General features: G+C 66.6%; 53 protein-coding genes, 1 pseudogene and 1 riboswitch (2 of these 55 only partly in view). Of the genes and pseudogenes, 34 read left to right on the forward strand and 20 right to left on the reverse strand.

Going from position 1 to position 56345, the window contains the following annotated elements; translation table 11 throughout:
• Positions 1-151, reverse strand: partial view of a hypothetical protein gene (locus AL3_RS18485; RefSeq protein ID WP_151723853.1) — the 5' portion only. 41 nt of this gene lie to the left of the window's left edge; the window shows 151 of its 192 coding nt (coding positions 1-151); it begins with the start codon at positions 149-151; the stop codon falls past the left edge of the window.
• 124 nt (positions 152-275) lie between these two features.
• On the opposite strand from AL3_RS18485, the gene AL3_RS14000 reads away from it, so the two are divergent.
• From AL3_RS14000 to AL3_RS14010, 3 genes are all read left to right on the forward strand, one after another.
• Complete coding sequence (locus tag AL3_RS14000; protein ID WP_066302170.1) at positions 276-1013, forward strand: GAF and ANTAR domain-containing protein; 738 nt, start codon at positions 276-278, stop codon at positions 1011-1013.
• A 20-nt stretch (positions 1014-1033) separates the two neighbouring features.
• Positions 1034-2056: a Gfo/Idh/MocA family protein gene (locus AL3_RS14005; protein WP_306303035.1), complete on the forward strand. Its 1023-nt coding sequence runs from the start codon at positions 1034-1036 to the stop codon at positions 2054-2056.
• Positions 2057-2141: 85 nt separating this feature from the next.
• Positions 2142-3470, forward strand: a complete 1329-nt coding sequence (locus tag AL3_RS14010) for an MFS transporter (RefSeq protein WP_066302174.1) — start codon at positions 2142-2144, stop codon at positions 3468-3470.
• A 75-nt stretch (positions 3471-3545) separates the two neighbouring features.
• Here AL3_RS14010 and ald read toward each other — a convergent pair whose 3' ends face one another.
• Together ald and AL3_RS14020 are read right to left on the reverse strand one after the other, a co-directional pair.
• Positions 3546-4664 (reverse strand): alanine dehydrogenase, encoded by a 1119-nt coding sequence (gene ald / locus AL3_RS14015; RefSeq protein WP_066302176.1) that lies wholly within the window; start codon positions 4662-4664, stop codon positions 3546-3548.
• A gap of 48 nt (positions 4665-4712) precedes the next feature.
• Positions 4713-5138, reverse strand: a complete 426-nt coding sequence (locus AL3_RS14020; RefSeq protein WP_370665442.1) for a helix-turn-helix domain-containing protein — start codon at positions 5136-5138, stop codon at positions 4713-4715.
• Between the two features lie 172 nt (positions 5139-5310).
• Between AL3_RS14020 and AL3_RS14025 the strand changes: the two genes are divergently transcribed.
• On the forward strand, positions 5311-6426 hold the full coding sequence (locus tag AL3_RS14025; protein ID WP_066302185.1) for an alcohol dehydrogenase catalytic domain-containing protein: 1116 nt from the start codon (positions 5311-5313) through the stop codon (positions 6424-6426).
• Positions 6427-6443: 17 nt separating this feature from the next.
• Here AL3_RS14025 and aceB read toward each other — a convergent pair whose 3' ends face one another.
• Both aceB and AL3_RS14035 read right to left on the reverse strand, forming a co-directional pair.
• Positions 6444-8042, reverse strand: coding sequence for a malate synthase A (gene aceB / locus AL3_RS14030; protein ID WP_066302187.1), 1599 nt, complete (start codon positions 8040-8042; stop codon positions 6444-6446).
• 290 nt (positions 8043-8332) lie between these two features.
• Positions 8333-8743: an Asp23/Gls24 family envelope stress response protein gene (locus AL3_RS14035; protein WP_066302189.1), complete on the reverse strand. Its 411-nt coding sequence runs from the start codon at positions 8741-8743 to the stop codon at positions 8333-8335.
• A 280-nt stretch (positions 8744-9023) separates the two neighbouring features.
• Here AL3_RS14035 and AL3_RS14040 point away from each other — a divergent pair, with 280 nt between their 5' ends.
• The 6 genes from AL3_RS14040 (at position 9024) to AL3_RS14065 (ending at position 12432) form a co-directional block, all read left to right on the forward strand.
• Positions 9024-9551 (forward strand): Asp23/Gls24 family envelope stress response protein, encoded by a 528-nt coding sequence (locus tag AL3_RS14040; protein ID WP_083521767.1) that lies wholly within the window; start codon positions 9024-9026, stop codon positions 9549-9551.
• Between the two features lie 56 nt (positions 9552-9607).
• Positions 9608-9787, forward strand: a complete 180-nt coding sequence (locus tag AL3_RS14045; RefSeq protein ID WP_066302190.1) for a hypothetical protein — start codon at positions 9608-9610, stop codon at positions 9785-9787.
• Entirely contained in the window at positions 9784-10188 is a 405-nt protein-coding gene (locus AL3_RS14050; RefSeq protein WP_066302191.1) for an Asp23/Gls24 family envelope stress response protein, read from the forward strand. The genes AL3_RS14045 and AL3_RS14050 overlap by 4 nt, the downstream gene beginning before the upstream one ends.
• Positions 10185-10775: a DUF6286 domain-containing protein gene (locus tag AL3_RS14055; protein ID WP_066302192.1), complete on the forward strand. Its 591-nt coding sequence runs from the start codon at positions 10185-10187 to the stop codon at positions 10773-10775. Before AL3_RS14050 ends, AL3_RS14055 begins: the two co-directional genes overlap by 4 nt.
• 33 nt (positions 10776-10808) lie before the next feature.
• Positions 10809-11432, forward strand: coding sequence for a hypothetical protein (locus tag AL3_RS14060; protein ID WP_151723854.1), 624 nt, complete (start codon positions 10809-10811; stop codon positions 11430-11432).
• A 118-nt stretch (positions 11433-11550) separates the two neighbouring features.
• On the forward strand, positions 11551-12432 hold the full coding sequence (locus AL3_RS14065; protein WP_215727395.1) for an MBL fold metallo-hydrolase: 882 nt from the start codon (positions 11551-11553) through the stop codon (positions 12430-12432).
• On the opposite strand, the gene cycA is transcribed toward AL3_RS14065, so the two are convergent.
• Complete coding sequence (cycA, locus tag AL3_RS14070) at positions 12419-13909, reverse strand: D-serine/D-alanine/glycine transporter (RefSeq protein WP_066302196.1); 1491 nt, start codon at positions 13907-13909, stop codon at positions 12419-12421. The genes AL3_RS14065 and cycA overlap by 14 nt on opposite strands.
• Positions 13910-14174: 265 nt before the next feature.
• Positions 14175-14281, forward strand: a riboswitch (glycine riboswitch).
• Between the two features lie 148 nt (positions 14282-14429).
• Between cycA and gcvP the strand changes: the two genes are divergently transcribed.
• The 7 genes from gcvP (at position 14430) to AL3_RS14105 (ending at position 22406) form a co-directional block, all read left to right on the forward strand.
• Entirely contained in the window at positions 14430-17264 is a 2835-nt protein-coding gene (gene gcvP / locus AL3_RS14075; protein WP_066302199.1) for an aminomethyl-transferring glycine dehydrogenase, read from the forward strand.
• A 12-nt stretch (positions 17265-17276) separates the two neighbouring features.
• Positions 17277-18398, forward strand: coding sequence for a glycine cleavage system aminomethyltransferase GcvT (gcvT, locus tag AL3_RS14080; protein ID WP_066302201.1), 1122 nt, complete (start codon positions 17277-17279; stop codon positions 18396-18398).
• A 154-nt stretch (positions 18399-18552) separates the two neighbouring features.
• The gene (gcvH, locus tag AL3_RS14085; RefSeq protein ID WP_066302203.1) at positions 18553-18930 is read left to right on the forward strand and encodes a glycine cleavage system protein GcvH; all 378 of its coding nucleotides are present in this window, start codon (positions 18553-18555) and stop codon (positions 18928-18930) included.
• A complete protein-coding gene (gene glyA / locus AL3_RS14090) occupies positions 18927-20228 on the forward strand; it encodes a serine hydroxymethyltransferase (RefSeq protein WP_066302205.1) in 1302 nt (433 codons plus the stop codon). Before gcvH ends, glyA begins: the two co-directional genes overlap by 4 nt.
• 22 nt (positions 20229-20250) lie before the next feature.
• Positions 20251-21657, forward strand: a complete 1407-nt coding sequence (locus AL3_RS14095; protein ID WP_066302207.1) for an L-serine ammonia-lyase — start codon at positions 20251-20253, stop codon at positions 21655-21657.
• A gap of 90 nt (positions 21658-21747) precedes the next feature.
• Positions 21748-21981: a hypothetical protein gene (locus AL3_RS14100; RefSeq protein WP_066302209.1), complete on the forward strand. Its 234-nt coding sequence runs from the start codon at positions 21748-21750 to the stop codon at positions 21979-21981.
• A gap of 2 nt (positions 21982-21983) precedes the next feature.
• A complete protein-coding gene (locus AL3_RS14105; protein ID WP_066302211.1) occupies positions 21984-22406 on the forward strand; it encodes a ChaB family protein in 423 nt (140 codons plus the stop codon).
• 44 nt (positions 22407-22450) lie between these two features.
• On the opposite strand, the gene AL3_RS14110 is transcribed toward AL3_RS14105, so the two are convergent.
• Positions 22451-23203: an SDR family oxidoreductase gene (locus tag AL3_RS14110; protein WP_066302212.1), complete on the reverse strand. Its 753-nt coding sequence runs from the start codon at positions 23201-23203 to the stop codon at positions 22451-22453.
• 211 nt (positions 23204-23414) lie between these two features.
• On the opposite strand from AL3_RS14110, the gene AL3_RS14115 reads away from it, so the two are divergent.
• The 3 genes from AL3_RS14115 to AL3_RS14125 all read left to right on the forward strand — a co-directional run bounded on the left by AL3_RS14115 (position 23415) and on the right by AL3_RS14125 (position 27710).
• On the forward strand, positions 23415-25169 hold the full coding sequence (locus AL3_RS14115) for an L-lactate permease (protein ID WP_246168377.1): 1755 nt from the start codon (positions 23415-23417) through the stop codon (positions 25167-25169).
• Positions 25169-26563, forward strand: coding sequence for an FAD-binding oxidoreductase (locus tag AL3_RS14120; RefSeq protein ID WP_246168378.1), 1395 nt, complete (start codon positions 25169-25171; stop codon positions 26561-26563). Before AL3_RS14115 ends, AL3_RS14120 begins: the two co-directional genes overlap by 1 nt.
• A 127-nt stretch (positions 26564-26690) precedes the next feature.
• A complete protein-coding gene (locus AL3_RS14125; protein ID WP_066302213.1) occupies positions 26691-27710 on the forward strand; it encodes an LLM class flavin-dependent oxidoreductase in 1020 nt (339 codons plus the stop codon).
• Between the two features lie 93 nt (positions 27711-27803).
• Here AL3_RS14125 and AL3_RS14130 read toward each other — a convergent pair whose 3' ends face one another.
• The 6 genes and pseudogenes from AL3_RS14130 to AL3_RS14155 form a co-directional block, all read right to left on the reverse strand.
• Positions 27804-28304, reverse strand: a complete 501-nt coding sequence (locus tag AL3_RS14130; RefSeq protein ID WP_066302215.1) for a phage tail protein — start codon at positions 28302-28304, stop codon at positions 27804-27806.
• A complete protein-coding gene (locus tag AL3_RS14135) occupies positions 28301-28666 on the reverse strand; it encodes a DUF6916 family protein (RefSeq protein ID WP_066302218.1) in 366 nt (121 codons plus the stop codon). The genes AL3_RS14130 and AL3_RS14135 overlap by 4 nt, the downstream gene beginning before the upstream one ends.
• Complete coding sequence (locus AL3_RS18760) at positions 28663-30018, reverse strand: collagen-like domain-containing protein (protein WP_066302220.1); 1356 nt, start codon at positions 30016-30018, stop codon at positions 28663-28665. The genes AL3_RS14135 and AL3_RS18760 overlap by 4 nt, the downstream gene beginning before the upstream one ends.
• Positions 30019-30309: 291 nt before the next feature.
• Positions 30310-32808, reverse strand: coding sequence for an MMPL family transporter (locus AL3_RS14145; protein WP_066302225.1), 2499 nt, complete (start codon positions 32806-32808; stop codon positions 30310-30312).
• Positions 32809-32866: 58 nt separating this feature from the next.
• The gene (locus tag AL3_RS14150) at positions 32867-33511 is read right to left on the reverse strand and encodes a TetR/AcrR family transcriptional regulator (protein WP_066302226.1); all 645 of its coding nucleotides are present in this window, start codon (positions 33509-33511) and stop codon (positions 32867-32869) included.
• A 62-nt stretch (positions 33512-33573) separates the two neighbouring features.
• Positions 33574-34417, reverse strand: a pseudogene (locus AL3_RS14155) (FAD binding domain-containing protein).
• A 648-nt stretch (positions 34418-35065) separates the two neighbouring features.
• Between AL3_RS14155 and AL3_RS14160 the strand changes: the two are divergent.
• The 6 genes from AL3_RS14160 to AL3_RS14185 all read left to right on the forward strand — a co-directional run bounded on the left by AL3_RS14160 (position 35066) and on the right by AL3_RS14185 (position 41021).
• A complete protein-coding gene (locus tag AL3_RS14160) occupies positions 35066-36448 on the forward strand; it encodes an 8-oxoguanine deaminase (protein WP_066302317.1) in 1383 nt (460 codons plus the stop codon).
• A 383-nt stretch (positions 36449-36831) separates the two neighbouring features.
• Positions 36832-37341, forward strand: coding sequence for a 2-oxo-4-hydroxy-4-carboxy-5-ureidoimidazoline decarboxylase (gene uraD / locus AL3_RS14165; RefSeq protein WP_066302227.1), 510 nt, complete (start codon positions 36832-36834; stop codon positions 37339-37341).
• On the forward strand, positions 37338-37676 hold the full coding sequence (gene uraH / locus AL3_RS14170) for a hydroxyisourate hydrolase (RefSeq protein WP_066302229.1): 339 nt from the start codon (positions 37338-37340) through the stop codon (positions 37674-37676). The genes uraD and uraH overlap by 4 nt, the downstream gene beginning before the upstream one ends.
• A gap of 3 nt (positions 37677-37679) precedes the next feature.
• On the forward strand, positions 37680-38606 hold the full coding sequence (gene pucL, locus AL3_RS14175; RefSeq protein ID WP_066302230.1) for a factor-independent urate hydroxylase: 927 nt from the start codon (positions 37680-37682) through the stop codon (positions 38604-38606).
• Positions 38606-40111, forward strand: coding sequence for a nucleobase:cation symporter-2 family protein (locus AL3_RS14180; protein ID WP_066302231.1), 1506 nt, complete (start codon positions 38606-38608; stop codon positions 40109-40111). The genes pucL and AL3_RS14180 overlap by 1 nt, the downstream gene beginning before the upstream one ends.
• Positions 40112-40175: 64 nt before the next feature.
• Positions 40176-41021, forward strand: a complete 846-nt coding sequence (locus AL3_RS14185) for an HpcH/HpaI aldolase/citrate lyase family protein (RefSeq protein ID WP_066302232.1) — start codon at positions 40176-40178, stop codon at positions 41019-41021.
• A gap of 63 nt (positions 41022-41084) precedes the next feature.
• Here AL3_RS14185 and AL3_RS14190 read toward each other — a convergent pair whose 3' ends face one another.
• From AL3_RS14190 to AL3_RS14200, 3 genes are all read right to left on the reverse strand, one after another.
• The gene (locus AL3_RS14190; protein ID WP_066302233.1) at positions 41085-41720 is read right to left on the reverse strand and encodes a dienelactone hydrolase family protein; all 636 of its coding nucleotides are present in this window, start codon (positions 41718-41720) and stop codon (positions 41085-41087) included.
• Between the two features lie 9 nt (positions 41721-41729).
• Complete coding sequence (gene rraA, locus AL3_RS14195) at positions 41730-42191, reverse strand: ribonuclease E activity regulator RraA (RefSeq protein ID WP_246168379.1); 462 nt, start codon at positions 42189-42191, stop codon at positions 41730-41732.
• A 95-nt stretch (positions 42192-42286) separates the two neighbouring features.
• The gene (locus tag AL3_RS14200) at positions 42287-42871 is read right to left on the reverse strand and encodes a TetR/AcrR family transcriptional regulator (protein WP_246168380.1); all 585 of its coding nucleotides are present in this window, start codon (positions 42869-42871) and stop codon (positions 42287-42289) included.
• A gap of 193 nt (positions 42872-43064) precedes the next feature.
• Here AL3_RS14200 and AL3_RS14205 point away from each other — a divergent pair, with 193 nt between their 5' ends.
• The gene (locus AL3_RS14205; protein ID WP_083521768.1) at positions 43065-44597 is read left to right on the forward strand and encodes an MFS transporter; all 1533 of its coding nucleotides are present in this window, start codon (positions 43065-43067) and stop codon (positions 44595-44597) included.
• A 95-nt stretch (positions 44598-44692) separates the two neighbouring features.
• Here the strand turns inward: AL3_RS14205 and AL3_RS14210 are convergent, their stop codons facing one another.
• Positions 44693-45133: a universal stress protein gene (locus AL3_RS14210; protein WP_066302236.1), complete on the reverse strand. Its 441-nt coding sequence runs from the start codon at positions 45131-45133 to the stop codon at positions 44693-44695.
• Positions 45134-45303: 170 nt separating this feature from the next.
• Here AL3_RS14210 and AL3_RS14215 point away from each other — a divergent pair, with 170 nt between their 5' ends.
• Together AL3_RS14215 and AL3_RS14220 are read left to right on the forward strand one after the other, a co-directional pair.
• Complete coding sequence (locus AL3_RS14215) at positions 45304-46506, forward strand: multidrug effflux MFS transporter (protein ID WP_066302238.1); 1203 nt, start codon at positions 45304-45306, stop codon at positions 46504-46506.
• A 260-nt stretch (positions 46507-46766) separates the two neighbouring features.
• Positions 46767-47675 carry an SDR family oxidoreductase gene (locus tag AL3_RS14220; protein ID WP_066302241.1) on the forward strand — a complete coding sequence of 303 codons (909 nt, stop codon included), beginning with the start codon at positions 46767-46769 and terminating at the stop codon, positions 47673-47675.
• A gap of 85 nt (positions 47676-47760) precedes the next feature.
• Here the strand turns inward: AL3_RS14220 and AL3_RS18490 are convergent, their stop codons facing one another.
• Positions 47761-48840, reverse strand: coding sequence for a hypothetical protein (locus AL3_RS18490; protein WP_066302243.1), 1080 nt, complete (start codon positions 48838-48840; stop codon positions 47761-47763).
• 470 nt (positions 48841-49310) lie between these two features.
• Here AL3_RS18490 and AL3_RS14230 point away from each other — a divergent pair, with 470 nt between their 5' ends.
• A complete protein-coding gene (locus AL3_RS14230) occupies positions 49311-49811 on the forward strand; it encodes a DUF456 domain-containing protein (protein ID WP_066302244.1) in 501 nt (166 codons plus the stop codon).
• Positions 49812-49978: 167 nt separating this feature from the next.
• Here the strand turns inward: AL3_RS14230 and AL3_RS14235 are convergent, their stop codons facing one another.
• The gene (locus AL3_RS14235; protein WP_066302245.1) at positions 49979-50551 is read right to left on the reverse strand and encodes a dihydrofolate reductase family protein; all 573 of its coding nucleotides are present in this window, start codon (positions 50549-50551) and stop codon (positions 49979-49981) included.
• 280 nt (positions 50552-50831) lie between these two features.
• On the opposite strand from AL3_RS14235, the gene AL3_RS14240 reads away from it, so the two are divergent.
• From AL3_RS14240 to AL3_RS14255, 4 genes are all read left to right on the forward strand, one after another.
• Positions 50832-51377: a flavin reductase family protein gene (locus AL3_RS14240; RefSeq protein WP_066302246.1), complete on the forward strand. Its 546-nt coding sequence runs from the start codon at positions 50832-50834 to the stop codon at positions 51375-51377.
• A 93-nt stretch (positions 51378-51470) separates the two neighbouring features.
• The gene (gene hpaB, locus AL3_RS14245; protein ID WP_083521761.1) at positions 51471-52925 is read left to right on the forward strand and encodes a 4-hydroxyphenylacetate 3-monooxygenase, oxygenase component; all 1455 of its coding nucleotides are present in this window, start codon (positions 51471-51473) and stop codon (positions 52923-52925) included.
• A 163-nt stretch (positions 52926-53088) separates the two neighbouring features.
• Positions 53089-54435: an MFS transporter gene (locus tag AL3_RS14250; RefSeq protein WP_066302248.1), complete on the forward strand. Its 1347-nt coding sequence runs from the start codon at positions 53089-53091 to the stop codon at positions 54433-54435.
• A gap of 262 nt (positions 54436-54697) precedes the next feature.
• Entirely contained in the window at positions 54698-55915 is a 1218-nt protein-coding gene (locus tag AL3_RS14255; RefSeq protein WP_066302250.1) for a CynX/NimT family MFS transporter, read from the forward strand.
• A gap of 95 nt (positions 55916-56010) precedes the next feature.
• Here the strand turns inward: AL3_RS14255 and AL3_RS14260 are convergent, their stop codons facing one another.
• Positions 56011-56345, reverse strand: the 3' portion of a protein-coding gene (locus tag AL3_RS14260; RefSeq protein ID WP_083521762.1) for an META domain-containing protein. 85 nt of this gene lie beyond the right edge of the window; the window shows 335 of its 420 coding nt (coding positions 86-420); its start codon lies beyond the right edge, outside the window — the gene reads right to left on this strand; it ends in the stop codon at positions 56011-56013.

Here is a 56345-nt window from a genome sequence, read left to right on the forward strand (position 1 = left end):
GAACTTCGTGGCCTGCGAAGGTCTCGCAGGCCGAACAGGTGTAGCTGACCACACCGGGACCGCCGTCGGACGGGGCCGTGTAGTACTCATAGATCAAATAATCGTCGACGCCGCAGTCATGGCACTGCGGCAAATGCGCCGGAAGGCCCATTTATAACTCCGTAAGGTATCCAGAAGCCATGGCCGCGTCTTGACCGTATCCCGATATCGTAGTATCTAACCTCGGACACGACAATCGGGGAACTCAGTGCGGGCACAGGGCGGGGAAATAAAACATGGATGACCTCAGGTCCGGGACGGCGACGGCGGCCCGGCTGCAGGATCTGCTGGTGCACCACGAAGACGTTCTGGAGTTCCTCCAGCATCTGGCCCGCCTGAGCGCATCCTCGCTGTCCTCCAAGGGGATGGTGTACTGCGGCATCACCCTGCAGCGCTCCCGCGAACTCAGCTTCACCGTCGCGAGCAGCGACAGTACTGCGCTGGAGATGGACGAAATGCAGTACGCCTTTGACGACGGACCCTGCCTGCACGCACTCCGCGTCCACGAACCCGTCCATGTCCCCGACACTTCCCTCGACGAGCGGTGGCCGCAGTACCTGCAGCACGTCGTGGCCCAGGGCGTGAACACGATGTACGCCGTGCCGCTCGACCTTGAGGGGCACTCACGGGCCGCCCTGAACCTCTATTCCCGCTCCGCCGGGGTGTTCGACGAGGAGTTCCAGCGCGTAGCCCGGACCTACGCGGCCGAAGCATCCCTGGCACTGCGGCTGGCCGTGCGGATGTCCCAGCGTGCCACCACGGTCGAAGACCTGCAGGCGGTGCTGCAGTCCCGGACCGACATAGACCTGGCAGTCGGCATCATCATGGGGCAGAACCGCTGCACCCAGCGCGAAGCGTTCGAGACGCTGAAACGGGCTTCAAACAGCCGCAACCTCAAGCTCAAGGTCCTGGCCGGTGAGCTGGTGGCCCGGCTGAACGGCGCTCCATCCGAAACCCACTTCCAGCCCTCATGACCGGCGGCCTGGAGCAAGCCTTGCCCATCCGCACGGCCCTGTTTGGTTTCGGGCTGGGCGGCAGGGTGTTTCATGCCCCGCTGATCGGGCAGGACCCGCAGTACTCACTGGACGTGATCGTCACCGCCGATCCCGCACGCGCAGCCGCCGCAGCGGCTGCCTACCCGGCCGCCGCCGTCGTGCCTTCCGCCGAAGCGGCCCTGGAACGCGCAGGCAGCCTGGACCTCGCCGTCATCAGTACCCCGCCGGGCACCCACGCACCGCTGGCCCGGGCTGCCCTGGGAGCGGGGCTCAGTGTTGTGGTGGATAAACCCTTTGCGCACACCCCGGACGCCGCCGCGGGCCTCATCGAACAGGCCGCAGCCGCCGGGAAGACACTGACGGTGTTCCAAAACCGCCGCTGGGACGGGGATTTCCTCACCCTGCGCGGAATCCTGAACCGCGGCGAACTGGGAACCGTGACCCGCTTCGAGTCCCGGATGGAGAGCTATAAACCCGCCGTCAGCAAACCCTGGAAGATTGCCTCTCCAGCGGCCGACGGCGGCGGGATCCTCTTCGATCTGGGCCCGCACCTGATCGACCAGGCGCTGGCGCTTTTCGGGCCGGCCGAGCCGGTGTACGCCGAAATTTCCGCACGGCGCGGCGACGGGGGACCGGACGACGACGTTTTTGCCGTCCTGCAGCATGCTTCGGGCGTGCAGACACATTTGTGGATGAACTCGCTCGCCCCTCAGTCCGGAGAGCGTTTCCGGGTGACCGGGTCCGGGGCGTCCTGGGTCAAGCGCGGGACGGATCCCCAGGAAGAGCAGCTCGATGCCGGGCTGCTGCCCGGAGAGCCCGGCTACGGGGCCGAGGAACCGGCACAGTGGGGATTGCTGGGGCGGGACGGGTCCGCCGTGCGCGTGCCCACCGAGCCGGGACGCTACCAGGATTTCTACGCCGGTCTCGCCGGCGCCCTCCTGCGGGGGGATGCGGTACCGGTGGATCCGGCGGACTCGCTGTGCGGGTTGGAAATCATACGCCTGCTCCACGCCGGCCTGTAAATCCGCGGGCGGGCCGGGCGTAACCAGCCGCCGCCGACGCGACCCAAATCACGGTGTGGCGCTCGTCTCCCCTAGCATTTTAGGAATGCACCTCAAAGACCGGATCGAAGATTCCACCCTGAGCCGGCGGCAAGTCGGAATCATTGCAATTTGTACAGCTCTCTACATGATCGACGGTTTCGACGTCCTGGTCATGGCCTTCAGTGCAGCGGATGTCTCCAAGGAATGGGACCTCAACGGCGCCCAGCTCGGTTTCCTCCTCAGCGCGGCCCTGGTCGGCATGGCGGTCGGATCGATCTTCGTTTCCACCATCGCCGACGTGATCGGCCGGCAGAAAACACTGCTGCTCGGCGTCTGCGTCGTGGCCCTGGGCATGCTCGGTTCGGTCTTTGCCCCGTCCTACGAAGTGCTGCTGATCCTGCGTCTGGCCACCGGTGTCGCCATTGGCACACTGCAGGCCACCATTAACGTATTCGCCTCGGAGTTCTCCAACGCCAAGCGCCGGTCCACCGCGCTCGCCATCGTGAGCATCGGCCAGCCGATCGGCGGTGTCCTGGGCGGCCTGGTCACCGGTGTGCTGATCACTTCCTTCGGCTGGCGCTCGGCATTCGTCTTCGGCACCGTGGCGACCCTCATCATGATCCCGCTGGTCCTGAAGGTCCTGCCGGAATCGATCGACTACCTGGCGGTGCGCCGCCCCGCCAACGCGCTGGAACGCATTAACAAGACCCTGCGCAGCATCGGCCAGGAACCGGTCAGCGAACTGCCCGAGCCGGCCCCGCGCAGCGAAAAGTCCCGCTTCGCCGACGTCCTCACCGGCAGGAACGCGCGCCGGACCATCCTGCTCTCGCTGGCCTACTTCATCCTGATGGCAAGCTTCTACTTCGCGAACTCCTGGACGCCGAAGCTGATCACCGCGAGCGGCTTCACCGCGCAGGACGGAATCACCGCCGGTGTGCTGTTCAGCGTCGGTGCCATCGCCGGCGCCGTCGTCCTGGGCGTCTTCGGTGCGCGCTATGAGATGCGCAAGGTCCTGGCGGTGTTCTTCGTCGTCGGTGCCGCCACCTTCGTGGCTTTCGCAAACTCCACCGAGGGTTCCCTGCCGCTGGCCCTCTTCGCGGCGGCCCTGGTCGGCTTCGGCTCCAACGCCCCGATTGCCGGCATGCTCGCCATCAGCCCCACGTACTACGACTCGGATGTCCGCGGCACCGCCCTGGGCCTGGTCATCGGCATGGGCCGGGTCGGCGCCATCGTTTCCCCGATCTTGGCCGGCACCCTGATCGACGGCGGCTGGACTCCGGGAGATCTGTACTTCTTGTTCGTGATTCCGATGGGCCTCGGTGCCGTCGTCATTTCGATGCTCGGCGCACCCGTGCTGCGCGGTGCCGCAGCCAAAATCCCGGCAGCCCACTAGACACCCTGGCCAACGGAAGAGGCCGGCAGCCCGAGGGGCTGCCGGCCTCTTCCTGCATTGCGGAGACCCGCGGGGTCAGCGAGCCACCAGCTCCGTCCAGCTTCCGGCCAGTTCCAGGCCGTGGGCTTCGGACACCGAGTGGTGGGCCACCCTGCCGCCGGCGACGTTCAGTCCGCGGGCCAGGGCCGGACTGGCGTCGAAGGCCTCCCGGACGCCCTTGTCCGCCAGGGCGACGGCGTACGGCAGTGTCACGTTGGTCAGCGCGTACGTGGAGGTGTTCGGCACAGCGCCGGGCATGTTGGCCACGCAGTAAAACAGGGAACCGTGCACCCGGAACGTCGGGTCCTCGTGGGTGGTGGGCCGGCTGTCCTCGAAACACCCGCCCTGGTCCACGGCAATGTCCACCAGGACGCTGCCGGGCTTCATCCGGGCGACCATGGCATTGGTAACCAGCTTCGGGGCGCGGGCACCCGGAATCAGCACCGATCCGATCACCAGGTCAGCATCCAGCAGCGCGCGTTCGATTTCGAAGGCATTGGATGCCACTGTCTTGATCCGCCCGGCGTACTGGGCGTCGAGCTCCCGGAGCCGGTTGATGTTGATGTCCAGCACGGTGACATCTGCGTGTGCGCCGACGGCGATGGCCGTGGCATTGGTGCCGGCAACGCCGGCGCCCAGCACCACCACTTTCGCCGGGCGCACTCCGGGAACGCCGCCCAGCAGCAGGCCGGGCCCGCCGGCCGGTGCCATCATGGACTGTGCGCCCACCTGCACCGCCAGGCGCCCGGCTACTTCGGACATCGGTGCCAGCAGCGGCAGTGCACGGCCTTCCTGAACGGTTTCGTAGGCGATCGCGGTCACCTTGGCATCCAGCAGGGCCCTGGTGAGTTCCGGTTCAGCGGCGAGATGCAGATAAGTGAAGAGAACCAGGCCCGGGCGGAAGTACCCGAACTCGGCGGCGACCGGTTCCTTGACCTTGAGAATCAGGTCCGACCGGTTCCAGACTGCGTCTGCGGCAGGGACAACCTCGGCCCCCGAAGCCTTATATTCCGTGTCGGTAATATTCGACCCGGCTCCCGCTCCGGCCTCAATCAGGACGGTATGGCCGCGCGACGAAAGCTCATGCACGCCGGATGCGGTGATGGCCACCCGGAACTCGTTGTTCTTGATCTCCTTGGGGATACCGATAATCACGTTTTAGCTCCGGTTCTTCAGGGCGGAAAAAACAAACAGGTAAGGCAGCTACTTCTCCTGGCCGGCGGCCTTCGCCGCACTGGCGGCACGCTGCGCCTGCAGCCAGGATTCGACGTCGGACATTCGGATACGCCGGTGGGTTCCACGGTATTCCACCGGGATCACACCGGCGTCGGTCAGGTTCCGAAGGTAGGTATGGGAGATGCCGGCGGCGGATGCCGCCTGCGACGTTGTCAGCAGCGGATCGTGGCTCGCGGCCTCCGCCGCTGCGGGAGCAGCAACGGAGGAGACGCTCACGGACGCGCCGGAGCCCAGCCGGCCGAGCAGGTCCAGGACCGCGTCCCGGGCCGCAGGCGGAAGGCGCAGGGCTGTGCCGTCCACGAAAACAGTAACGTCACCGGCGGAGAGTGCCCGGGCCAGCATCTTGGCGTCCTTGCCGGGAAGTGCCTGGGTGGTCGTGGTGCTTTGGCTCATGGACATCATCTTGCCAAATGGGAGGGCCGGGTAACACGAACCGGGGCTCCAACCCCGTGCGCGTCGGACCGGAACGGCTTGGCGGCTTGCCGTCTCCGTGCTGGAATGGCAGCAGCATCGACCCACCCGGCCGCCAACGGCCGGGCCCAGCCACGGATTCAAAGGGGAACCCATGAGCAGCCGAACCATCCGCGGGGCCGTCCTGGAACGCACCGGCGCCGAACCGCCGTATGCCCACTCACGGCCGCTCACGGTCTGCGACCTGCAACTGGACCCGCCGGGCCCGGGCGAGGTGCTCGTCAGGATCGAAGCCGCAGGTATCTGCCATTCGGATTTGTCAGTGGTTAATGGCAGCCGGGTCCGGCCGGTGCCGATGCTGCTGGGGCATGAGGCCGCCGGCCGGATCGAAGAAACCGGACCCGGGGTGCCGGGCCTGGAGCCGGGCCAGCGGGTGGTGATGGCCTTCCTGCCCCGCTGCGGTGAGTGCGCCGCGTGCCGCACGGACGGGCGGATGCCCTGCACTCCGGGCACCGCCGCGAACAACGCGGGCACCCTGCTGGGCGGCGCGCAGCGCCTGCACCGGGACGGTGAACCCGTGCGGCACCATCTGGGGGTGTCCGGCTTCGCAACCCACGCCGTCGTTCATTACCGTTCCGTAGTTGCGGTTGACGACGACGTTCCGCCGGCAGTTGCCGCCCTGCTGGGCTGCGCGGTGCTCACCGGGGGAGGGGCAGTGCTCAACGTTGCCCGTCCGGGGCCAGGCGATGACGTTGCCGTCGTTGGACTGGGTGGAGTGGGGATGGCGGCCCTGCTGGCGGCACGGTCGCTGGAGGTGCGCAGCGTGGTGGGCATTGACGCGCTGGAGGAGAAGCTGAAGCGGGCCCTTGACCTGGGTGCGGACGCTGCCTATTCCCCGGAGCAGGCGCTCGAGGCCGGAATCCGGCCGCACCTGGTGGTCGAGGCGGCCGGGCATCCCCGGGCCTTTGAAACCGCCGTCCAACTCACCGCGCCGGGCGGAACCACTGTCACTGTTGGGTTGCCGGCGCCGGACCAGCGGGCCGAAATCGCGCCGCTCACGCTCACCGCGGAAGCCCGGACGATCATCGGCAGCTATCTGGGATCGGCGGTGCCCGTGCGGGACATTCCGGTTTACGCGGAGCTGTGGCGGCAGGGAAAGCTGCCGGTCCAGGAGTTGGTCTCCGCCGAAGTGGGGCTTCAGGACATTAACCAGGCGATGGATACCCTGGCGGACGGACGGGCCGTCCGCCAGGTAATCCTGTTCGACTGAGGAATTCGACTAAGGAACTAGTCCACCAGCTCGTAGGCGGGAAGGGTGAGGAAGTCCGGGTAGTCCGGGGCGAGGCTGATCCGGCCAATCAGTTCGCTGGCCGGGGCGTAGAAGCGGTTGAATTTCTCCTCATCCACTTCAGAGCGCAGCCGCTCGGTTTCCTCCGCCAGGAGCCGCGTGACCAGTTCCTCGGTCACGGTTTCCCCGGTGTCTTCGAGCACCACGCCGTTGCGGACCTGCTGCCAGACCTGGGAGCGGGAGATTTCCGCTGTGGCGGCGTCTTCCATGAGGTTGTGGATCGCCACTGCGCCATTGCCCGAAAGCCAGACCGCGGTGTAGGCGACGGCGACGTACAGGTTGGAGCGCAGCCCGGCTTCGGTGATGGAGCCCTGGGCGGTGGTGACGTTGAGCAGGTCCTTCGCGGTGACGGAGACGTCCTCCCGAAGCCGGTCCACCTGGTTCGGCTTGTCGCCGAGGATGGAATCGAAGACCTCACGGCAGGTGGCGACCATGTCCGGGTGGGCAACCCAGGAGCCGTCGAAGCCGTCGTTGGCTTCCCGGGTCTTGTCCGCAGTGACCTTCTCGAACGCCTTCGCCGTGATTTCCGGTTCGCGGCGGTTCGGGATGAACGCGGCCATCCCGCCCATGGCGAAGGCTCCGCGCCGGTGGCAGGTCTTGACCAGCAGTTCGGTGTAGGCGCGCATAAACGGTGCGGTCATGGCGACGTCGGCCCGGTCCGGCAGCAGGAAGTCCTTGCCGGCGTCCCGGAAGACCTTGATGATGCTGAAAAGGTAATCCCAGCGCCCGGCGTTAAGGCCGGAGGCATGGTCCCGCAGTTCGTAGAGGATTTCCTCCATCTCGAAGGCGGCCGGGATGGTTTCGATGAGGACGGTGGCCCGCACCGAACCCTGCGGGATGCCCACGTAGTCCTGTGCGAACACGAAAACGTCGTTCCAGAGCCGGGCTTCCAGATGGCTTTCCATCTTGGGCAGGTAGTAGTAGGGCCCCTGGCCGTTTTCCAGGAGCTGCTTGGCGTTGTGGAAGAAGTGCAGGCCGAAGTCGACCAGGGCTCCCACGGCCCGTTCGCCGTCGATCAGCACGTGCTTTTCCGGCAGGTGCCAGCCGCGCGGGCGCATCACGACGACGGCGAGGGGCGCGTCGGTGCGCAGCGCGTATTCCTTGCCCTCGGGGGAGGTGAAGGACAGCTCACCGCGTGCGGCCTGGTACAGGTTGTACTCCGCGTCCACCACGTTGTGCCAGGTGGGAGTGGAAGCATCTTCCAGGTCGGCCAGCCAGACCTTGGCCCCCGAGTTCAGCGCGTTGATTGCCATCTTCGCGGGGGACGCGGGGCCGGTCATTTCGACCCGGCGGTCCTGGAGTGCGGGCGGTGCGGCGGCGACCTTCCAGTCCCCTTCGCGGACTGCGGCGGTTTCGGGCAGGAAGTCCAGCGATCCGCCGGCGGCGATGGATTCCCGGCGGGCGGTGCGGGCGGCAAGGAGGTCGTTGCGGGTCGGCGCAAAGCGTCTGTGCAGTTCTTCGACGAAGGCCAGTGCTTCGGGGGTGAGGATGGTTTCGCCACCCTTGGCAGGGTTCGGATCAGTTACTTCAATGGCCATGGCCTAACTCCCTCTTGCAGGTCTGCTTCGTCGCGCTGGTCCGCCAGTTAATGTAACCGAGGACTTCAATGAAAAATGAAAAAGTTCTTCCGTATCGTGATAATACGGTGCCGGGTGAGGGAATAGCAAGGGTCTCTGGTGTGCTTTCGGGAGATCCGTGCTTGGGAGAACACTGGCACGGCTGGGAGCCACGCGTGGCCGTCCTGGCCCGACAATGACAGGCGAGAATCGTGCGGCGTCCGGAGGGAAAACTGCGCCAAGACGGCCGGTACGTCCCAAACCGGAGGGAGTTAGGTTTCGCCGGCACGCTCAATCGCCAGCACGGTGACGTTCACCGGACCCGCGGCAACACCGGTGGCGCGCAGGGCCTGGGCCACCCGGTCCTGCACGTTGGCCGCGACGTCGAGCGCGTTGTAGGCAGCGTCGGTGGCGAGGTCCACCTCGATCGTTGCCGTGCCGCCATGGATCACAGCGACGACGCCGTCCCGCAGGTTTGGGGCATCCGGGTCTTCGGGGCGGCGCGCAGCCCAGCCCGCCGTCGTACGCCAGGACCGTGCGGCACCCGTCCGCAGGCGGGAGAGGACATGGCTGCGGGCTGTAGCCAGCCGCAGCACCCCCGGTGTCTCACGCGCCGCACGTGCGGCGATGCCTGCCACCAGGGCACTGTCCACCAGCTGGCCGCGGAGGGGCTTGTCGGACATGGTCCCCGCCTTTCCAAGTACGGCCCCGGTTCCCAGCCGCTTCACCCCGCAGTGTTGCAGCGCGGTGTTTCAGCCGGGTGTTTCTGCAGAGGCCCCCGGATGCTGCCGGTCCTGCAAATATCCCACCCGCACGGCAGCAGCGGAACCTCCTCCGTGGAATGGGAATATCCGGGGTCAAAGGCCCGAATAGTTCCGCCGGGAGTGACGGTACGGGCTTTCGGCCGTCTTAATGGAGATAGGCGATCCGGCCCGGATCCCGATCGAGCAGGAGATGAGTGTCATGGCAGAAACCGCCAGAAACCCTGGACCATCATCCGCCCCGACCGCAGAAGCGGTGTCCGGTGAACGCACCGGCAGCGAACACGAGATTGAACAGCAGCGGCGCTCGGGGCCGCTCCACACGCCCAGGGGAGATACAACAATCGAAGAAACCGTGGTGCAGAAACTGGCCGGCATGGCCACCCGGGAAGTTCCCGGAGTCTACGCCATGGGTAACGCGGCCCGGCGGGCTTTCAGCGCCGTCACTGACCGGATCCCCGGTTCACAAACCAACGTCAGCAACGGCGTCACTGTGGAAAAGGGCGAACGGCAGGCGGCTATCGACGTGAGCATCGTCGTCGAGTACGGCTACTCAATCGTGGAAGTCAGCCAGGGTATCCGCCGGAACGTCATCCGCTCAGTGGAGAACGCTACCGGCCTGGAAGTGCTGGAAGTGAACGTCAACGTCACCGATGTGCAGCTGCCCGGAGATTCCAGTGACGACGGAGACGACGGCGGCAAGAAGGCGCCCTCGAACCGTTTGGAGTAGCGGGTATCCGCCCGGTGCACTGCGGCGGATTCAACTAGGGAACTAAGGAGAACACCATGTCTGCAACAAGATGGTGCCTGGCTGTTGGTCTGGTTCTGGGGATCGTGCTGGCCTTCGGTGGGTGGTTCGCCTTTTTGGTCACCCTCCTCTTCGGCCTGATCGGCCTGCTGGTGGGGCTCACGGCTGACGGCAAGCTCGACATGGCCGGGTTGTTTGGCCGGGCCTCGAGCCGATGACCACCACGGAGGTGCCCGCTGCCGGCCGCTCCCGCCGTGACGTGGGCAGCCGGGGCAGCACATCCATGTCCAAGAAGGTCCTGGAAAAGATCGCCAGCCAGGTGGCCCGGGATGAGACGCAAGCAGGCGGAACCTCCGGCGGTTTCCTCGGCATCGGCTCGCGGGTGGACTTCACGGCCCGCCCGGATGCCGACGTCGAACTGGCCGGGAACATCGCCAGCCTCAAGGTGACGGTGGGGCTTCCGTACCCGCTGCCGCTGCGCCGGGCAACGGACCAGCTGCGCCAGCGGATCGCAGAACGGGTCACGGACCTCACCGGGGTGCAGGTGCGGCAGGTGGACATCACCGTCGCCTGGCTGCGGCCGAAGGCCCTCACCTCCGGCCGAAGGCAGCTGCTGTGAGCCGGCCGGGCGCGCCTCCGGTGGCGCTGCGCCAGCGTCCGAGCAGATCGGTTCCGGCAACCATTTGTGCCGCCGTGCTCCTTGCCCTGGGAATCGTGCTGGTTTGGGTGGCCCTGGTCCGCCTGACCTCCGGGTCCTGGCCGGAGGCATTTATTGCTCCGTTCACCTGGGTTGCGGGGGTGAGCTGGAACGATCCCGCCGTCTGGACCATCGGCGCCGCCGTGGCCGCGGCCGGGCTGATTCTGCTGCTGGCCGGCATCCTTCCCGGCCGGTTCCGCGACCTTGGCGTACGTCTCCCTGCTGCTGATGAAGCTGATTCGGAAGCAGCAGTGGAAGGTGACGCCTCAGTGGTGATGTCCAGCCGGGCCGTGGCGCAGCTTGCCGCGGCAACCTGCGAACACATCGACGGCGTCTCTTCCGCATCAGCGACGGCAACGGACCGGGAAGTGCGGGTGTCAGTTAACACGGCCCTGCATGACACCAGGGACCTCCACCGCTGGGTGGGCGACGGCGTCCGGTCACGGCTGGTTGCCTCGGGCCTGGACCCGGCACCCCGCGTCAAGGTATTCATCCGCTCCCGGGACTGACCCGGGACCGGCCAGGAACGGAAAGGACGCGCCATGCGACACCATGCGGGGGCGATGAACCGGACGTGGCTGATCATCATCGGCGTGCTGCTTCTGGCCGCTGGAATCTTCGCACTGCTGGTTTCCGCGGGATTCCTGAACCAGGTCACCGGGGGAGCGGTCTCCGGCGCCCAGTCACCGGTGCTGCAGCAGGACCCCGATACCCTGCTGGCACCGGACTGGGTGGCTCCCGCCGTACTGATTGGCGGGCTGATCCTTGGAATCCTGGGCCTGTGGTGGATCCTCGCCGAAATCCCCCGCCGGCGCGAAGCTGCGGGCTACCGGCTGCAGGAGGACCCGGCCCGCGGCATCACCCGATGCGACCCCGGGGTGCTGGCCGCCGCCGTCGAGTACGACGTCAACCGGATGCCCGGCGTCGTCAATTCCTCCGCGCTGCTTCGGGGCACGGCCGGGGCACCGGACCTCGCCCTGCGCGTCACGGTCAATGAGCGCGCGGATATCCAGGAATCCCTGCGCCGGATCCGCTCGGAGGTCCTGCCCAACCTCAGTCTTGCGTTAGAGGCCCCGCTGCACTCCGTGGGCATCCAGCTGGACGTCAGCGGCAAGCCGGCCCAGCTGGGCAGCACCGTCGGATCGACCGGAACGGTGGTCTACTGAACAAGTCATCTACTGAACAAACAGTGGTCCAGCGAGCAGGGGCGAGTCCAAATCGTTACTCGGACAGGTGCCCGGATTCTGCCTGATCAGGTGTTGCCCGCGGGACTGAGACGGTAGCGTGACCGGCACTTCGGCAAAAAACCTGCTCACGAACGGGTCCACGACGATGGTGCAGCACTACAAAGAAGCGCTTCCTCCCAACGACTACCCGATCTGCGTCACCTGCGGCACGCAGTACTCGGAACCGCGCGCCACCTGTCCGGTGTGCCTGGACGAACGTCAGTACGTGCCGCTGTCCGGCCAGGCCTGGACCACGCTTTCCAGACTCCGCTCAGGAGCCCGGCGGGCCAGCGTGCACCCGCAGGGACCCGGTGTGCTCGGCATCGGCTGCGAACCAAAGTTTGCGATCGGGCAGCGGGCCCTGCTGGTCAAGGCCGCGGACGGCAATGTGCTGTGGGACTGCGTGCCCTATCTCGACGAGGAACTCATCGACATCGTCAACGCCGAAGGCGGGCTGTCAGCCATCGCCATCAGCCATCCGCACTACTACTCGACCATGGTGGACTGGGCCCGTGAATTCGAGGTCCCGGTCTACCTGCACACCGCGGACCGGCAGTGGGTGGGCCGCAGCGACCCGGTGCTGCAGTTCTGGGACGGAGACCGGCTGGAGCTGGCATCGGGCCTGGTCCTGTACCGCCCGGGCATCCATTTCCCGGGCGGCACAGTCATGCACTGGGACGAGGACCCCGACGGCGTGGGCGCCCTCTTCAGCGGCGACATCATCCAGGTCATCCCCGACTTCACGCATGTGGCCTTTATGTACAGCTATCCCAATCTCATCCCGGAGCGTCCCGACGTCGTCGAGGCCGCCGCGGAGCTGCTGGCCCCGCTGGCCTACGAGCGGCTGTACGGCGCCTGGTGGGACTTCATCCTGCCGCGGGCAGCGGACCGGATTGTCCAGGACTCCGCTACCCGCTACCTGAAGTTCACCCGCGGCTAAAGGACTCCGCGGCTTCCCGCTCTCCGGCGGCCATCGCTTGGTATTCGGCCACCCGGGCCTGGTGCAGCGGAGTGCGGCGCAGCACGGCGTAAATACCGCCCAGGAGGGCAAACCAGATGGGTGTGACGAGCAGGGCCATCAGGGTGTCCGGCTGCGTCGTCAGGGCCCACACGATGAACACGAAGAAGGCCAGCACCACGTAGACCATGACCCGGCCGCCGGGAAGCTTGAACGTCGATTCCGCATGCAGGTGCGGACGGCGGCGCCGGTAGGCGAGGTAGCTGAACAGGATGATGGTCCAGACAAACATGAAGCAGAGCGCGGAGATCGTGGTCACCAGTGTGAAGGCCGCGCTCACCGACTCGCCCGCGTACAGCAGCACCACGCCGGCGAGCAGGAAGGTGCAGGAGAAGAACAGTGCGTTCTGCGGAACCTTGCGCCGGGACAGGCGGCTGAAGGGGCGGGGGGCATCGCCGTCGCGCGCCAGGCCGTAGACCATGCGCGAGGTCGAGTAGATGCCGGAGTTCGCCGAGGACGCCGCGGACGTCAGCACCACGAAGTTCACGACGGCGGCAGCCGTACCCAGCCCGGCGAGGGTGAACATACCCACGAACGGACTTTCGTCCGCGCTGAAATCGGTCCAGGGGATCACCGACATGAGGATGACCAGGGCGCCTACGTAGAACAGCATGATGCGCAGCGGGATCGAGTTGATCGCCTTGGGCAGGTTCTTGGTCGGATCCTTGGTCTCGGCCGCGGCGGTGCCCACCAGTTCGATGCCCACGAAGGCAAAAACGGCGATCTGGAAGCCTGCCACGAAGCCCATGGGACCGGTGGGGAAGAACCCGCCGTTTTCCCAGAGATTGCCGAAGCTGGCTGTCTCGGCCGGCCCGGACTGGAATCCGGTGAGGATCATCACCAGGCCCACCACGATCAGGGTCATGATGGCCACGATCTTGATCAGGGCGAACCAGAACTCGGTTTCACCAAACGCCTTCACGGTGGGAAGGTTCAGCGCCAGCAGCAGTGCGATGCAGGCCAGGGCCGGAATCCAGAGCGGCGCACCGGCCCACCAGTAGGTGACATAGTGGGCGATCGCCACCACATCGGCGATGCCGGTAACCACCCAGCAGAACCAGTAGGTCCAGCCGGTGAAGAAACCGGCCCACGGGCCCAGCAGGTCAGCGGCGAAATCGCTGAAGGACTTGTACTCCAGGTTGGAGAGCAGCAGCTCGCCCATGGCCCGCATCACGAAGTACAGCATGAAGCCGATGATCATGTAGACGAAGATGACCGAGGGGCCCGCAACGGAGATGGTCTTACCGGAGCCCATGAACAGGCCGGTGCCGATGGCACCGCCGATCGCGAGCAGCTGGATATGGCGGCTGGACAGCGACCGGGAGAGGTCCGGGTCCTTGGAACTGGAAACAGCTGCGGACTGCGCACTGCTGGACGGGCGGGTGGAGCTACCTGACATGGAGTTCTTTCTCGTAGGCACCAATTCGAGGCGCCGCCGCCAAGACACGCTGCGCTCACCGTTACCGGTGAAGCTTCATGAGATGCGGCGTCACCGCCGATCATTTCAGTTTCGGGAGTGCCTGCGGACATGTCAATTTGGGAGTTTGCGGCGGCTGGTTTATATACGGGCGCGCCCGGGTTGGCAAGGGTCCTGCGTCATACCTTGAAGGCGCAGGTGCGGCCGACTAGAGTCAGCTACGCAGCTACAACTGAATATGCCTTTATCAGCCGTGGCGGGAGAGTCCTGCAGCAGCGAACATCCGACGCCGCGGGCGCCGTAGGAGCAAACCCTCCCCGGGAATCTCTCAGGCCCCTGTACCGCCACAGCGAGGCAACTCTGGAAAGCAGGACCGGATCACTCCGGATCCTCACCGACGGTGCAAGCGGGCCATTCCCGCGGAATCTCTCAGGTCCAATACAGAGCGGGGAGGAACCAATCGTCTCATCGGCGTACCCTCGCCCGCCTTTTGGAGCCTCCCATGACAGCAGTTCCGTCCACCGCAGCCTTCGTCGACCGCCACATTGGTGCGCGCGCGACTGAAACCGACGCCATGCTCAAGGCCGTCGGATATGACACCCTCGACAACCTCGTGGACGCTGCCGTTCCGGCCGCCATCCGCCAGGACACCCCGCTGGTGCTGGGCACGGCCCAGAGCGAGCAGGAAACGCTGGCCGAGCTCCGCCGCATTGCCGCGAAGAACAAAACCGCCGTGCAGATGATCGGCCAGGGTTATTTCGACACCCACACTCCTCCGGTGATCCTGCGCAATGTCGTGGAGGATCCCGCCTGGTACACGGCCTACACGCCGTACCAGCCTGAAATCTCCCAGGGCCGGCTGGAGGCCCTGCTGAACTTCCAGACCATGGTCCAGGACCTCACTGCCCTGCCCGTCGCCAACGCCTCGCTGCTGGATGAAGCCACCGCCGTCGCGGAGGCCGTGCTGCTGATGCGCCGCTCCAACAAGGCCAAGTCGGAGGGCAAAATCGTCCTGGACGCCGACGCCCTGCCGCAGACCATCGCGATCGTCCGCGGCCGGGCCAAGGCCCTCGGGTTCGACGTCGAGGTCGCTGACCTTTCCGCCGGCCTGCCCGACGGCGAGATCACCGGTGTTGTCCTGCAGCAGCCCGGCGTCTCCGGCGCCGTCCGGAACCAGGCCGCCGTTATCGCCGAGGCCAAGGAGCGCGGTGCCCTGGTCACCGTGGCAGCCGACCTCCTGGCCCTGACCCTGCTGACTCCTCCCGGAGAGCAGGGCGCGGACATCGCCGTCGGCTCCGTGCAGCGCTTTGGCGTTCCGCTCTTCTTCGGCGGCCCGCACGCCGCGTACATGGCCGTGCGCAAGGGCCTCGAGCGCTCGCTGCCCGGCCGGCTGGTCGGCGTCTCCAAGGACTCCGCCGGCACCCCGGCCTACCGCCTGGCACTGCAGACCCGCGAGCAGCACATCCGCCGGGAAAAGGCGACCTCCAACATCTGCACCGCGCAGGCGCTGCTGGCGATCGTGGCCTCCATGTACGCCGTTTACCACGGTCCGGAAGGCCTGAAGGCAATTGCCCTGCGCGTCAACGGCCACGCCCGTGCCCTGGCCGGCGCCCTATCCGCGGCCGGCATCGAGCTGGTCTCCGACACCTTCTTCGACACCGTCACCGCCCGGGTTCCCGGCCGCGCAGCCGACATCGTTGCCGCTGCGGAGGCGAAGGGTATCAACCTGCGGCTGGTCGACGCAGACACAGTCGGTGTGTCCGCTGACGAGACCACCACGGACGCAGTGATTGCCGACGTCGCCGCCGCCTTCGGCGCCGAGCCGGCTGAAGCCGCCGGGTTCGAACTCCCGACGGAGCTGCTGCGCACCTCGGAATTTATGACCCACCCGGTGTTCTCCTCCTACCGCTCCGAAACCCAGATGCTGCGCTACCTGCGCCGCCTCTCGGACCGCGACCTGGCCCTGGACCGGACCATGATCCCGCTGGGCTCCTGCACCATGAAGCTCAACGCCACCGCCGAAATGCAGGCCATGACCTGGCCCGAATTCGCCTCGATCCACCCCTTCGCCCCGGATTCCCAGACCGAGGGCTGGCGTGAACTCATCTCCGACCTCGAGGCCCAGCTGGCCACCATCACCGGCTACGACCAGGTGTCCATCCAGCCCAACGCCGGTTCCCAGGGCGAGCTGGCGGGCCTGCTCGCCATCCGCGGCTACCACCACTCCCGCGGCGACGTGCAGCGCAACATCTGCCTGATCCCGGCTTCCGCCCACGGCACCAACGCCGCCTCCGCTGTCCTGGCCGGCATGAAGGTCGTGGTCGTCGGAACCGCCGGCGACGGCGCGATCGACCACGCGGATCTGCGCGCCAAGATCGATGCGCACCGCGAGAACCTCGCCGCGATCATGATCACCTACCCCTCCACCCACGGTGTGTACGACGACGACGTCCGCGACGTCTGCGACGCCATCCATGAAGCAGGCGGCCAGGTCTACATCGACGGCGCCAACCTCAACGCCCTGGTCGGGCTGGCCCAGCCGGGCGAGTTCGGCGGCGACGTCTCCCACCTGAACCTGCACAAAACCTTCTGCATCCCGCACGGCGGCGGCGGCCCCGGCGTCGGACCGGTGGCTGCCAAGGCCCACCTGGCTCCGTTTATGCCCGGCAACGCCGCGGCCTGGGACGGCGGGGAGGATATCCCGATCTCAGCCTCCCGCTTCGGGTCCGCCGGCGTCCTGCCGATCTCCTGGGCCTACGTCCGCCTGATGGGTGGGGACGGCCTGACCTCCGCCACCAAGAGTGCACTGCTGGCCGCGAACTACGTTGCCGCCCGCCTGAACGACTACTTCCCGGTGCTCTACACCGGCAAGGGCGGGCTGGTGGCCCACGAGTGCATCCTGGACCTGCGCGACCTCACCGCCAAGACCGGCGTCACCGCAGAGGATGTGGCCAAGCGCCTGGTCGACTACGGCTTCCACGCCCCCACACTCTCCTTCCCGGTGGCAGGAACCCTCATGGTTGAACCCACCGAGTCCGAGGACCAGGGCGAGATTGACCGGTTCATCGACGCGATGATCGCCATCCGCGCCGAGATCGACCAGGTTGCCGCCGGCGACTTCACGGTCGAGGCCAGCCCGCTGCGGAACGCCCCGCACACCGCCACCGTGGTGGCCGGCAACGACTGGGACCGCTCCTACCCGCGCGAACAGGCCGCCTTCCCGCTGCGCAGCCTGCGGACGGACAAGTACTTCCCGCCCGTGGGCCGCATCGACGGCGCCGCAGGGGACCGCAACCTGATTTGCTCCTGCCCGCCGATCGAAGAGTTCGAGAACTAGGAGACTTTGACAATGACCGAGCAGTACACCGCGCTTTTTGAAGAGCACAAGCGCCTCGGCGCCTCCTTCACCGACTTCGGCGGCTGGCAGATGCCGCTGAAGTACAGCTCCGAACTGGCTGAGCACCACGCCGTCCGCAAGGCCGCAGGCCTGTTCGACCTCTCCCACATGGGCGAAGTCCGGGTCTCGGGCCCGCAGGCGGGCGCGTTCCTGGACTACGCGCTTACCGGCAAACTCTCCGCTGTGGCCGTGGGCCGGGCCAAGTACTCGCTGATCACGAACGCCGACGGCGGGATCATCGATGACCTGATCAGCTACCGGCTGGGGGACAATGAGTACCTGGTGGTCCCCAACGCCGGGAACGCCGCCGTCGTCGCCGCCGAACTCACCGCCCGCGCCGAAGGATTCGACGTCACGGTCAAGGATGAAACGGCGGCCACCTCGCTGGTGGCCATCCAGGGGCCTGTTGCCGAAGCAATCCTGCTGGATCTGGTCCCTGCCGGGCAGCAGGAGCTTGTCACGGGCATGAAGTACTACGCCGCCGCTCCGGTTGAGCTGAACGTGGACGGCAGTGCGCACAGCCTGCTCGTGGCCCGCACCGGCTACACCGGTGAAGACGGGTTCGAGGTCTACGTGCCCAACGACGCCGCACCGGCGCTGTGGCAGGCGCTGCTCGCCGCCGGAGCGGACCGGGGCCTGGTTCCTGCCGGTCTGGCCTGCCGCGACTCGCTGCGCCTCGAAGCCGGGATGCCGCTCTACGGCAATGAACTCAGCCTGGACCTGGACCCCTATGCAGCCGGCCTCGGCGGTGTGGTGGCCCTGTCCAAGGACGGCGACTTCGTCGGCCGCACGGCGCTGGAAGCCAAAAAGCAGCAGGTCCCGGCCCGCAAGCTCGTCGGCTTGAAGGGCTCGGGCCGCCGTTCGGCCCGCTCGCACTACCCGGTCCTGAAAGACGGCCAAGTGGTCGGCGAAGTGACCTCCGGTGCTCCCAGCCCGACCCTCGGCTTCCCGATCGCCCTTGCCTACGTCGATGCCGCCCTCTCCGAACCCGGCACCCCTCTCGACGTCGACCTCCGCGGTAAACCCGAACCGTTCGAAGTGGTTCAGCTCCCGTTCTACAAGCGCGAAAAGTAAGCAGTACCAAACTTGGGCGGTGGCGGAACGTTCCGTGTAGCCCCGCATCGCCGAGCGAGGAACGAGCGAGGTGTCTAAGGGGCGGCGGAGCGTTCTGCCACCGCCTCACACCTAGACTTTGAACCAGTTGTTCACCACTTGAAAGGCACACACCATGAGCAAAGTAATTGAAGGTCTCCGCTACTCGGCCGAACACGAATGGGTGGATGGCTCCAGCCCCGTGAAAGTTGGCATCTCCGCCGTCGCCGCTGACGCGCTGGGCGATGTTGTCTACGTTGACCTCCCCGCCGTCGGCGACACCGTGACTGCCGGCGAGACCTGCGGCGAGGTGGAGTCCACCAAGTCCGTTTCAGACCTCTACGCACCGGTGTCCGGCACGATCGTGGAAATCAACCAGGAAGCCGTGGACAACCCGGCCATCCTGAACGAGGATCCGTACGGCGCCGGCTGGCTGTTCACCGTTGAGGTCTCGGAGGAGGGCGAGCTGCTGAGCGCTGCCGAGTACGCGGAGAAGAACGGCGGCGAGCTGTGACCGATTATCTGAACGCACACCTGTCGGAGATCGATCCGGAGGTTGCCGAGCAGATCGACAACGAGCGGCGCCGCCAGCAGGACGGCCTGGAGATGATCGCGTCCGAAAACCACACTTCGGTCGCGGTTATGGAAGCCCAGGGCTCCGTGCTGACCAACAAGTACGCCGAGGGTTACCCCGGGCGCCGCTACTACGGTGGCTGCGAGTACGTGGACGTGATCGAAAAGCTGGCGATCGAGCGGGCCAAGGCCCTGTTCGGTGCCGGGTTCGCCAACGTCCAGCCGCACTCCGGTGCGCAGGCCAACGCTGCGGTGATGCACGCGCTGATCCGCCCCGGTGACACCGTCCTGGGTCTCTCACTGGCCGACGGCGGCCACCTGACGCACGGTATGAAGCTGAACTTCTCCGGCCGGCTGTACAACATCGTCCCCTACGGTGTGGACGAAACCACCCACACCGTGCGGATGGAGGAAGTGGAGCGCCTGGCGCGCGAACACCAGCCCAAACTGATCGTGGCCGGCTGGTCCGCCTACGCCAGGCAGCTGGACTTCGCGGAGTTCCGCCGGATCGCGGACGAGGTTGGCGCTTACCTGATGGTGGACATGGCGCACTTCGCCGGACTGGTGGCCGCCGGCCTGCATCCCAGCCCGGTACCGCACGCCCACGTGGTCACTTCCACCACGCACAAGACCCTGGCCGGTCCGCGCGGCGGCATCATCCTCTCCAACGAGGCGGAGATCGCCAAGAAGCTGAACTCGGCCGTCTTCCCGGGCCAGCAGGGCGGCCCACTGGAACACGTGATTGCCGGTAAGGCCACCGCGCTGAAGATCGCCGGGACCCCGGAGTTCCGGGAACGCCAGGAACGCACTCTGGCCGGCTCCCGCATCCTCGCCGAGCGGCTGCTCGCCGAGGACGTGGCGGCCAAGGGTATTTCCGTGGTTTCCGGCGGCACCGATGTGCACCTGGTCCTGGTGGACCTGCGCAACGCTGAGCTTGACGGCCAGCAGGGCGAAGACCGGCTGGCGCAGATCGACATCACGGTCAACCGCAATGCTGTTCCGTTCGACCCGCGTCCGCCCATGGTCACCTCCGGCCTGCGGATCGGAACACCGGCGCTGGCTACCCGCGGTTTCGATGAGGCAGCGTTCCGTGAGGTCGCGGACATCATTGCCCAGGCACTGATCGCCGGGGCGGACGAGGACCTCAGCTCGCTGAAGGACCGGGTCCACGCGCTGGCCGCGGCCCATCCGCTCTACCCGCAGGTCGCCGACCTTGCCGGAGCACCCACCCGCGTCTAGGCGCGAACCAAAGGACACCCGCATGGCTGTTGGCGTTTTCGATCTCTTCACCGTTGGCATCGGCCCCTCCAGTTCCCACACCGTGGGACCCATGCGGGCTGCCGCTGCCTTCGCTGGTGAATTGGCGGAGGCCGGCGTCCTGGAGTCCGTGGCCGGCCTCCGCGTGGACCTGTACGGGTCCCTCGCGGCGACCGGCCGCGGGCACGGCACCTTCCCTGCGGTCCTGTTGGGACTAGAGGGTTTTGCTCCGGAAGAGATTCGTCCGGAGCAGATGGAGGAGCGGCTGGCCGCCATCGAGTCCGCGGGGAAGATCCATCTGGGCGGCCAGGACGGTGGGGTCCTTCTGGACTACGGGATCGCGGACATGGTCCTGCACCCGCTGACCGTCCTGCCGCGGCACACCAACGGCATCCGCTTCGCTGTCAGCGGCTCCGGCGGGGGCGTGCTTCATGAAGCCACGTTCTTCTCCGTCGGCGGCGGTTTTATCGTGCGCGACGGCGAGGAAGACACCGCCGCGCAGGAGCTCGCCGCGTCCAAGCAGCAGCTCCCGTACCCGTTCCGCACGGCGGCCGAGCTGCTGGCGCACTGCACCTCCTCCGGCCTGGACATCAGCGGGGTGATGCTGGCCAACGAGCTGGTGTCCCGCCCGGAGGAAGAGATCCGGTCCGGGCTGCTGCACATCCGGGACGTGATGGATGACTGCAAGGATTCCGCGATCGCCCGCACCGGCCTGCTGCCCGGAGGGCTGAAGGTCCGCCGCCGGGCACCCCAGTGGCACACCCGCCTGCGCCAGGAGGACCCCAACCGGGATCCGCGGTTCTGGCAGGAATGGGTCAACCTGGTCGCGCTGGCCGTCAACGAGGAGAACGCCTCCGGCGGACGGGTGGTCACCGCGCCCACCAACGGCGCCGCCGGCATCATTCCCGCCGTCCTCTTCTATGCAACGCATTACGCTCCGGGCATGGACACGGCCACGCCGGAGGAAAAGGACGACGCCGTGGTCCGCTTCCTGCTCGCCGCCGGTGCCGTGGGGGTGCTCTACAAGGAGCAGGCCTCCATTTCCGGCGCAGAGGTGGGCTGTCAGGGCGAGGTGGGGTCGGCGTCGTCCATGGCCGCCGCCGGGCTGGCCGAAATCCTGGGCGGCACACCCGAACAGGTGGAAAACGCCGCAGAGATCGCGATGGAGCACAACCTGGGGCTGACCTGCGATCCGATTGGCGGCTTGGTGCAGGTCCCGTGCATCGAACGCAACGCCATCGGCGCCGGCAAAGCGGTGAACGCCGCAAAAATGGCGCTCTGGGGCGATGGGGAGCACCGGGTCTCACTCGATGAAGTCATTGTGACCATGCGGGAGACCGGCAAGGACATGAGTTCCAAGTACAAGGAAACCGCACTGGGCGGCCTCGCCGTGAATGTGGTGGAGTGCTGACACGCGGCATGGTCCGCGGCTTGAGCGGCTCCTTGAAGGGTGATAGACCGTAAGGACGCTTAGTAACTTGCCGACCGGAAGGAAAGCACCATGGCCGAACGCGGAAACAGCACCCACGGACGCCGCATGGACGAGGAGCTGAAGCACGAAACGCAGAACCTCACCCGCAGCGCCGTCCCTGACCACACGCAGGAATGGCGGAACCCCGAACCCATGGCGGATGACACGGACAGTGCCGAGGTCCAGGCGGCCATGGGCGTTGTGTCGATGGAAGCCGCTCCGGAAACGGAAGCGTGGGCCGGCGTGCCGGAGGGGGAGGACTAGGAGTGCCAAAGACCTCCCAGCGCGGCAACGCGAAAAAGAGCGAGCTGCCCTCGACCCTGCAGCGGTCGGACAAAAAGGCGCAGGACACCTTTGCGAAGACCTACGACTCAGCGATCGAGGAATACGGTGACGAGCAGCGGGCGGCACAGACTGCCTACGCCTCGCTCAAACACACCTATGAAAAGATCGGCGACCACTGGGAGCCCAAGGCCTCCAGCGGACCGTCTGACCAAAAAGCGGCGGAGGGCAGGAACTCCACTGCGGACACTGCCGGCGGGGTGGACGCGAACGCGTCCAAAGAGCATCTCTATGAGGTTGCGTCGAAGCTGGACGTTTCCGGGCGTTCCAAGATGACCAAGGATGAGCTGGTCACCGCTATCCAGCAGGCCAACGAAAAGAAGACCCGGGAAGCCCGGGGGGACTAGCCCGGACACACCCGGCGCATCCAGGGCGTCCCCGCCGCGCCGGTTTAGCCCCGGCCCAGGAAGGGCATGCCGGCTGCGGTCAGAACCACCGAACCGGGGTTTGCTGAGGCCGGCAGCCCGGCCATAAACAGGACCGTCCGGGCAGCCTCCTCCACCGGGAATGTCGGTTCCACCCGGCGGGAGCCATCCGGTTGCAGGGCCCCGCCAGTGGTGATCCCGTCCAGCAGCCCGGTGGCGGCGTTGCCGATGTCGATCTGGGCGCAGCTGATTCCGAAGCTGCGCCCGTCCAGGTCGATGGACTTCGTCAAGCCGGTGACGGCGTGCTTGGTCGCGGTGTACGCGGCCGCCAGCGGGCGCGGCGCGATCGCGGAGACCGAGCCGTTGTTGATGATCCGGCCGCCCTGCGGCTCCTGCCGTTTCATCTGCCGCATTGCCGCGGCGGCGCAGAGCATGGTCCCGGTGAGATTCACGGCGAGCGTGTTGTTCCAGTCGCTCAGGCTGATTTCGTCCACGGACCCGGCGGGCCCGAAGCTGCCGGCGTTGTTGAATAGCACATCCACCCGCCCAAACGCGCTGGCGGCGGCGCTGAACAGGCGCTCGACGTCGTCGGGCAGCGTGACATCCGCCGGTACCACCAGGGCGCGCGGATTAGCTTCGGCCGTTTCAACCAGCGCTTCTTCGCGCCGGCCGGCCAGTGCCACCTGCCAGCCGGCGGCGAGGAAGGCGCGGGCCGTGGCCCGGCCAATACCGGAGCCGGCCCCGGTAATTACGGCGGTGCGGGAATTGTTTGAACTCATGAATACATCCTGCCCCAGCCCGGCAAAAGGCGTGCCGCTGGAATAGCGGAAATGGGTCTATTAGGCACCCAAAGGAAGAGTTTCTGGTGTTTCGCCGGCAAAAGGAGACGGGAAAGCGTTGACCCGCCCGAAGCGCAAGCCTAGGGTCAACCCAACCTAAGTCCCGATGCGGACCGGAGCGATCCGGCCGAGCAAAAACAAGGGAGTTTTTGTGGGTATTCCTACGGCGCAGTTTGAACAGGTCCTCGATCCGGTCGGCAGTTCCCTGGTACTTTCAGCCATCCTGGCTGCGCTGCCGCTCCTCCTGCTTTTCGTCCTGCTGGGCGTCTTCCGCCTCAAGGCGTACCAGGCGGGAATCATTGCCCTGGTGCTGTCCATTCTGCTGGCGGTCTTCGGCTGGGGAATGCCCGTGGACCAGACATTGTCAGCCACGGCACTGGGCGCGTTCTACGCGGTATTCCCCATCCTGTGGATCCTCATCAACGCGCTCTGGATTTACAACCTGACGGTGGCAACCCCCTGGTTCGACGTCCTGGGCAGGACAATCCGCTCCATCTCGGATGACCTGCGCATCCTTTCCATCCTGATCGCGTTCTGTTTTGGTGCCCTGCTCGAATCCCTGGCCGGATTCGGCGCGCCGGTGGCGATTGCGGCGGCCATGCTGATGGCCGCAGGGATGAAACCGCTGAAGGCGGCCATGGTGTCGCTGCTGGCCAACACCGCGCCGGTGGCGTTCGGTGCGATGGCCGCCCCGATTATCGCGCTGAATGGGGTCACCGGGATCCCGCTGCACGAACTGTCCTCCATGACCGGCCGGCAGACGCCGTTCATCGCCCTGGTTGTCCCGCTGATTCTGGTGTTCCTGGTCGACGGCAAACGGGGCGTCCGGCAGACCTGGCCGGTGGCGCTGGTGGCGGGGTTCGTTTTCGGGCTAGCCCAGTTTGTGGCCTCGAACTTCTTCGTGGTCGAGCTGACCGACGTGGTGGCCGCCGTGGCAACCGTGATCGCCGTCCTGGCCATGCTCCGGGTCTGGCAGCCCAAGGAACTCATCAGCATGTCTGGGGAAGCCGTTAACGACGACGCCGCCGAGGGGCTCCGCGGCGAGGGCACGAGACTGGGCGCCGCGGAGGCAACGGCCACTTTGACCCGGACCGGAGGCGGGAGCAAACCCGGATCCCGGGCGGACGGCGGGGACGGCGGGGAACAGGCCCCGGCCCGGCCTCCGGGCCGCAGTGTGTGGCTCGCCGTCGCTCCGTACCTGATCATCATCGTGATCTTCTCCCTGGCGCAGATCCCGCCAATCAAAGCATGGCTGACCGCCGTCGGCGGCGTTACCTTCCACTGGCCCGGCCTGGACGTGGTGAACTCCGCAGGGGATCCCGTGGGGGCGCAGAACCTGCGGTTCGACCATCTGAAGGCGACCGGCACGCTGCTGCTGTTTTCCGGCCTCCTGACCATGCTGCTCTACCGCGTCAAGCCCTCCGCGGGCATACGCATCTACGGGGAAACCCTCAAGACGCTGCGCTGGACCATCGTGACGGTGTGTTCGGTGCTTGCGCTGTCCTTCGTGATGAACCTGTCCGGCCAGACCACCACCCTGGGTGTGGCACTGGCTTCGGCCGGCGGTTTCTTCGCCCTGCTGTCACCGCTCCTGGGGTGGATCGGTGTGGCCCTGACGGGCTCGGATACCTCCTCCAACTCGCTTTTCGGCCAGCTGCAGGTGGCCGCCGCCAATGAAACCGGGCTGTCGCCCACGCTGATGGCCGCTTCCAACTCCTCAGCAGGCGTCCTGGGCAAAATGCTCTCACTGCAGAACCTGGCCATTGCGGCAGCGGCGGTGGGCCTGAACGGCGTCGAAGGCACACTGCTGCGCAAACTCATCGGCTGGAGCCTGGGCCTCCTGGTCCTGATGACCCTGCTCATCTGGCTGCAGTCCACGCCCGTCCTGGGCTGGATGGTGCCGTAGTGAGCACCGAATCCCTGCCGTCCCGCACAGCTTCCGGGCCGGCCGCCGGACGGACGGCGGCGCTGCTGGCGGAAGCGGCGCATGCTTCAGTCCTCTCCTCGGACCGGGAGGCCGCCGGCACGGACCGGTCCGGGTATCAGCCGCCCAGCCTGCCGGACGGAGTGGTTTTCGCGCACGACGCCGGGGAGGTTGCCAGCGCCCTCCGGCTCGCCACTGCGCACCGGGTTCCTGTGGTGCCCCGCGGTGCCGGAACCGGGCTGGCCGCAGGTTCCACGGCGCGGGCCGGGGAAGTGGTGCTGGATCTCTCCCGGATGAACAAGATTCTGCGGATCGATCCGGAGGAGCAGCTGGCAGTGGTCCAGCCCGGCGTCCTGAATGCTGAGCTGAATGCGGCAGCGGGGGAGTACGGACTCTTCTACGCTCCGGATCCGGCGAGCACCGCCATCTGTTTCATCGGAGGGAACATCGCCACGAACGCCGGCGGAATGCGCTGCGCCAAGTACGGTGTCACCCGGGAGGCGGTCCTGGCGCTGCGCGTCATCCTCGCCGACGGGCGGGAACTGCGCACCGGGCGCGAAACCATCAAGGGGGTCAGCGGCTACGACCTCAACGCACTGATTATCGGTTCGGAAGGCACCCTCGGCATCGTGGTGGAGGCGACCCTGCGGCTGCGGCCGCTCCCGGTCCAGACGGCTACGGTCGCGGCGTTCTTCCCCTCCGTGGAGCAGGCTGCGCGCGCTGCCTCGGCGGTTGTTGCGTCCCGGATCCAGCCCTCGATGATGGAACTGATGGATGGACAGACCCTGGAGGCCGTGGATGCCGCGCTGGGCACGGATTACCGTTCCCGCGGCGCCTCCTTCCTCCTGGTGCAGACCGACGGGCACGGCGCGTTCCTGGAACAGGATGTGGTGATGGACGCCGTCGCGCCCTTTGGCACCTGTGAAAAGGCGGTCGATGACGCCCAGGCAGCCGCCCTGGTCACAGCCCGGCGGGAAGCAATTCCGTCGCTGGAAAAGCTGGGCCGGGTCTCGATCGGTGACATCGGCGTGCCCCGCGGCAAGCTGGCGGAGGTGGTGGCCGGGCTGGAGGAGATATCAGCGCGGACCGGGGTGCGGATCTTCACCGTTGCCCACGCCTCGGACGGGAACCTGCATCCGATGATCGTGATGGATCCGGAGGATTCAGTCACGGAAGGACCGCCGAAAGCGGCGCTGGGGGAGATGTTCCACCTGGCCAAGTCCCTGGGCGGCACCCTCACCGGTGAACACGGCATCGGCCTGCTCAAGCGGGACTGGCTGGAAGAGGAGCTTGGCAGTGTCTCCCTGGAGGTAATGCACGCGGTCCGGCAGGCACTGGACCCGCTGGGCATCCTGAACCCGGGCAAGGCGATCTAGGCTGACGGTTTGTCCGCCCGCCCACTTCCGGGAATACCCGGCCGGGGAATTGGCTTCTATTCATGCATATGCATACAGTTGGATTGGCTGCAGCCAATCTGCCGCACCAGCATGAAAGGCCCTATCCATGCCCAAGAAAATCGGCTTCCTCTCCTTCGGTCACTACCGGGACGTGCCAGGCGCCCGCGTGGGCACAGCGGGGGCCTCGCTGCGCGACAGCGTGGAACTGGCCGTGGCTGCCGAGGAGGCAGGGTTCGACGGCGCCTGGGTCCGGGTCCACCACTTTGATCAGTCACTCGCAGCCCCGTTCCCGCTGCTCGCCGCGATGGCAGCGCGGACCACCACGCTCGACGTCGGTACCGGCGTCGTCGACCTTCGCTACGAAAACCCGCTCTACATGGCAGAGGAAGCAGCGGCCGTTGATCTGCTCAGCAACGGACGGCTGCAGCTGGGGATCAGCCGGGGATCACCCGAACCTGCCGCCGATGGGCAGGCTGTCTTCGGGTACACCCTCGGTGAGAACGAAACCTGGGCCGAAAACACGCGGGCGCGGGCCAGTCTTTTCCGCCGCGCAATCAGCGGCCAGCCAGTGGCTCATTCGCAGCCCGCCCTCAGCCGGGGGCTGGCGCCGGACCTGGCGGTCCAGCCCCAGTCGCCGGGGCTCCCGGACCGGATTTGGTGGGGAGCGGCCAGCTACGATTCGGGCCTGTGGACTGCCCGCTCCGGCATGAATCTGCTGAGCTCCACGCTGCTGCTGGCGGACGACGGGCGTCCCTTCCATGTCCAGCAGGCTGACCAGGTGCGGGACTACCGCAAGGCCTACGCTGAGTGCGGGCATACCGGACCTGGGCTTTCCGCAGTGACCCGCAGTGCGTTCCCAATCACCACGGATGCGGACCGGCGGTACTTCGGCCTGCGGAACGAGGCGCAGGAAGGTGTTGGTGTGATCGACGGCCTGGCCGCGCGCTCCGGGCCGACCTTTGCCGGCGCTCCGGAACAGGTAGCCCGGCAGCTGGCCGCCGATGATGCCGTGACGGAGGCCGACTACGTGCTGTTCGCGCTGCCCAGCCAGCTCGGCGTGGATTACAACGCGCATCTGATGCGAAACATCGCCGATGTTGCCCGGGAACTGGGCTGGAAGGACTAGCCCGCTCGGCTGGATCCGTGGTGCCCGCTTCTCTGCGGAGAAACGGGCACCATGTTTTTGCTTCAGCGGGACGCCGCTAGGCTCCCGGGCGTCCTAACTCCGCGGCGGGAAGATGCCTTGCAGGGCGATGATGAAATTGATTGCCAGATACGGGGGCATGTTGTTATGCGGCTGGTTGCCGCCCACTACCCCTGTCGGTGCCATGTCAGCGCCTGAGTTGATGGGCCCGTAACTGCCCCCGCGGGCGGGGACCTTTCCTGCGGGCCGGTCGGAAACCTGCTCAACCGACCCGTACTGAGCATGTGCGTGGGCAGGCATCTCCTGGTGATTAAGCACAACCGCTTCCTGGCCTCCCCGCTGCCCCTGGTTGTAATAGGAGCCGCTGGGAGATGCTCCCATATGGAGCGGAAAGGTGCCCTGGAGATTCGGCAGTGCAAAGGTGTTCATTCCATCCCCGCCGTACGTGGTTCCAAGCAGTGAAAACAGTGCCGAGTTCTGCTGGATCGGCAGGATCTGTCCGTTGCAGTGTGCCCAGCCAACGGGGGCGAACTGGAAACCAACCATGCGGATCTCACCGAGATACTGATCGCTCATAACTGCTGTCCTTTGGGTAGGTGGGTAAAGACGGCCAGCGCACGCCGCCCGTATGAGGTCAGGAAGAGGTCCACCGGACCGATTCCCGGGTGGCGGACGCAGTGCAGGCCTTCGGTCATGTCCGCGGAATCGGATTCCATCACCAGCCGGAAGCCCGCTGTGGAGCGCTCGACGCCGGCGAGTCGAACCTGCAGGCCGCCGACGGACAGGGTTTCACCGACCAGCGGCTCCCACGTCTGAGCCGCATAGGGATCGGGCTTCCCGGTGGCGGCGTATGCCGGCACCCCGCTGGCTGCGACTGCTGCCAGCGCAGCCGTCCCGGCCAGGAAAACCCGCCGGCTGGGCCTCTTGGCCGGGATCACGGCTGCGCGCCGTTGAAGCCAAGTGCGTACCGGAGGTTCTTCACCGGCAGCCCGCCGGTGGAAGCGTAGCCGATGCTGACCGAGTCCCCGGCGGAGACAGTGACCGGTGTGGCCGGGGCGGTGCAGGCAGCGATCATATTCGCAAGCGTGCAGGCCAGACCGGTGTCCGAGCCGTTGACCCGGACAGTGAGGGTCACCGTGCCGGCCCGTGGGGTGACGGCGCCGGTGAAACCGGACAGGGTGCCGCCCAGGGGCAGTGCGGTTGCTGCGTCAGGCTCAGCGGCGACCGCCGAGGTCCCGGACAGCGGGATGAAGGCGGCGGTGTCCGAAGGATCGATGAACGTCAGGGACCCGGTGAAAACCGATCCGTCGCCGGGGGCTCCCTGAGGCCCCTGCGCCCCGGCCGGTCCTGCCGGTCCGACGGCTCCTATGACGCCGGTTGGACCCTGAATGCCCGGCACACCCTGAGTGCCCTGGGCCCCTTCCGGGCCAGTCTGCCCCTGCGGCCCCTCCGGACCTATTGGTCCCTGCGGTCCGATAAGGCTTTGGGTTCCTCCGGGCCATGTGCCGGAGGATTTTGGTCCGTAGACGGCGAAGGTTGTTGTCTCCAGGTAAAAATCGCCGTCCACACCAAAGTTGGCAGCTGGCGCACCCACGCCATTGCGGATGGTATTTCCGTCGCGGCCGGGAAGTCCGGCAGCCCCGTCGGTTCCGTCCGCCCCATCAGCGCCGTTGGCTCCGTCAGCGCCGTTGGCCCCGGCGGGGCCTGTTGCTCCGGCGGGTCCCGGTGCCCCGTCAGCGCCGTCAGCGCCGTCGGTCCCATCGGCACCGGCCGGTCCTGCTGCTCCCGGTGCCCCGTCAGTTCCAGCCGCTCCAGCCGCTCCAACCGTCCCGGCTGCCCCGTCAGCTCCAGCTGTTCCGCCGGCGCCGTCGGCGCCGTTGGATCCAGCCGTTCCGTTGGATCCGGCCGGACCCTGTGCTCCGGAAGCGCCAGCCTCGCCCTTCACGCCGGCCTCGCCCTTCTCGCCGGCGTCGCCCTTTTCGCCCTTGTCTCCGGGTTTGCCTGACGCGCCGTCGGCGCCGTTGGACGGCCCGGCGGTCGCGGCGAAAGTGGGTACTGTTCCGTCAACAGGCCCAGCAGCCAGCCATGACACCGGCAGCTCATTCGGGCCACAGGACAACGTGCCGGCCTCCGAGGTGATGCTGGAGAAATCCAGTGTTGAACTGTCGAGGCAGGCATGGATTGATGCGGCATCCTCAGCTGACGATGCTGGTGTGCAGGCGCCGAGTGCAAGGACTGCGGCTGCCGCTGCGGCGGCTAATGAGAGATGTTTGGGGCGCAGGCGGTTCAAGCTGGCTTCTCCTCGGTCGGCAGAAATGATGTGCCGGGGGAGAGGCGGGGTGGGAAGCCGCAGTGCATGGGAATTCGTCCCCCCAGGGTCATCCACTGCCGATGCCAAGCGTAAAACGTTTTGGACCCAGTCCAATATTTTATTTCGAAAAGCGGGCGCAATATGACGGGGACGCCACCGCCACACCGCCCCCGCCAAAAGGTTCCCCAAATAGGACCCGCCAAACAGCAGCTGCCCCCGGCCGGGGCCGGGGGCAGCTGCTGTTTTATCTGAAGGGGGAAATGCGGGCGGCTAGGCCTGCTTCACCGGTTCGGCCTGCTCAGGGACCTCGTGCGGGTGCCGGCGTTCCAGCGAAGCACCCTCGACGTCGACGTCCGGCAGGATCTTGTCCAGCCACTTCGGCAGCCACCAGGCCTTGTCCCCGGCCAGGTGCATCAGCGCCGGGATCAGCAGCATCCGCACCACAAAGGCGTCCAGCAGCACGCCGAAGGCGAGGGCAAAACCGATGGGCCGGATCATCGCACTGTGGGAGAAGACGAAGCCGCCGAAGACCGAGACCATGATGATGGCCGCGGCGGTCACCACGGACCTCCCAGCCCGGACACCCTGGACCACGGCGACGCGCGACGGCGCTCCGTGGGCATACGCTTCCCGCATCCCGGAGCCGATGAACAGCATGTAGTCCATGGCCAGGCCGAACAGGATGCCCACCAGGATGGTCGGCAGGAAGTTCAGGATCGGGCCGGGGGTCTCCACGTTGAAGACTCCTGCGAGCCAGCCCCACTGGTAGATCGCCACCACGCCGCCGAGGGCCGCGAAGTAGGAGAGCACAAACCCGAGCGTGGCGATGACCGGCACATAGATGGACCGGAACACCAGGATCAGGATCAGCAGGGAGAGGCCGACGACGACGCCCAGGTAGATCGGCAGCGCATCGGAGAGCTTGTCTGAGATGTCGATGTTCCCGCTCGCGGAGCCGGCCACGCCGATCTCATACGTTCCATCCAGCGGGGACATATCCCGCAGGGTGTGGACCAGGTTCTCGGTGGACTCACTGGTGGGCCCTTCGGTCGGGACCACCTGGAAGGCCACGGTGCTGCCGTCTTCGGAGGAGCCGACGGGCGCTACTGCGGAAACGCCGTCCTGCTCGAAGAGGATCTGGGCAATCTCGGCCTGCGCGGCCGTAGCTTCAGCCTCGGTCGGTTCGGACGGGAGTTCGGCGACAACCAGCAGGGTGCCGTTCTGTCCCTCGCCGAACTTCTCCGACAGGGCCGAGTACGCCTGGTACTGCGTGGAGTCATGCGGTTCGGAGGAGCCGTCCGGCAGCCCGGTCCGCAGATCAAGTGCAGGAACGGCGATAACCAGCAGGGCAGCGATCGCCGCCACCGCGGTCAGCACCGCGCTGAGCGTGGACATGGGCTTCACCGGGGCGGCTGCGGCGGCGGGCTGGCCGGCCTCGGCTGCGGAGGAGATGGAGGCCCGCTCCTTCTTGCTCAGGATCCGCATGCCAACGAGCTTCAGCAGCGCCGGCGTCAGGGTCACGGCGATCAGCACGGCGATCGCAATACACGCAGCGCCCACGGTGCCCATCAGGCCCAGGAACGGAATACCGCTGATATTCAGGGCCAGCAGTGCAATCAGCACGGTCGCGCCGGCGAAGACGACGGCGTTGCCGGACGTGCCGTTGGCCAGGCCGATGGACTCTTCGAGCTCGAAGCCGTTTTTGAGCTGGCGGCGGTGCCGGTTGACGATGAACAGGGTGTAGTCGATGCCCACGGCCAGGCCGAGCATCAGGCCCAGTACGGGAGTCACGGAGATCATTTCGACGACGCCGGAGAACGCCAGGGCACCGAGGGCGCCGATGCCGACGCCGATGAGGGCGGTTACCAGCGGAAGTCCGGCACCGACGAGGGTACCGAGCATAACCACCAGGACGATTGCCGCGATGACCAGGCCGACAACTTCGCCCACGCCCACGATGCTGGGGATGCCCTGGGTGATGTCAGCGGAGAAATCAGCGGTTACGCCGTCCACCGGTGCGCCGTCGAACACCGCAACGACAGCATCCTTGGTCTCCTGCGGGATCTCCATCTGGGTGTCCTCGAAGACCACGGTCAGGACCGCGGTGCTGCCGTCCTCGGAGACCATGCGGATTTCCTTGGCCATGTTCAGCAGGGCAGCGCCCTGCTCCAGCTGCGGCGCCTGTTCCTCGGCTGCGGCGGCCTGGGCTTCCAGCTCCGCCCGGCCGGCGTCGAGCTGGGCCTGCTGCGCGTCCAGCTGCGGTGCGGCCATAGCGAGCATGCCCGCCGCCTCGGCCTGGGCCCGGGCGGCGTCCAGCTGCGCCTGGCCGGCGTCGAGTTCGGCCCGCGCTGCCTCGATCTGCTGCAGCCCGGCCTCGAGCTGGGCCTGTCCATCGGCGAGCTGCCGGGACTGCTCCTCCCGCTGCGCCTCGGTGGCGAAGGGGTCGACGGCGTTTTCCACGCCGTCCACGGCCTTGGTTTCCTCGACCAGCGCACTGATGGCGTCACGCTGTTCGGCGGTGAACGCCGAACCGTCCTCGGTCTGCAGCACGATCGAGCCGGTGCCTCCCGATGCCTCGGGAAGTTCCTGCTGCAGCCGGTCGGTGACCTGGGTGGTGGGGGTATTGGGAATGGAGATCGCGGAGGAGAGCGTGCCGCCGAACAGCGCGAACGCTATTCCGGCGACAGCCAGCACGGCGATCCACACCGCCAGTACGGTGCGGGCACGCCGCGCGGCGGCCTGTCCGAGGCGGTACAGGAATTCAGCCATTGGAGGTCCTTGTCGGAGGATGTTGGTTTGCTGCGGGGAAGTTGGTCAGTTGGGGGGGTCAGGCAGTGCTGGGCGGTGTTCCAGAGCCGTGGCCGGTGCGGAGGGCAGCAATCAGGCGCTGGAGCAGTTCCAGCCAGGCGCCGCGGGATTCGGGTGTGTCGACGGCGCCGGTTTGCGCGCTCCAGCGTTCGTAGATGACGCTCACGCCGCCGGCGAAACTGCCGACGAGGAGCTCGATGTCCAGTGGGTCAGCATCCGGGTGGCGGGACAGGAGGCCGCCGATGACCTGGTTTCCTGCCATGGTGACGGAGCGGAACGCCAGGATTGCCTTTTGCGGTGTTGACCGGCTGTCGGCACGGCCCAGGACCTGGGTCAGGTAGGAGACAGCCTCGATGAACGCCGGCGAGCTGACCAGATCCACCAGGTCATCCAGCGGGGACCGGCCCTCCGGGGCCGTGCCTGGCGGCAGGGCGAGTACAGCGCCCACGATGCCGGTTCCCACTTCGGTGACCACGTCATCCAGGGAGGAGAAATGGTTAAACACCGTCCGGCGGGAGACATCGGCGCGCTGGGCGAGTTCATCCACTGAGAAGTCCGTGCCGCGCCGTTCGGAGAGGAGGGCTGCGCAGGCATCGACGATCGCCTGCCGGTGGCGGCTTTTAAGGGCCGCCCGGCGGTCCGGGACAGAACAGGCTGGAAGCACATAACTACACTAAGTGCACCGTTGCACTCGGTGCAAACGGCGCGGTCCGGTGCCGGCGCCGGTCATTGTGGCGTCGGCATTCCCTGTGGATCCTGCGCCAGTTCGGCGCGGATCTCCTCGCTGAGCCGTTCGGTCATGTACTGCCGCCACTGCGGCAGCCCGTGGACGTCGTCGTGGTACAGGGCGAAGGGAATCGCGGCATCGACCGCCCCGCGCAGTTCGGCACGGCCGGGAACACTGCCGAACCGCAGCTGGACCGGGCGCACGGTGGCAGCGGTGACCGTGAGGACGAAGGTGCCGCCCGGATCGAGCCTGCCGATGATCAGGACTCCGGCCCAGGTTGGACAGGGACAGCCGCCGCATCGCGGTGCGTGCCTGCAGGGCCCTGGCCGGAAGGCTCACGCTCCGCAGCAGCTCGCCGGGGGTGAGGGACGTTTGCCCGTCGCCGGTGACCAGGTCCGTGACCGGCAGGGTGCGCGATGTGCCGTCCGGCGAGAGCACCAGGGCCTGGCCGTCCAGCGCCGCGGTCAGGGAGGTCATCGGACCGGCGGGCAGTGCAGTGCAGAGGTTGCCGCCCACCGTGGACACGTTCCAGACCTTGAACGACGCCACAAAAGCGTCACAGCAGGGGCGGAGCAGTTCCAATGCGGTCCAGCCGGCGGCGGCGGCCGGCAGGTCACCGGCAAAGGCATAGAGCTCGGCAACGGTGCAGGTGGCCGCGATCTCCAGACCGCTGTCCGAGGCGCTGAGCGGTTCCCAGCCGGCCCGGGTGATGTCCAGGACCCGCTGCAGGCTCTGGCTGCCGGAGGAGAACAGCACCGTGCCTCCGCCCAGCCAGGCGTCTCCGGGACGCCAGTGCGCCGGGTCGCCGGTAGGGACCAGGTCCGGAATGGTGTTGATGTCCACGCGCAGGGATCTCCTAGCTGGCTGTGAGGTGTTTGATTGATCGGGATGAGGCGTGGACAGGGCCGGTGAGGCCGGACAGTGGCAGGCCGGCGGCGCCGATGTGGCGGCGGCCGTCGCTCCGGCCAAGACTGACGGTGTCACTTCTCCGGGGGGTGGCAGCATCAAGCTTCGGTCCCGGGAGTTCCCTCGGCAATCGCCTCGACGGGGGCGTGCAGGTGGCGTGCAGCGCGGCGGTCTCCACGCATCCGCCGCTCACCGACCCCCACACCCCGCCACCGCTGCCGATCACCCGTGAGGTTCCGGGTGGGCCCTAAATCTGCGCTTCCAATTCTTTTTCCTATTGCCGCTATGCCGCGTTGCCGAATACATTTCGTGTCCATTGCATGTCCGAAGAAATGCACACGGCAGCATATCGGGCCGGAATTGGAAGGAGCCTACCACGGGATACCCGCCGCATCACCTGGACGCCGCTAACCGGTTGAAAGAAATATTCTTGACCGCTTCACGGGCCGCGGCCTACGCTGGCGGCCAAGTGCCGGCGGCCGCCGGACTTCTTGGATCAGCAGACAAGTTCCACTGAGCTGGCCGCCTTTTATGGTGTCCGGCAACTGCGGCATCACAGCGGCATTGACCCGCAAAGGATCCGCCATGCAGACCTCCTCCCCAGCCGCCTTCCCAGCCGCCCGCATCTGGATTCGGAATCCGCTGGCCGTCTTCACCGCCAACCGCCTCGATGCCAGCGGGGGACTGGTCATCGAGGCGGGCCGGATCACCGAGCTGGTGGCTGCCGGGGGCCGGCCCGCGGCGCCGGTCACCTCCACCTTCGATGCGTCGGCCCACGTGCTGCTGCCGGGTCTCATCAACACCCATCACCACTTCTACCAAACGCTCACCCGGGCCTGGGCTCCCGTGGTGAATACGCCGTTATTCCCCTGGCTGAAGAACCTGTACCCGGTGTGGGCCCGGTTGTCCCCGGAGGATCTGGAACTGGCCACCACCGTGGCGCTCGCCGAACTGCTGCGCTCCGGCTGCACCACCGCCGCCGACCACCACTACCTGTTCCCGGACGGGCTGGAACAGGCCGTGGATGTGCAGGTTTCCGCGGTCCGGCGGCTGGGTATGCGGGCCATGCTGACCCGCGGATCCATGACCTTGGGGGAGGACGACGGCGGCCTGCCGCCACGCGCAACCGTCCAGGCCGCGGAGGTGATCCTGGCGGACAGTGAGCGGCTGATCGGCGCCTATCACGAGCGCGGCGACGGCGCCGTCATCCAGATCGGGCTCGCCCCGTGCTCACCGTTTTCGGTGACGCAGGAGATCATGAAGGCCAGCGCAGCCCTGGCGGAGGCCCATGATGTCCGCCTGCACACGCACCTCGCCGAAACCATGGATGAGGAAGCGTTCTGCCTGGAAATGTTCGGCCTGCGGACGGTGGATTATCTGGAGAGCGTGGGCTGGCTCGGGGACCGCACCTGGCTGGCGCACGGCGTGCACTTCAACGACAGCGAGATAGCCCGGCTGGGGGCCGCCGGCACCGCCGTCGCGCACTGCCCGACGTCGAACATGCGGCTGGCCTCCGGCATCGGACGGATGGCCGAACTCGAGGACGCCGGAGTGCCGGTGGGCCTGGGCGTGGACGGCTCGGCATCCAACGATGCCTCCAACCTGATCCTGGAAGCCCGGCAGGCGCTGTACCTGCAGCGGCTGCGCTACGGAGCCGAAGCCATCACGCCGGAGCGGGCCCTGGGCTGGGCCACCCGCGGGTCCGCCCGGGCGCTGGGACGGAGCGATATCGGCGAACTGGCGCCGGGCAGGCAGGCGGACCTGGCCCTCTTCCGGCTCGATGACCTGCGGTTCTCCGGCTCCCACGATCCCCTCTCCGCGCTGCTGCTGTGCGGCGCGGACCGTGCGGACCGGGTCATGGTGGGCGGGGAATGGAAAGTGGTCGACGGCGAACTGCCGGGCCTTGACCTGGAAGAGCTCACCGCACGGCATTCCGAAGCGGCCCGCCGCCTGGTCGCGGGCGGCTGACGGCCGGTGCGGCGGGAAGCGCAGATATTATGCGCTGCCGCCGCGAAAAGGGCAATCCCTATTTCGGAACTTTTTGCGTTTGTTTGTAAAATCCACATCACGGCCCAGGTACAGGGTTACGCGCGGGTTAAAAGGAAAGCGTAAAAATGCAAACCCTTGACACGCTGGAGGGCGGACTCCAGACTGTTCGAAATAGAATTTCCGCATCGAGGAAATCCTCTCCAGCATCTTTAACAGAAACATCAACAGGAACTTCACCGGAACATCGAATCAAGTCGGCCATGGCCGATGGTCAAGGGTGTTCAGCGCCGGGAAGTCCTCTCCCTCTGACCTCTGACCGAAAGCTGACACCCGTGGCCCTGCCTCTTTCTTCGGACCCGTCTTTGAACGTTTCCCCGGACTTCCTCTCCGCCTTCAACGCAGCGTCCATCTCCGACGCCCAGGCGGCGCTGAAGCCCTGCGTCGACATCCCCCGGTGGACCTCGGAAATCGCGCTGGCCCGGCCCTTTGGGACAGCCGCGGAACTGCTTTCCTTCGCTGAACTGGCCGCTCCCGGCTGGACCGAAGCCGAAATTGACGCCGCACTCGCGCATCATCCCCGCATTGGTGAGCGGGCGGCCGGCAGCGGCAGCGAAGCGGAAATGTCCCGCCGTGAACAGTCCGGCGTCGAGACCTCAGCGGATGTCCAGGCCCAGCTGGCGGCGGGCAACCGCGCCTACGAGTCCCGGTTCGGCCGGGTGTTCCTGATCCGCGCCGCCGGCCGCAGTGCCGAAGAAGTCCTGGCCGCGCTTGGCGCCCGCCTGGAGAACTCTCCGGAAGAGGAACTCGAAGTCATCGCCGCGCAGCTGCGCGAAATCGCCATCCTCCGACTCGAAGGGCTCCTGAACCAGTGAAAAGCCAGATCACCACGCACATCCTGGACACAGCCGCCGGCCGGCCGGCCCAGGGCATCCCGGTCTCCCTGCAGGCCCAAACGGCGCAGGGCTGGCAGGAGATCGCCACCGGCACCACCGATGCAGACGGACGCGTCACCGACCTCGGCCCGGACCGGCTCGAGGCAGGGGCCTATCGGATCGAGTTCACCACCGCGGCCTGGTACGAAGCCGCCGGAACGCCGTCGTTCTTCCCCTCCGTCACCCTCACTTTCAATGTTGCTGGAACCGGGGAGCACTACCACGTTCCCCTGCTGCTGAGCCCGTTCGCCTATTCCACCTATCGAGGAAGCTGAGCCATGACCTCTACAACGCACCCCGCCGGAGCCAGCGGACCCGGTACCTCACGGGTCGTGCTGGGCCCCAACCAATACGGCAAGGCAGAAGTCCGGCTGGTTAAGGTCACCCGGGACACGGCACGCCACAGCCTGGAGGACCTCAGCATCACCTCCCAGCTGCACGGCGGGTTCGAGGCCGCCCACACCGAGGGCGACAACGCCCGGGTGGTTGCCACCGACACACAGAAGAACACCATCTATGCCTTCGCCCGGGACGGCGTCGGCTCCCCGGAGGAGTTCCTGCTCCGCCTGGCCGGCCACTTCACCGGAGAATTCGACTGGGTCACCGGCGGACGCTGGGCCGCCGAACAGTACTTCTGGAACCGGATCAGCGACCACGACCACGCCTTCGCCAAGGACAAAAGCGAAGTCCGCACCGCCGTCCTGCTGGCCGCCGGAAGCCAGCGGCACCTGGTGGCTGGAATCTCGGATCTGACCGTCCTGAAATCCACCGGCTCCGAATTCCACGGCTTTCCGCGGGACCGGTACACCACCCTCGCCGAAACCACCGACCGGATCCTGGCCACCGATGTGACGGCCAAGTGGCGCTACAACACTCTTGACGGCGTCGACTTCAACTCCGCCTACGCCTCGGTGCGCACCGCCCTGCGGGACACCTTCGCCAACACCCATTCACTGGCACTGCAGCAGACCATGTTCGAAATGGGCCGGGCCGTGCTGGATAGGCACCCGGAAATCGATGAAGTGCGGCTTTCTCTGCCGAACAACCACCACTTCCTGGTCGACCTCGAACCCTTCGGCCTGGACAACCCCGGCGAAGTCTTCTTCGCCGCGGACCGTCCCTACGGGCTGATCGAAGCCGCGGTCCAGCGGGAGGGCAGCACCGGGGACAGCCCCGTGTGGAACAGCATTGCGGGGTTCTGCTGATGATCCGGCGCAGGGCCGCTGCGGCCAAGGGATCCCGGCCGGGCCGGCCGGAGGATGAGGTGCTTCCGCTCGGCAGCATGTTTGCCTACGGATTCCAGCACGTCCTGACCATGTACGGCGGCATCATCGCCCCGCCGCTGATCATCGGCACCGCCGCCGGCATGGACTCGGCGGACATTGGCCTGCTGATCGCTGCGTGCCTCTTCGTCGGCGGTGCGGCCACCCTGCTGCAGACCATTGGCGTGCCCTTCTTCGGCTCCCAGCTTCCGCTTGTCCAGGGTGTCTCCTTCGCCGGTGTCGCCACCATGACCGCGATCCTCAGCGGCGGCGGCGGCATCCAGGCTGTGTTCGGAGCCGTGATCGCAGCGTCGGTGATCGGCCTGCTCATCACACCGATCTTCGCCAAGGTGATCCGCTTCTTCCCGCCGGTGGTCAACGGCGTCGTTATCACCACCATCGGGCTGACGCTGATGCCCGTGGCCGCGAACTGGGCCATGGGCGGCAACTCCAAGGCCGACGGCTACGGCAGCGTCTCCAACATTGGGCTGGCGGCACTCACCCTGGCGGTGGTCCTGCTGCTCAGCAAGGTGGGAGTCAGCGCCATTTCCCGGCTGTCCATCCTCCTGGCGATCGTGATCGGCACAATCTTCGCCGTGTTCGTCGGCAAGGCGGACTTCTCCAGCGTGGGAGAGGGCCCGGTCTTCGCCCTGCCCAGCCCGTTCGCCTTCGGGATGCCGACCTTTGAGATCGCCGCAATCATTTCCATGTGCATCGTCATCCTGGTGACCCTGACGGAGACGACGGCGGACATCTTCGCCGTCGGGGAAATCGTGGATACCAAGGTTGATTCCAAGCGCATCGCCGACGGGCTGCGGGCCGACATGCTCTCCAGCGCCCTCTCCCCGGTGTTCAACTCCTTCACTCAGAGCGCCTTCGCCCAGAACGTGGGACTGGTGGCCATCACCGGCGTGAAGAGCCGCTTCGTCGTCAGTGCCGGCGGCCTGATCCTGGTGATCCTGGGCCTGCTCCCGGTCCTGGGCCGCGTCGTTGCCGCCGTCCCCACCCCGGTGCTGGGCGGCGCTGGCATCGTGCTCTTCGGCACCGTGGCCGCCAGCGGCATCCGCACCCTGGCCAAGGTCGAATACAAGAACAACATGAACCTGATCATCGTGGCCGCCTCCCTGGGCTTCGGCATGATTCCGATTGCCGCGCCGGCGTTCTACGACCAGTTCCCCTCCTGGTTCAGCACCATCTTCCACTCCGGCATCAGCTCCGCCGCCGTGATGGCGATCCTGCTCAATATCCTGTTCAACCACATCAAGGCGGGGAATTCGGAAGACCCGAGCGTCTTCGCCGAGGCGCCGGTCCGGGCGATCCGGACCGACCAGCTCCGGATCCTGCGCGAAGGGGACCACATCAAGGATGGAAAGCTGATGGATGCGGAAGGCCAGGAGATCGCCGTCGTGCCTCCAGGCCAGCCACAGGGCAGTCCGGATATGAAGTAACCGCCGTCACATCAACAGACCCTGCGTTGGGATAACTCAGGGGCTGGAAAGTAGTCTCGTTCCTATGGCTCCATTCCGAAACAGCCGCGCTGCCGCGCTGCCTGCGAAACTGTCCCGCTCCTGGCTCCTGGCATCTGCCGCGGACGAATCAAATTTCGGGCCTGCCCTGGCCTCCGAAGCGGACTCGGTCATCTTCGATATGGAAGACGCCGTCCCCTCCGATGGCAAGGCCGCAGCCCGTGAACGCGTGGTCGAGGCCCTGTCCACCGGAATGACGGCCTGGGTCCGCGTCAACGGGATCGAAACCGATTTCTGGGCAGACGATCTCGCGGCCCTGTCCAAGGCTCCGGGCCTGCGCGGAGTCATGCTGGCCATGACCGAAAAACCGGAGCAGGTCACGCATACGGCCATGCGGCTGCAGGCCGGCACCCCGGTCCTCGCCCTGGTCGAATCGGCGCTCGGCATCGAGAACGCGACGGCGATCGCCAGCGCTCCCGGTACGTTCCGACTGGCCTTCGGTGTAGGCGACTTCCGCCGCGACACCGGCGCTTCGGATGATCCGATGGCGCTGGCCTACGCCCGCTCCAAGCTTGTGGTGGCATCCCGCGTGGGTCAGCTGCCGGGCCCGATCGACGGTCCGACGGTGGGAACCCTGGGCGAGAAACTGTTGGAGGCCTGCAAGGTCACCGCTTCGATGGGCATGACCGGCAAGCTGTGCCTCATGCCCGAAGCCGCGGACACCATCAACCAGGGCCTGTCCCCGAGCGAGTCGGAAATCGTGTGGGCGCACGAACTGCTGGAGGCACACGCCGCCGGTGCCGTGGTCGGTGACGGTTCCTACCTTCCCCGCCTGGCCCGCGCACAGAAGATCTCTTCGCTGGCGGATTCCTACGGTCTCTGGAACGCGTAGCGGTTCCCCGCCTCAACTGCCGAAAGCCGCAGCCTGCTCCTCCTCAGGGGCGGGCTGCGGCTGTTAGCCGTCCATCCCGTCGTTGATGCCGGCCAGCAGCTCCAGGACGCTGAACGTCAGGGCATGGGCATAGTCCTCGTCATAGTCCGGTGAACTGATGTCCACGAAGAAATGGGAACTGCCCGGATAGAGGATGAGCTTGACGGACGCGTCGTTGAGTGTGTCAGCGGCGGCCCAGTCTGCGTCCCCGGCTATCGAGTCGACGAGGTTGCGGGCGGCGTCCAGATCCCCTTCCTCTACAAAAACCGGGTCATCGGCCATGGCATGGATCTGCAGGGGAACGCCGGCCGGCCAGGTGTAGGCGTAGGCGCCAGGCGGAACGCAGGAGCTCACCAGGACGGCGCCCCGCGCTCCCGGCCGGGTTTGCGCCAGCCGCTGGGCCGGGAGAACGCCCAGTGAAAAACCGATGTAGACCAGGTCCTCCGGCAGCTGCTCGGCGATCCGCACGCCCAGGGCCTCGATTGTCTCCAGCCCGATCTCCCCGGCATACTCCAGTCCGGCCTCCAAGGTACCGAAGACCTGCCCGTCATAGAGGTCGGGCGCGGTGACGGTGTGGCCGGCGTCCCGGAGCAGATCAGCGAAGGCATCCGTTCCCGGGGTCAAGCCCAGTTCGGAGTGGAACAGCAGGACGTCGGCCACGCTGTGCTCCTACCATTCGACCAGGATGCCGTCTTCATCGGCCCAGAGCCTGGCGCCGGGGCGGAACGTCACGCCGCCGAACTCCACCGGCACGTCCACTTCGCCCGCCGATTCCTTGGCACTCTTGCGCGGATTGGAGCCCAGCGCCTTGACGCCCAGGGGCAGCTTGGCGACGGCGGCACGGTCGCGGATGGGGCCGTTGATCACGACGCCGGCCCAGCCGTTGGCCACGGCGGCTTCGGCGATCATGTCCCCCATCAGGGCCGTGTTGAGTGAGCCGGCACCATCCACCACCAAGACCGCACCATTGCCGGGGGAGTTGAGGACGGACTTCACCAGCCCGTTGTCCTCCAGGCAGCGGACGGTGCGCACCGTCCCGGTGAAGCGGGTCTGTCCGCCCAGATCCTGGAACTGCAGGGAGACCGATGCCAGCGCCTCGCCCTGTTCGTCATAAAGGTCAGCTGTGCTCATTTCCATGGCACAACTGTGTCACACCGCACCCTGCCAGCCCGGGCAGGCACGGCCAGGCAGAGCCAGGCCAGGAAGTTCCGGGCATCCCGGGCAGCTCAGATACGGCAGGCGGGGGCCTGGGCCTTGAGGACGTCGACGATCTCCAGCAGTTCCTCCACCGGCCCCGAGGTCGGCGAGTTCTTCTCCTGGGGCCAGCCGCCGGGAAGGCCTTCGTTGTAGTACAGGCCGTCACCCAGGAGCATGATGGCCCGCGCGATCGGCCGGTCCCCGACTTCGTCCAGCACCAGGTCAAACCAGTCACGGTGGATCTGCTGCAGCAGTTCCGAGGCCGCGGCATCGGATCCCTGGGCCAGCCGTACGGCTGCGATCAGTGCCCGGTCCAGGGGGCTGCCGACATAAAGCGAGGTGCGGACCAGGTACCGGGCCGGACCTTCGGGATCGGTGCGCATCTGCTCCAGGTCCGCGGCGGCCAGTTCCTTCAGCCGTTCAATCACCCCGGCGGCGAGGGCTTCCTTGTTCTTGAAGTGGTAGAGCAGCCCGCCTTTGGAGACTCCGGCCAGCGCCGTCACGGCGTCGAGCGTGGCCCCGCGCGGACCTTCATTAATCAGCAGTTCCTCGTACGCGGACAGGACGCGGTCCCGGGCGGATGTCTGTGCAGGCATGGCTTTACGGTACGCCATGCCATCCTGTACAGTCTAGACGGTACAGTAACGTTCAGCCGGTTTCGGTGACGTGCTGCCGCGTCTTTTTAACCCACAAGTTTTCGGCAGGCGAAGCCCTGCCAGCTTCCAAGGAGGAATTGTGCCTGCGGTACAGGAACGGCCCGTGCTTGCGCGGGCTGGACAACGTGAATGGCTGGGACTGGCGGTCCTGATGCTCGCCGTCCTGCTGGTGGCGGTGGATAACACCGTGCTGAGCTTTGCCGTGCCTTCACTGTCCCGGGCACTGGCTCCCTCCGGTACGGAGCTGCTGTGGATCATCGACATCTACGCGCTGATCCTGGCCGGCCTCCTGGTGCCCATGGGCAGCCTCGGGGACAGGTTCGGCCGGCGGAAACTGCTGATGATCGGCACCGCCGGTTTCGGCCTGGTCTCCGTGGCGGCGGCCTTCGCTCCGTCCGCTGAGGTCCTGATCGGTGCCCGGGCACTGCTCGGCTTCTTCGGTGCCATGCTGATGCCCGCCACGCTGTCCATCATCCGGAACATGTTCGTGATTCCCAGCCAGCGCCGGATCGCCATTGCCGTCTGGGCTGCCGGGTTCTCCGGCGGCGCAGCCCTGGGTCCGATTGTCGGCGGCACCCTGCTGGAACACTTCTGGTGGGGCTCGGTCTTCCTGCTGGCCGTCCCGGTGCTCATTCCGCTGCTGGTCTTCGGCCCGCGTCTGCTGCCGGAGTCCCGGGATCCGAAGCCGGGCAAGATCGACCCGCTCAGCATCGGACTGATCATGGCCACCATGTTCCCGCTGGTCTACGGCATCAAGACCGTGTCCACCCACGGGATCGGCGTCGACTCCCTGACGCCAACGGCCGTGGCACTGGTCTTCGGTGCCGCCTTCGTCCGGCGCCAGCTGCGCCGGGACGAGCCGATGCTCGACGTCCGGCTGTTCCGCAATCCGGTGTTCAGCGGCTCCATCTCGGCCAACCTGCTCAGCGTCTTCGCGCAGGTGGGATTCATCTTCTTCTTCTCCCAGCACCTGCAGCTGGTCCTGGGGCAGACGCCGCGGGAAGCCGGCGTGATGATGCTGCCCGGGCTGATGCTCACCATCGTTGCCGGCCTGGCCGTGGTGAAGGTGGTGCGCCGGGTGCGCCCCGCCTACGCAGTGGCCGGCGGGCTGCTCTTCAGTGCCGTCGGATACACCGTGGTGCTGTTCACCGGACACCAGGAAAGCCCGCTGGGCCTGATCATCGCCTTTATGATTCTCGGCATCGGCGTCGGGTCGGCGGAGACCATTTCCAACGACCTCATCCTCTCCAGCGTCCCGTCCGAGAAGGCGGGAGCGGCGTCGGCCATCTCCGAAACCGCGTATGAAGTGGGTGCGGTCCTCGGCACCGCAGTGCTGGGCAGCATCCTGACGGCGGGCTACCGCAACGGCGTTGTGCTCCCGGAAGGCCTGGACCCCGCCGCGGCCTCCGCGGCATCGGAAACCCTGGGCGGTGCCGTGGAAGCAGCAAACAGCCTGCCCGGCCCGCAGGCCGCGGAGCTGCTGGCCTCGGCCCAGGCCGCGTTCGACTCCGGTGTGGTGGCGACGTCGGCCATCGGCATCGCCCTGATGGTTGCCGCTGCTGCCGCCGCCCTGGTGGCACTGCGCCGCGTGGCACCTGACCGCGGTGAGCCGGCAGTCGAAGCTGGAGCTGAACAGTCCGCAGCTGAACAGCCTGCGCCGGCCGCCGCCGGACACAAGGCTTAACTGCCGCGCAGGCGGGGCGCACTGCAGGCAAGTGCCCGTGCAGGCTAGTGCCCGCGCAGGCCTACGTGCGTACGGGCAGGCACCCCGGCGGGAGACTAAGAGTCTGATTCGCCGGGGTGCACAATCAGCACCGGGCAGTGGGCATGAGCGGCCGCTGCGGAGCTGACCGAGCCGAGCAGCAGCCCTTTGAAGCCTCCCCGGCCGCGGCTGCCCACCACCAGCATTTCCGCACCCCTGCTGGCCTCAATAAGCACCTGAACCGGCTGTCCGGCGACCACTGTTTTTGTCAGCCCTTCCGGAAGGTCCTTGCCAAAGGCGGCCTGAAGGGTTTCGTCCAGCGCCGTTTCCGCTTCGACCCGGGGAGTCCATTCCGTGGACGGAATGGGAACGGCCAGGGCAACCGGATAGGACCACACCGTCACTGCCTGGATGTGGCAGCCGAGCAGGCCGGCAAGCCGGTCGGCAGTCCTCAGCGCGACCAGGGAGAGCGAGGACCCGTCCACCCCAACCACAATGCGTTTGTGTTCCGCGTTCATAGCTCTGCTTCCTGTCTGTCACCGGGCATGGGAAAACTCCCGCCCAGTCTGCCTTGTGGCCAGCCGGTGCACTAGGTCCGGCACGTGTTCTCCGGGCAGAACGGCGCAGAGGCAACCACAGTGGGCGTCATGGATTCTCCAGTCAAGGTGCCGGTCCGTAGGATCAGGAGGTGCCTCCCACACCCGCCCCGCAAGCCAGCAAAGCTCCCCTGGGCACCGGCCTGCTGCTGGTGCTGGCGTTCCTTGCCGCCACCGGTCCGTTCACCACGGACCTGTACCTGCCGTCCTTTCCCGAGATTGCCGGGGATTTGGGATCTTCCGCATCCGGTGTCCAGCTCACGCTGACCGCCTTCCTGATCGGTATGGCCGCAGGGCAGCTGGCCTTCGGCCCGATTTCCGACCGCTACGGCAGGTTCCGGCCGCTGATGCTGGGCTCCGGCGCGTTCGTCCTCGCCTCGGTGGTGTGTGCGGCTGCGCCGAACCTGGAGGTCCTGATCGGAGCGCGGTTTGTGCAGGGATTATGTGCAGCTGCCGGGCCTGTGATCGCCCGGGCCGTGGCCTCGGACCTGACCTCCGGTGCCGCCGCCGCCCGGACCTTTAGCCTGCTGATGACCATTGGCGGAGTTGCGCCGGTGCTGGCCCCCGCACTCGGCGGTGTGCTCACCGGACTGTGGGGCTGGCGCGGAGTCCTGTGGACGCTGGCCGGGATCGCCGCCCTGATGTTCGCCTGTGCCGCCGCGGTGGTGCGGGAAACCCTGCCCGCGGAGAAGCGCACGCCGGGGCCGGCCTTTAAGGGGCTGGGACTCGTGGTCCGCCGCCGTCGCTTCCTGGGTTATGTGCTGCTCTTCGCCAGCTCCTTCGGGGTGCTGATGGGCTACATTTCGGCGTCGCCCTTTATCTACCAAAGTCTCATGGGTCTTTCCCCGGAGACCTACGGCCTGATGTTTGGCCTTAACGCCGCCGGCATGGTGAGTGCAGGGTTTATTGCCGCCCGCCTCACCCGCCGCGTTCCCGCCCGATGGATGGTGGTCCGGGCGGTGGCGGTGCTGATTGGATTCTCCGCGGCCATGCTGGTGCTGGTCCTGGCGGGGGTACCGCCGCTGCTGCTGGCTGTTCCGCTGTTCTGCTCGGTCTGTTCGCTGGGATTCATCATGGGCAACACCACGGCGCTGGCCCTCGCCGAGGCGGCCGGCGCCACCGGCAGCGGTTCCGCCGTCCTTGGCGGAGCACAGTTCCTGATGGGCGCCGCCGTCTCACCCCTGACCGGCCTGGGCGGCGAGTATTCGGCACTGCCGCTGGCCCTGGTGATGCTCGGATCCGCGCTGATTGCCGGTTCTGCCGTCGTCCTCACCCGCGAGCGGCGTCCCACGTAGACTGAGAAGACCATGCGACACATGAACAAGTACCGCACGCCCATTGTCTGGCTCCTCATCATCGGCCTGGTGGGAAGCATCAGCGTCGGCTTCCTGGGCCTCTTCTTTTAGCGGGCTTTCCCGCGGGCCTTCGAGCGGGTCCGCCCGGGTTGAACCCGGCCCCTCCGCCGCCCTAGGGTAGTAAGCATGCTTACCTAAAGGGTTGGCGGGCCGCTGCGTGCGGCTCCACGTCCAAGAACTGTGGAAAGTTGGGATAGTCAATGGCCAATAAGCAGACCGCGGACCAGTACACCTTCCAGAATCCGGTCACCCGGTATCCGTCCATCTCGCCGCCCAAGCAGGACCAGCCGGAACCGGGCCTGGACGCAGATCTGGAGCCGCAGACCGACCGCGGCGAGGATTCCTACCGCGGCACCGGACGGCTTGAAGGCCGCAGGGCGTTGATCACCGGGGCTGACTCCGGGATTGGTGCGGCGGTTGCCATCGCCTTCGCCCGGGAAGGGGCCGACGTCGCCCTCGCCTATCTGCCGGAGGAAGAGGAAGACGCCGCGCACGTTATGGAGGTCATCCGGAAGGCCGGGCGCACCGCCGTCGGGCTCCCCGGAGACGTCCGGGACGCGGCGTACTGCGCCCAGGTGGTCCAGGATGCGGTGGACGGGCTCGGCGGCCTCGACATTCTGGTAAACAACGCCGGCAAGCAGATCGCGGTGGAGGGCCTCGAAAACCTCAGCGATGAGCAGCTGGATGACACGTTCAAAACCAACATCTACTCCTTCTTCCGCATCACCAAGGCGGCCCTGCCGCATCTGCCTGCGGGCTCCAGCATCATCAACTCGACGTCGATCCAGGCCTACAGCCCGTCTCCGCACCTGCTGGACTACGCGAGCACCAAGGCCGCAATCAACAACTTCACCAAGGGCCTCGCCCAGCAGCTGGCTCCCAAGGGCATCCGGGTAAATGCCGTCGCCCCGGGTCCGTTCTGGACGCCGCTGCAGGTTTCCGACGGCCAGCCTAAGGAGGCCCTGCCGGAGTTCGGCAAGGACACCCCGCTTGGCCGCGCCGGGCAGCCGACGGAGCTCGCCCCGGCCTACGTGTTCCTGGCCTCCTCGGAATCCAGTTATGTGGTGGGGGAGACCCTGAACGTCAACGGCGGTATGCCCAGCCCGTAAGTTTGTCTAACTACAGCGAAACGGGGCCGTCTCCAGGAGGAGGCGGCCCCGTTTGGCGTTGGAAGCGGCTGGAAGCCGGCGCCGGTTAGACGGTTTCCTGAACCGGCGGGAAGTGGGCGCGGTCCACGCGGCGGTGGAACCGCATGCCCGCCAGGCCGCCCAGGAGTGCGCCGATCAGGCTCACGGCCACGCTGGCGATCACGGCCAGCCAGGTTCCGGCGGAAATGGCACCCAGGTCCTCGGGCAGCGGCGCCACCGAGTTCAGCTGGGTAATGCTGCGGATGTCGTTGCCGAAGATCAGGCCCACAATAATGACGACGGCGGCCGCGGCCAGCGCCCACAGCCACACGGCGAGGCCCTGCTTCAGTCCGTTGAAGCGGGCCATCCGCCCGGCCACGTAGCCGCCGGCGTAGTACGCCAGCAGCAGCACGGCCAGGGTGATGATCGCGCCGGCCAGGCCAGCGGACTGATTCGCCGCCGCCTGGTCCAGGGCCGCCCCGAGGTCTGTATCGGTGGAGACGCCGACGGCGGCACCAATCGCGGCCGCCGCAGCTGACAACAGGACCACCATGCCGGTTGCGGTCAGCCAGCCGAAGAAAGCCGCGCCGAACTTAAAGCCGCCAAAACGTTCGCGTTCCGCGGCCAGCAGGGCTTCGCGGTTGGGCAGCCCCTGCGCCCGCGGGCCGCGGCCGGTGCGTCCGGCGTCTTGACCGGCGGCGTTTCGGCCAACGCGTCCGGGCCTGGTTCCGTCCTGCCCAGCTGCGTCCTGTCCGGGTGCGTCCTGCCCAGGTGTGGCCTGCCCGGTACGGTAGGCCGCATCGCTGGGGTCGCGGGTGCCGGTGACTTCGGCGTCGTAACGCCTCGTGTCAGCGGTCCCCAACACCTGGGTGTCGTTTTGGCGGGTGCCGCTGTTCCCGGTGTTTCCCAAAACCTGGGTGTCGTTCTGCCGGGTGCCCAGTACTTCGGTGTCGTTTTGGGTGCCGGGGTTCCCCAACACCTCGGTGTTGTTATGCGGGGTTCCGGCGGCTCCGCTGGTGTTCAGCGGGCGGGTCGCATCCGGCTCGGTGCTGCTGGTGCTGCTGGTGCTGCTGTCCTCACGTGCGGCGACATCCTCTGCCCGCCGCCGGCGTTCGCCTGCGGCTGTGCTGCCTGAATCCGTGCTCATCTGCTGCTCCTTGCCGTCGGGTGCTGGCTGGCTGAAGGTGATGACTTCATAAGTAACCTTACTGTATGGGTGTATCGGGGCGGATCGCGGTGGATCGGCAGGCTGAGGGGGTGGACCGCGGCGGATCGGAGTGGGTCGGGGCGCTACCGAGGCGGATCGGAGTGGACCGGGGCGGATCGGCAGGTTGGCGGGGCGTGGCGTGGCGCACGCAGTTTCCCAGGCAGTGTTGTCCCCGTGACTGATGGGGCCACGTGTCTCACTCCAGTAACGAAGGGTGGGAAACTGTGCGGGTTACGTGCCGTCGCGGCACGCGTTCCCAGTCTTTGTAGCCTCCCGTGGCTGGTGGGACCACGCGCGTCACTCCAGTAACGAACAGTGGGAACCCGTGTCGCGAGCGGGGGGGGGATAGCGATCTGGAGGCGCCTGGCTCGAAAGCTGTCCCCGAACCAGCAGGTGAAAGACTGTCCTGCATGGACACCGACCTTTTTATTACCGTCATAGCCGGCCTGCTGATTGCAGTGGGAGTGGCGGGCATTGTGGTGCCGGTGCTGCCGGGGAGCATCCTGATCCTGCTCACCTTCCTGGGCTGGGCGATCGGGGTCAGCAGCGGTGCCGGCTGGTGGTCCTTCGCCTTTGGGGCGCTGTTTGCCGTGACCGGAATGTCCGCCAGCGCCGTCCTCACCGGGCGCCGGTTGAAGCAGCGGCAGATCCCTAACCGGTCGGTGCTGATCGGGCTCATCGCCGGGATTGTCGGAATGTTCGTGATTCCGGTTGTCGGGCTGATCGTCGGATTCGCCGGAGGCCTGCTGATCAGCGAGTTCGCCCGCCAGCGCAGCCTCTCCGCAGCAGCGTCCTCCTCCTGGGCAGCCCTGAAGGCAACCGGCCTGGGGCTGTTGGTGGAACTGGCGCTCGCCCTCGCCGCAGGAACCGCCTGGATCATCGGCGTCTGGGTCCATTTCGCGACCCGCTAGGGCGTTCGGCAAAACCCCGCGCCCCGTCTCGGCCCGCTAGGGTGTTCGGCTCAACCCCGCGCCCCGTCACGGCCCGCTAGGGCGTTCGGCTCAAACCCACGCCCCACGTGCCCCGCTGGCAATGCACCCCAACCCGCCAGCGCATCCAGCGACACCAGGCCCGCACTTCACGACGGCGAAGCCCGCCTGGGGCGGTACGTCCGGCCGAAGCTGCGTTCGGCCCCCTCATGGATCTCGACGAGCTCCCAGTCGTAGCGCCGCCCGCCGGGAACGTCGAAGATGCGGATGCCGTCACCCAGGAAGACCGGCGCCACGAACACCTGAAGCTCATCAATCAGATCGTGTTCCAGGGCCTGCCGGGCAATGTCGGCGCTGATGATCTGCACGTCCCTGTCGCCGGCGATTTCCCGGGCGCGGCCGATGGCCTCCACGATGCCGCAGTTCAGCGCGGTGATGGACTCGTCGCCGGCAAGCTCTTCCGGCCGGTGGGTGAGGATGAACTCGGTACCCGACCAGGCGCCGCCGTACGCCTCGGAGGTCGTTTCGTCCCGCTCGTCCCGCTGGGCCTTGGCGGCGTCGTACCCGTCCCGGCCGGCGATGATCACCCCGACCTCACCGGCCAGACGCTCCGTCATCCCCTCCGGCAGGGGTTCAGCGGCAGAGAACCAGGTCATGTCGTGGCCCGGCCCCGCCAGGAAACCATCGAGCGAACTGGTAAATCCCCAGGCGACTTTGCCCATGATCCCCTCCTTGGCTGAACGCCGGGTCCGGCAGTGGCTAGCCGCAGTTCCCGGGATCAGTTGACTGCCATGCCCGGCACTGCGCCCCGACGTCTGAGGGTGAACGTATCGAAACAGCCAGCCCCGGCACAAGGTCCGCGGCTGTCATAAAGCGACGCCAGTCACCTGGGCTTGTGCGCCGCGTCACATTCAATTATGGTTCCATTAGTTCTCTATACGAAACACATGTTCGATTATCGAACTAGCGGCCGGTTGGCCGCCAAGGTCCAAAGGATTGCCAATGATTGCCAGCCCGAAAGACAGCACGCCGGAGCGCGTGCCCAACTACCCGCCCGCCGTCCTGCGGCCCCGCGAGCATCACTTCCGCGGCAGCCTGGGCCGCTTCGCCACCGGCGTCGCCATTGTGACGTTCGACGGCGTTTCCAAGCGCCACGGCCTGACCGTCAACTCCTTCACCTCGGTGTCCATGGATCCGCCGCTGGTGCTGGTGAGCATCGCCCGCACCACCAAGGCCCATGACGAGCTCGCGGACCGCCCCTTCACCGTGAATATCCTCGGCGCTGAGCAGCAGGCCCTGGCCATGCACTTCGCCGGCCGCCCGGGCTTCGAGCCCACCTGGATCGAGGGCGACGTCGCACCCCGGCTGAGCAACGTCCTGGCCTATTTCGAGTGCAAGCCCTGGGCTGCGTACGACGGCGGCGACCACACCCTGTATCTCGGCGAAGTCGCAGACTTCAACTACCGCAGCGGCGACGCCCTGTGCTTCGCCAACAGCACCTTCACCACCATTCCGGAAAGCCAGCTCGGCATCGAAGAGCTGCTCTAAGCAGTCCGCCGGTCCCGGACCACCAGCACCACCTGCCGTAAATCACCAAAACAGCCTCAGCGCAGAAGCTACAAACAGAACTGGAGAAAGCCCATGGGCATCCGCACCGGACAGCAGTACCTCGACGCAATCAACGCCATGCGTCCCCACGTTGTGATCGACGGCGAAGTCGTCACCGAGAACATTGCCGAGCACCCGGCCTTCCGCAACAACGCGCGGACCTACGCCAAGCTCTTCGACATGCAGCACGATCCGGCCTACCAGGACCGGCTGACCTACACCTCCCCGTCCACGGGTGACCTGGTGAACTCCTCCTTTATGGTGCCGCGCAGCCTGGAAGACCTGGAAAAGCGCCGCGACGCCATTTCCTGCTGGGCCGAATACTCCAACGGCTTCCTGGGCCGCTCCGGCGACTACATGAACTCCTCGCTGACCGCCCTGGCCACCGCCAAGAAGTTCTTCTCCAAGGCTGATCCGGTTTTCGGTGAGCGCATCGAGGCGTACTACGAGAAGGCCCGCGAGCAGGACCTCCTGGCTACCCACACCCTGATCCCGCCGCAGGTCAACCGTTCCGTCTCCGGCTCCGAGCAGCTCGGCGGCCAGCTGGCTGCGCGCATCACCGAAGAGCGTGAAGACGGCATTGTCATCAACGGTGCCCGTATGCTCGCCACGATCGCCCCGATCGCCGACGAAATCCTGGTCTTCCCCTCCACCGTGCTCCGCGGCACCCCGGAAGACGCTCCGTACTCCTTCGCCTTCGCGCTGCCCAACGACGCCCCCGGCATGCGCTACCTCTGCCGCACCTCGCTGCACAACGGCGGCAGCACGCACGACGAGCCGCTGGCCAGCCGCTTCGAAGAGATGGACGCCGTCGTGGTCTTCGAAGACTGCTTCGTGCCGAACGAGCGCATCTTTATGCTCGGCCACCCGGAACTCTGCAACGCCTGGTACGCCGAGACCGGTGCCGGCCACCTGATGACCCACCAGGTGGTCACCCGCACCATCGCCAAGAGCACCTTCTTCCTGGGCCTGGCCTCGGAGCTGGCCGCATCGATCGGCATCGACGGCTTCCAGCACATCCAGGAGGACATTGCGGAACTGATTGTCGACGTCGAAATCGGCAAGGCGCTCATCCGCGCCGCCGAGGTGGACGGTGAACTGAACGACGAAGGTGTTTACCTGCCGAAGTGGGACACGCTGAACGCCGCCCGCAACTGGTACCCGAAGATCGCGCAGCGCTTCCCGCAGATCATCCGCAAGTTCTCCGCTTCCGGGCTGATGGCTCTGCCGGGTGAGGCTGACGTGAACTCGGATGCCCGCGGCGACATCGAGAAGTACCTGCAGGGTAAAACCCTCACCGGCCCCGAGCGTGTGCGCCTGTTCAAGCTGGCCTACGACGCCTCGATCTCCGGGTTCTCCGGCCGCCAGTCGCTCTACGAGTACTTCTTCTTCGGCGATCCGGTCCGCATGGCCGGCGCCCTGGTCAAGAGCTACGACGCCGGGCCCGCCCGGGCCCGCGTACGTGAATTCCTGACCCGCGAAGACTAGGCACTAACCGGACAAAACCCGGTCCGCGGATCGTTCGCGGGCCGGGTTTTGTCATAAAAAGAAAAAGCTGTGTCGTCCATCACAGTTAACGGTATCTTTGGGCGACTGGTTACCGACCGTTCTTTCAGTTAATACTGTCCAGGCCTTAAACAACGGAGTTTCAATGACTACAAAAAGCGCGTCTGCTGAGCCGTCCCAGCGGATGAGCCGGGAGGAACGCAAGGTACTTGCGGGCACCCTGGTTGGTACCACCATTGAGTGGTACGACTTCTTCATCTACGCCCAGGCTGCCGGCTTTGTCCTGGCCACCCTCTACTTCGCACCGGTAGGTGAGGGCACTGCCCTGGCGCAGATTGTCTCCTTCGCCTCCATCGGCATCAGCTTCCTGTTCCGTCCGCTGGGCGCCATCGTCGCCGGCCACCTGGGCGACAAGCTCGGCCGCAAGCAGATGCTTGTGTTCACCCTCATCATGATGGGTGCCGCCACGGCCTTGATCGGTGTGCTCCCGACCTACGCGCAGATCGGCGTTGCTGCCCCGATCCTGCTGCTGGTCCTGCGTATCCTGCAGGGCTTCTCCGCCGGTGGCGAATGGGGCGGTGCTGCCCTGCTCTCCGTTGAGCACGCACCCGTGAACAAGCGCGGCTTCTTCGGCGCCTACCCGCAGATCGGTGTTCCGGTCGGCATGATCCTGGCGACGTTCGTTATGTTTGTCATCTCCAGCACCCTCAGCGAAGAGGCCTTCCTGGAGTGGGGCTGGCGTATCCCGTTCCTGTTCTCCGTGGTCCTGATCTTCGTGGGCTACTTCATCCGCCGCTCGGTCGATGAGAGCCCGGTTTTCAAGGAGATGCAGCAGCGCAAGAAGGAGTCCTCCGCTCCGCTGGGCCAGCTGTTCAAGTACAACTCCCGCGAAGTTATCCTGGCCGCACTGATCTTCATCGCCAACAACGCTGCCGGTTACCTGGTCATCGCGTTCTTCGCCTCCTACGCAGGCAAGGCCCTGGGCATGGAGCGTCCGGCAGTACTGCTGGCAACCACGGTCGGTTCCTTCGGCTGGCTGATCTTCACCATGTACGGCGGTATGCTCTCCGACAAGATCGGCCGTATCCGCACCTTCCAGATTGGCTATGCCTGGGTGTTCCTGTGGGCTATTCCGATGTTCCTGCTGATCGACACCGCCAACATCTTCCTGTTCGGCCTCTCGATCTTCGTGCTGACCATCGGCCTTGGTCTGTCCTACGGTCCGCAGTCCGCCCTGTACGCCGAAATGTTCCCGGCCCGCGTCCGCTACTCCGGCGTCTCCATCGGCTACGCGCTCGGTGCCATCCTGGGCGGCGCATTTGCGCCCATGATTGCCGAGATGCTGCTGAACGCGACCGGCTGGTCCGGCTCGATCGGCATCTACATCATGGTTCTCTGCGTCATCTCCTTCGTGGCAGTGACCATGGTCAAGGAAACCAAGGGCGCCGATCTTGGCGTCGAGGAGTCCCACCGGGCTCCGAAGGCTGGCTAACCAGTCCGCTTTCTGCCCCCGGTAAAAACCTCACAGTAAAAACGCAGTAAAGAACAGAGGACCGGCCCCTTGGAGCGTCAAGGGGCCGGTCTTCTGTCTGCGGCAAGGGGTCCCGGCCGGGTGTTGGCCGCGGTGGCTGGCCGCAGCCCAACGCCCTGCCGGATTCCAGCGAAGCAACATGATAGACATGGACGTTTAGCCTGCGCTGACGCCAGCGGCGGTTCAGGGTGCGGGCTTTTCCGATGGATGGAAGGACGCAACGATGCTCGGTACCTCCCGGCAAGTACAACGGCAGGAACGCACTGCACGGTTCGGGTTCGCCTTCATCGGCGTCCTGCTGATTGCTGCCAACCTTCGGGGATCGTTCGTCAGCGTTGGCCCGGTCCTGTCAAACATCAGCGCCGACCTGGATCTGAGCACCACCGCAGCCGGGTTCCTGACCGGCCTTCCACTGATCGCGTTTGCGGTCTTCTCACCGATGGCTCCCGGTGTGGCCGCCCGGCTCGGCCTCGACCGGACCATGTGGGTGTCCCTGCTCATCCTCGCCGCAGGCATCGTGCTCCGCTCCCTGCCGGTGCCCGGGTTCATCTGGGCCGGCACCGCAATGATCGGGCTGGCCATCGCCTTCCTCAACGTTCTGGTGCCATCGCTGGTAAAGCGGGACTTTCCCCTCAAGGTCAGCCAGATCACGGGCAAATACACCGCGGTGCAGGCCGGGGTCGCCGCGCTCGGTGCCGCCGTCGTCGTTCCGGTGGCCCAGACCTCCCCGGCGGGATGGCGGCTGGCCCTCGGGATCTGGGTGGGTGTCGCGCTCATCGCGATGGCCGTCCTGCTGCCCTGGCTGCGCCGCGGGCCGTCCGACGCCGGCACCCGGCAGGCGCCCGCAGAAGCGGAGGAAGCCTACCGGTCGCCGTGGGGATCGGCCTTGGGCTGGCAGGTGACGCTCTTTATGGGGCTGCAGTCGGTCGCGTTCTACGTCCTTATGGCCTGGCTGCCCACCATCGAGCAGGATCACGGGGTTTCCGCCACCACAGCCGGCATCCACCTGTCCGTTTTTCTCCTGGTCAACGTCTTCGCCAGCCTCGCCGCCGGAAGCCTGCTGCACCGGGGAACGGATCAGCGGCTCATTTCCTTCGTCAGCGGCGCGCTGATGGTGGTGACGTTCCTCGGACTGGCTGTGGCGCCGGACCTGACACTGCTGTGGGTCCTGCTCGGCTCCATCGGATGCGGCAGCCTCATTGTGATCGCCCTGTCCCTGTTCAGCCTGCGGAGCGTGAACTACCCCCAGGCAGCGTCGCTCTCCGGTATGGCGCAGTCTGTCGGCTACACCCTGGGCGCGATGGGCCCGGTCATGTTCGGCGGTCTGCGGGAGCTGAGGGGGGACTGGACGCTGCCGCTGCTGGCAGCGGCAGCCATCATGGCGGTCCTCGCGGTGACGTGCCTTTTTGCGGGCCGGAACCGGGTCATCAGCGCCGCCTGAGCTGCCGACCGCCGAACCGGCGGCGCGGCCGCCCGGAGCAGCCTGGGGCGCTGCCGCCCTGGGAGCAGCCCGGGGCGCTGCCGCGCAGGAGGGCGCTACCGGGTGAGGGTACCGATTTCCTTACCCGCGCCGTCGTAAATCCGGAGCGTGTCAGCTTCCGGCACGGCGGTGACGGCGCCGCCGAGCCACTGGTCGACGTCGGGGCAGGCCATCATGGTCATGCCCATTTCGGAGAAGTGAACCGTGCCGTCCTCGAACGTCCAGCTGCCCATCAGGCGGTTGCAGCCGTCCGTTCCGCTGATCCGGCCGTCGGAACCGAGGTTCAGGGACGGTTCGCGCATGTTGTCCGGGTTTCCCCAGGTGCCTTCCACACCCTCGGCGGAGGCGGCAGGTGCTTCAGTGGAGGGCTTGGACGACGGCGGTTCCGAAC

It is taken from the genome of Arthrobacter luteolus NBRC 107841 (genome assembly GCF_001552075.1).
GTDB classification, from domain to species: domain Bacteria; phylum Actinomycetota; class Actinomycetes; order Actinomycetales; family Micrococcaceae; genus Arthrobacter_B; species Arthrobacter_B luteolus.

What these genes read in the sequence shown, in the direction of transcription:
- AL3_RS14095 (WP_066302207.1), top strand. Translation starts at nt 20,251, where the DNA reads ATGGCTGTTGGCGTTTTCGATCTCTTCACCGTTGGCATCGGCCCCTCC.
- AL3_RS14040 (WP_083521767.1), top strand. Translation starts at nt 9,024, where the DNA reads ATGGCAGAAACCGCCAGAAACCCTGGACCATCATCCGCCCCGACCGCA.
- AL3_RS14220 (WP_066302241.1), top strand. Translation starts at nt 46,767, where the DNA reads ATGGCCAATAAGCAGACCGCGGACCAGTACACCTTCCAGAATCCGGTC.
- AL3_RS14200 (WP_246168380.1), bottom strand. Translation starts at nt 42,871, where the DNA reads ATGGCGTACCGTAAAGCCATGCCTGCACAGACATCCGCCCGGGACCGC.
- AL3_RS14230 (WP_066302244.1), top strand. Translation starts at nt 49,311, where the DNA reads ATGGACACCGACCTTTTTATTACCGTCATAGCCGGCCTGCTGATTGCA.
- pucL (WP_066302230.1), top strand. Translation starts at nt 37,680, where the DNA reads ATGACCTCTACAACGCACCCCGCCGGAGCCAGCGGACCCGGTACCTCA.
- rraA (WP_246168379.1), bottom strand. Translation starts at nt 42,191, where the DNA reads ATGAGCACAGCTGACCTTTATGACGAACAGGGCGAGGCGCTGGCATCG.
- AL3_RS14130 (WP_066302215.1), bottom strand. Translation starts at nt 28,304, where the DNA reads ATGAGCGATCAGTATCTCGGTGAGATCCGCATGGTTGGTTTCCAGTTC.
- AL3_RS14160 (WP_066302317.1), top strand. Translation starts at nt 35,066, where the DNA reads ATGCAGACCTCCTCCCCAGCCGCCTTCCCAGCCGCCCGCATCTGGATT.
- AL3_RS14060 (WP_151723854.1), top strand. Translation starts at nt 10,809, where the DNA reads ATGCGACACCATGCGGGGGCGATGAACCGGACGTGGCTGATCATCATC.
- AL3_RS14100 (WP_066302209.1), top strand. Translation starts at nt 21,748, where the DNA reads ATGGCCGAACGCGGAAACAGCACCCACGGACGCCGCATGGACGAGGAG.
- AL3_RS18490 (WP_066302243.1), bottom strand. Translation starts at nt 48,840, where the DNA reads ATGAGCACGGATTCAGGCAGCACAGCCGCAGGCGAACGCCGGCGGCGG.
- gcvH (WP_066302203.1), top strand. Translation starts at nt 18,553, where the DNA reads ATGAGCAAAGTAATTGAAGGTCTCCGCTACTCGGCCGAACACGAATGG.
- AL3_RS14050 (WP_066302191.1), top strand. Translation starts at nt 9,784, where the DNA reads ATGACCACCACGGAGGTGCCCGCTGCCGGCCGCTCCCGCCGTGACGTG.
- AL3_RS14185 (WP_066302232.1), top strand. Translation starts at nt 40,176, where the DNA reads ATGGCTCCATTCCGAAACAGCCGCGCTGCCGCGCTGCCTGCGAAACTG.
- AL3_RS14250 (WP_066302248.1), top strand. Translation starts at nt 53,089, where the DNA reads ATGACTACAAAAAGCGCGTCTGCTGAGCCGTCCCAGCGGATGAGCCGG.
- AL3_RS14205 (WP_083521768.1), top strand. Translation starts at nt 43,065, where the DNA reads ATGCTCGCCGTCCTGCTGGTGGCGGTGGATAACACCGTGCTGAGCTTT.
- AL3_RS14010 (WP_066302174.1), top strand. Translation starts at nt 2,142, where the DNA reads ATGCACCTCAAAGACCGGATCGAAGATTCCACCCTGAGCCGGCGGCAA.
- AL3_RS14045 (WP_066302190.1), top strand. Translation starts at nt 9,608, where the DNA reads ATGTCTGCAACAAGATGGTGCCTGGCTGTTGGTCTGGTTCTGGGGATC.
- AL3_RS14110 (WP_066302212.1), bottom strand. Translation starts at nt 23,203, where the DNA reads ATGAGTTCAAACAATTCCCGCACCGCCGTAATTACCGGGGCCGGCTCC.
- AL3_RS14000 (WP_066302170.1), top strand. Translation starts at nt 276, where the DNA reads ATGGATGACCTCAGGTCCGGGACGGCGACGGCGGCCCGGCTGCAGGAT.
- AL3_RS14020 (WP_370665442.1), bottom strand. Translation starts at nt 5,138, where the DNA reads ATGAGCCAAAGCACCACGACCACCCAGGCACTTCCCGGCAAGGACGCC.
- aceB (WP_066302187.1), bottom strand. Translation starts at nt 8,042, where the DNA reads ATGGCCATTGAAGTAACTGATCCGAACCCTGCCAAGGGTGGCGAAACC.
- AL3_RS14025 (WP_066302185.1), top strand. Translation starts at nt 5,311, where the DNA reads ATGAGCAGCCGAACCATCCGCGGGGCCGTCCTGGAACGCACCGGCGCC.
- AL3_RS14235 (WP_066302245.1), bottom strand. Translation starts at nt 50,551, where the DNA reads ATGGGCAAAGTCGCCTGGGGATTTACCAGTTCGCTCGATGGTTTCCTG.
- hpaB (WP_083521761.1), top strand. Translation starts at nt 51,471, where the DNA reads ATGGGCATCCGCACCGGACAGCAGTACCTCGACGCAATCAACGCCATG.
- AL3_RS14180 (WP_066302231.1), top strand. Translation starts at nt 38,606, where the DNA reads ATGATCCGGCGCAGGGCCGCTGCGGCCAAGGGATCCCGGCCGGGCCGG.
- gcvP (WP_066302199.1), top strand. Translation starts at nt 14,430, where the DNA reads ATGACAGCAGTTCCGTCCACCGCAGCCTTCGTCGACCGCCACATTGGT.
- AL3_RS14035 (WP_066302189.1), bottom strand. Translation starts at nt 8,743, where the DNA reads ATGTCCGACAAGCCCCTCCGCGGCCAGCTGGTGGACAGTGCCCTGGTG.
- gcvT (WP_066302201.1), top strand. Translation starts at nt 17,277, where the DNA reads ATGACCGAGCAGTACACCGCGCTTTTTGAAGAGCACAAGCGCCTCGGC.
- AL3_RS14145 (WP_066302225.1), bottom strand. Translation starts at nt 32,808, where the DNA reads ATGGCTGAATTCCTGTACCGCCTCGGACAGGCCGCCGCGCGGCGTGCC.
- AL3_RS14125 (WP_066302213.1), top strand. Translation starts at nt 26,691, where the DNA reads ATGCCCAAGAAAATCGGCTTCCTCTCCTTCGGTCACTACCGGGACGTG.
- AL3_RS14240 (WP_066302246.1), top strand. Translation starts at nt 50,832, where the DNA reads ATGATTGCCAGCCCGAAAGACAGCACGCCGGAGCGCGTGCCCAACTAC.
- cycA (WP_066302196.1), bottom strand. Translation starts at nt 13,909, where the DNA reads ATGTCAGGTAGCTCCACCCGCCCGTCCAGCAGTGCGCAGTCCGCAGCT.
- AL3_RS14210 (WP_066302236.1), bottom strand. Translation starts at nt 45,133, where the DNA reads ATGAACGCGGAACACAAACGCATTGTGGTTGGGGTGGACGGGTCCTCG.
- AL3_RS14255 (WP_066302250.1), top strand. Translation starts at nt 54,698, where the DNA reads ATGCTCGGTACCTCCCGGCAAGTACAACGGCAGGAACGCACTGCACGG.